General features: G+C 73.3%; 51 protein-coding genes (2 of these 51 cut by a window edge). 24 read left to right on the top strand and 27 right to left on the bottom strand.

From position 1 onward, the window contains the following. The 3 genes from aspS to HAV39_RS28665 all read left to right on the top strand — a co-directional run. On the top strand, positions 1-1,051 hold the 3' portion of the coding sequence (aspS, locus tag HAV39_RS28655) for an aspartate--tRNA(Asn) ligase (RefSeq protein WP_191842304.1). 227 nt of this gene lie to the left of the window's left edge; 1,051 of the gene's 1,278 nt are visible here — the last part of the coding sequence; the start codon falls outside the window, past its left edge; it ends in the stop codon at positions 1,049-1,051. A 140-nt stretch (positions 1,052-1,191) separates the two neighbouring features. Further along, on the top strand, positions 1,192-1,788 hold the full coding sequence (locus HAV39_RS28660; RefSeq protein ID WP_191842305.1) for a LemA family protein: 597 nt from the start codon (positions 1,192-1,194) through the stop codon (positions 1,786-1,788). A gap of 11 nt (positions 1,789-1,799) precedes the next feature. Further along, complete coding sequence (locus HAV39_RS28665) at positions 1,800-3,722, top strand: M48 family metallopeptidase (RefSeq protein WP_191842306.1); 1,923 nt, start codon at positions 1,800-1,802, stop codon at positions 3,720-3,722. Between the two features lie 16 nt (positions 3,723-3,738). Here HAV39_RS28665 and lipB read toward each other — a convergent pair whose 3' ends face one another. Next, positions 3,739-4,392, bottom strand: coding sequence for a lipoyl(octanoyl) transferase LipB (gene lipB / locus HAV39_RS28670; protein WP_373311590.1), 654 nt, complete (start codon positions 4,390-4,392; stop codon positions 3,739-3,741). Between the two features lie 332 nt (positions 4,393-4,724). Here lipB and HAV39_RS28675 point away from each other — a divergent pair, with 332 nt between their 5' ends. Continuing rightward, positions 4,725-6,851: an MMPL family transporter gene (locus HAV39_RS28675; protein WP_239120192.1), complete on the top strand. Its 2,127-nt coding sequence runs from the start codon at positions 4,725-4,727 to the stop codon at positions 6,849-6,851. A gap of 110 nt (positions 6,852-6,961) precedes the next feature. Further along, positions 6,962-8,338, top strand: a complete 1,377-nt coding sequence (locus HAV39_RS28680; protein WP_191842308.1) for a hypothetical protein — start codon at positions 6,962-6,964, stop codon at positions 8,336-8,338. Positions 8,339-8,351: 13 nt separating this feature from the next. Here HAV39_RS28680 and HAV39_RS28685 read toward each other — a convergent pair whose 3' ends face one another. Further along, a complete protein-coding gene (locus HAV39_RS28685) occupies positions 8,352-10,121 on the bottom strand; it encodes a DUF6541 family protein (protein WP_483398704.1) in 1,770 nt (589 codons plus the stop codon). A 243-nt stretch (positions 10,122-10,364) separates the two neighbouring features. On the opposite strand from HAV39_RS28685, the gene HAV39_RS28690 reads away from it, so the two are divergent. The 4 genes from HAV39_RS28690 (at position 10,365) to HAV39_RS43370 (ending at position 14,711) form a co-directional block, all read left to right on the top strand. Beyond that, positions 10,365-11,342, top strand: coding sequence for an ATP-binding protein (locus HAV39_RS28690; protein ID WP_191842309.1), 978 nt, complete (start codon positions 10,365-10,367; stop codon positions 11,340-11,342). 34 nt (positions 11,343-11,376) lie between these two features. Then, positions 11,377-11,772 (top strand): SCO5389 family protein, encoded by a 396-nt coding sequence (locus tag HAV39_RS28695; protein WP_155386574.1) that lies wholly within the window; start codon positions 11,377-11,379, stop codon positions 11,770-11,772. A 110-nt stretch (positions 11,773-11,882) separates the two neighbouring features. After that, positions 11,883-12,890 (top strand): LLM class flavin-dependent oxidoreductase, encoded by a 1,008-nt coding sequence (locus tag HAV39_RS28700; RefSeq protein ID WP_191842310.1) that lies wholly within the window; start codon positions 11,883-11,885, stop codon positions 12,888-12,890. A gap of 144 nt (positions 12,891-13,034) precedes the next feature. Next, positions 13,035-14,711: an extracellular catalytic domain type 1 short-chain-length polyhydroxyalkanoate depolymerase gene (locus tag HAV39_RS43370; protein WP_191842311.1), complete on the top strand. Its 1,677-nt coding sequence runs from the start codon at positions 13,035-13,037 to the stop codon at positions 14,709-14,711. Positions 14,712-14,837: 126 nt separating this feature from the next. Here the strand turns inward: HAV39_RS43370 and HAV39_RS28710 are convergent, their stop codons facing one another. The 6 genes from HAV39_RS28710 to lpdA form a co-directional block, all read right to left on the bottom strand. Further along, positions 14,838-15,728, bottom strand: coding sequence for a TIGR01777 family oxidoreductase (locus HAV39_RS28710; protein ID WP_191842312.1), 891 nt, complete (start codon positions 15,726-15,728; stop codon positions 14,838-14,840). A 30-nt stretch (positions 15,729-15,758) separates the two neighbouring features. Then, positions 15,759-17,024 (bottom strand): M48 family metalloprotease, encoded by a 1,266-nt coding sequence (locus HAV39_RS28715; RefSeq protein WP_191842313.1) that lies wholly within the window; start codon positions 17,022-17,024, stop codon positions 15,759-15,761. Between the two features lie 114 nt (positions 17,025-17,138). Next, positions 17,139-18,746 (bottom strand): DUF6297 family protein, encoded by a 1,608-nt coding sequence (locus HAV39_RS28720; protein WP_191842314.1) that lies wholly within the window; start codon positions 18,744-18,746, stop codon positions 17,139-17,141. Positions 18,747-18,774: 28 nt separating this feature from the next. Beyond that, positions 18,775-19,419 carry an ABC transporter ATP-binding protein gene (locus tag HAV39_RS28725; protein WP_191842315.1) on the bottom strand — a complete coding sequence of 215 codons (645 nt, stop codon included), beginning with the start codon at positions 19,417-19,419 and terminating at the stop codon, positions 18,775-18,777. A 95-nt stretch (positions 19,420-19,514) separates the two neighbouring features. After that, on the bottom strand, positions 19,515-21,263 hold the full coding sequence (sucB, locus tag HAV39_RS28730; RefSeq protein WP_191842316.1) for a 2-oxoglutarate dehydrogenase, E2 component, dihydrolipoamide succinyltransferase: 1,749 nt from the start codon (positions 21,261-21,263) through the stop codon (positions 19,515-19,517). A 64-nt stretch (positions 21,264-21,327) separates the two neighbouring features. Then, positions 21,328-22,704: a dihydrolipoyl dehydrogenase gene (gene lpdA / locus HAV39_RS28735; RefSeq protein ID WP_191842317.1), complete on the bottom strand. Its 1,377-nt coding sequence runs from the start codon at positions 22,702-22,704 to the stop codon at positions 21,328-21,330. A 184-nt stretch (positions 22,705-22,888) separates the two neighbouring features. Between lpdA and HAV39_RS28740 the strand changes: the two genes are divergently transcribed. Beyond that, positions 22,889-23,206 carry a hypothetical protein gene (locus tag HAV39_RS28740; RefSeq protein WP_191842318.1) on the top strand — a complete coding sequence of 106 codons (318 nt, stop codon included), beginning with the start codon at positions 22,889-22,891 and terminating at the stop codon, positions 23,204-23,206. A 98-nt stretch (positions 23,207-23,304) separates the two neighbouring features. Here HAV39_RS28740 and HAV39_RS28745 read toward each other — a convergent pair whose 3' ends face one another. Beyond that, complete coding sequence (locus tag HAV39_RS28745; RefSeq protein WP_191842319.1) at positions 23,305-24,873, bottom strand: leucyl aminopeptidase; 1,569 nt, start codon at positions 24,871-24,873, stop codon at positions 23,305-23,307. A gap of 72 nt (positions 24,874-24,945) precedes the next feature. On the opposite strand from HAV39_RS28745, the gene gcvT reads away from it, so the two are divergent. The 3 genes from gcvT (at position 24,946) to HAV39_RS28760 (ending at position 27,250) form a co-directional block, all read left to right on the top strand. Then, the gene (gene gcvT, locus HAV39_RS28750; RefSeq protein ID WP_191842320.1) at positions 24,946-26,067 is read left to right on the top strand and encodes a glycine cleavage system aminomethyltransferase GcvT; all 1,122 of its coding nucleotides are present in this window, start codon (positions 24,946-24,948) and stop codon (positions 26,065-26,067) included. Positions 26,068-26,151: 84 nt separating this feature from the next. Further along, on the top strand, positions 26,152-26,889 hold the full coding sequence (locus HAV39_RS28755) for an ArsR/SmtB family transcription factor (protein ID WP_191842321.1): 738 nt from the start codon (positions 26,152-26,154) through the stop codon (positions 26,887-26,889). Between the two features lie 10 nt (positions 26,890-26,899). Then, positions 26,900-27,250: an MmcQ/YjbR family DNA-binding protein gene (locus tag HAV39_RS28760; protein ID WP_191842322.1), complete on the top strand. Its 351-nt coding sequence runs from the start codon at positions 26,900-26,902 to the stop codon at positions 27,248-27,250. A gap of 88 nt (positions 27,251-27,338) precedes the next feature. Here the strand turns inward: HAV39_RS28760 and HAV39_RS28765 are convergent, their stop codons facing one another. From HAV39_RS28765 to HAV39_RS28775, 3 genes are read right to left on the bottom strand one after another with little or no spacing between them, the layout of a single operon-like run. Continuing rightward, the gene (locus HAV39_RS28765; protein ID WP_191842323.1) at positions 27,339-27,971 is read right to left on the bottom strand and encodes a hypothetical protein; all 633 of its coding nucleotides are present in this window, start codon (positions 27,969-27,971) and stop codon (positions 27,339-27,341) included. 24 nt (positions 27,972-27,995) lie between these two features. Beyond that, complete coding sequence (gene cobS / locus HAV39_RS28770; protein WP_191842324.1) at positions 27,996-28,796, bottom strand: adenosylcobinamide-GDP ribazoletransferase; 801 nt, start codon at positions 28,794-28,796, stop codon at positions 27,996-27,998. Next, complete coding sequence (locus tag HAV39_RS28775) at positions 28,774-30,657, bottom strand: bifunctional adenosylcobinamide kinase/adenosylcobinamide-phosphate guanylyltransferase (protein WP_191842325.1); 1,884 nt, start codon at positions 30,655-30,657, stop codon at positions 28,774-28,776. Before HAV39_RS28775 ends, cobS begins: the two co-directional genes overlap by 23 nt. Positions 30,658-30,747: 90 nt before the next feature. Between HAV39_RS28775 and HAV39_RS28780 the strand changes: the two genes are divergently transcribed. Further along, positions 30,748-30,942 carry a hypothetical protein gene (locus HAV39_RS28780; RefSeq protein WP_120316212.1) on the top strand — a complete coding sequence of 65 codons (195 nt, stop codon included), beginning with the start codon at positions 30,748-30,750 and terminating at the stop codon, positions 30,940-30,942. Between the two features lie 48 nt (positions 30,943-30,990). Here HAV39_RS28780 and HAV39_RS28785 read toward each other — a convergent pair whose 3' ends face one another. Together HAV39_RS28785 and HAV39_RS42920 are read right to left on the bottom strand one after the other, a co-directional pair. Beyond that, complete coding sequence (locus HAV39_RS28785) at positions 30,991-31,989, bottom strand: aldo/keto reductase family protein (protein WP_191842326.1); 999 nt, start codon at positions 31,987-31,989, stop codon at positions 30,991-30,993. A 54-nt stretch (positions 31,990-32,043) separates the two neighbouring features. Beyond that, the gene (locus tag HAV39_RS42920; RefSeq protein WP_239120160.1) at positions 32,044-34,737 is read right to left on the bottom strand and encodes a WG repeat-containing protein; all 2,694 of its coding nucleotides are present in this window, start codon (positions 34,735-34,737) and stop codon (positions 32,044-32,046) included. A 266-nt stretch (positions 34,738-35,003) separates the two neighbouring features. On the opposite strand from HAV39_RS42920, the gene HAV39_RS28795 reads away from it, so the two are divergent. The 4 genes from HAV39_RS28795 to HAV39_RS28810 all read left to right on the top strand — a co-directional run bounded on the left by HAV39_RS28795 (position 35,004) and on the right by HAV39_RS28810 (position 39,042). Then, positions 35,004-35,720: an ABC transporter permease gene (locus HAV39_RS28795; protein WP_308440845.1), complete on the top strand. Its 717-nt coding sequence runs from the start codon at positions 35,004-35,006 to the stop codon at positions 35,718-35,720. After that, positions 35,713-36,522: an ABC transporter permease gene (locus HAV39_RS28800; RefSeq protein ID WP_239120156.1), complete on the top strand. Its 810-nt coding sequence runs from the start codon at positions 35,713-35,715 to the stop codon at positions 36,520-36,522. The genes HAV39_RS28795 and HAV39_RS28800 overlap by 8 nt, the downstream gene beginning before the upstream one ends. A gap of 22 nt (positions 36,523-36,544) precedes the next feature. Next, a complete protein-coding gene (locus HAV39_RS28805; RefSeq protein ID WP_191842328.1) occupies positions 36,545-37,528 on the top strand; it encodes an ABC transporter ATP-binding protein in 984 nt (327 codons plus the stop codon). A 161-nt stretch (positions 37,529-37,689) separates the two neighbouring features. Further along, a complete protein-coding gene (locus HAV39_RS28810) occupies positions 37,690-39,042 on the top strand; it encodes an MFS transporter (protein WP_191842329.1) in 1,353 nt (450 codons plus the stop codon). Between the two features lie 144 nt (positions 39,043-39,186). Here the strand turns inward: HAV39_RS28810 and HAV39_RS28815 are convergent, their stop codons facing one another. The 7 genes from HAV39_RS28815 to nadA form a co-directional block, all read right to left on the bottom strand. Then, positions 39,187-39,792: a response regulator transcription factor gene (locus HAV39_RS28815; RefSeq protein WP_191842330.1), complete on the bottom strand. Its 606-nt coding sequence runs from the start codon at positions 39,790-39,792 to the stop codon at positions 39,187-39,189. A 73-nt stretch (positions 39,793-39,865) separates the two neighbouring features. Then, a complete protein-coding gene (locus HAV39_RS28820) occupies positions 39,866-41,050 on the bottom strand; it encodes a sensor histidine kinase (RefSeq protein ID WP_191842331.1) in 1,185 nt (394 codons plus the stop codon). Further along, positions 41,050-41,781: an ABC transporter permease gene (locus tag HAV39_RS28825; RefSeq protein ID WP_120316205.1), complete on the bottom strand. Its 732-nt coding sequence runs from the start codon at positions 41,779-41,781 to the stop codon at positions 41,050-41,052. Before HAV39_RS28825 ends, HAV39_RS28820 begins: the two co-directional genes overlap by 1 nt. A gap of 2 nt (positions 41,782-41,783) precedes the next feature. Continuing rightward, the gene (locus HAV39_RS28830; RefSeq protein ID WP_191842332.1) at positions 41,784-42,677 is read right to left on the bottom strand and encodes an ABC transporter ATP-binding protein; all 894 of its coding nucleotides are present in this window, start codon (positions 42,675-42,677) and stop codon (positions 41,784-41,786) included. Positions 42,678-42,748: 71 nt separating this feature from the next. After that, entirely contained in the window at positions 42,749-43,375 is a 627-nt protein-coding gene (locus HAV39_RS28835) for a DUF3043 domain-containing protein (protein ID WP_191842333.1), read from the bottom strand. Positions 43,376-43,687: 312 nt separating this feature from the next. Continuing rightward, positions 43,688-45,016, bottom strand: coding sequence for a UDP-N-acetylglucosamine 1-carboxyvinyltransferase (murA, locus tag HAV39_RS28840; protein ID WP_191842334.1), 1,329 nt, complete (start codon positions 45,014-45,016; stop codon positions 43,688-43,690). Positions 45,017-45,159: 143 nt separating this feature from the next. After that, positions 45,160-46,302, bottom strand: a complete 1,143-nt coding sequence (gene nadA / locus HAV39_RS28845; protein WP_244958883.1) for a quinolinate synthase NadA — start codon at positions 46,300-46,302, stop codon at positions 45,160-45,162. 131 nt (positions 46,303-46,433) lie between these two features. On the opposite strand from nadA, the gene HAV39_RS28850 reads away from it, so the two are divergent. After that, positions 46,434-47,627: a glycerate kinase family protein gene (locus HAV39_RS28850; protein ID WP_191842336.1), complete on the top strand. Its 1,194-nt coding sequence runs from the start codon at positions 46,434-46,436 to the stop codon at positions 47,625-47,627. Positions 47,628-47,637: 10 nt separating this feature from the next. Here the strand turns inward: HAV39_RS28850 and HAV39_RS28855 are convergent, their stop codons facing one another. Both HAV39_RS28855 and HAV39_RS28860 read right to left on the bottom strand, forming a co-directional pair. Beyond that, positions 47,638-48,549, bottom strand: coding sequence for a zinc-binding dehydrogenase (locus HAV39_RS28855; protein WP_191842337.1), 912 nt, complete (start codon positions 48,547-48,549; stop codon positions 47,638-47,640). Between the two features lie 51 nt (positions 48,550-48,600). Further along, positions 48,601-50,079 (bottom strand): MFS transporter, encoded by a 1,479-nt coding sequence (locus HAV39_RS28860; RefSeq protein WP_191842338.1) that lies wholly within the window; start codon positions 50,077-50,079, stop codon positions 48,601-48,603. 85 nt (positions 50,080-50,164) lie between these two features. On the opposite strand from HAV39_RS28860, the gene HAV39_RS28865 reads away from it, so the two are divergent. From HAV39_RS28865 to HAV39_RS28875, 3 genes are all read left to right on the top strand, one after another. Beyond that, positions 50,165-50,539: a MarR family winged helix-turn-helix transcriptional regulator gene (locus tag HAV39_RS28865; protein WP_191842339.1), complete on the top strand. Its 375-nt coding sequence runs from the start codon at positions 50,165-50,167 to the stop codon at positions 50,537-50,539. A gap of 86 nt (positions 50,540-50,625) precedes the next feature. Beyond that, complete coding sequence (locus HAV39_RS28870) at positions 50,626-50,979, top strand: HesB/IscA family protein (RefSeq protein WP_191842340.1); 354 nt, start codon at positions 50,626-50,628, stop codon at positions 50,977-50,979. A gap of 175 nt (positions 50,980-51,154) precedes the next feature. After that, a complete protein-coding gene (locus tag HAV39_RS28875; RefSeq protein WP_191842341.1) occupies positions 51,155-52,129 on the top strand; it encodes a carbohydrate kinase family protein in 975 nt (324 codons plus the stop codon). A gap of 123 nt (positions 52,130-52,252) precedes the next feature. Here HAV39_RS28875 and HAV39_RS28880 read toward each other — a convergent pair whose 3' ends face one another. Then, positions 52,253-52,492 (bottom strand): sulfurtransferase TusA family protein, encoded by a 240-nt coding sequence (locus HAV39_RS28880; RefSeq protein ID WP_191842342.1) that lies wholly within the window; start codon positions 52,490-52,492, stop codon positions 52,253-52,255. Then, the gene (locus HAV39_RS28885; RefSeq protein WP_191842343.1) at positions 52,489-53,670 is read right to left on the bottom strand and encodes a cysteine desulfurase family protein; all 1,182 of its coding nucleotides are present in this window, start codon (positions 53,668-53,670) and stop codon (positions 52,489-52,491) included. Before HAV39_RS28885 ends, HAV39_RS28880 begins: the two co-directional genes overlap by 4 nt. Before the next feature lie 230 nt (positions 53,671-53,900). On the opposite strand from HAV39_RS28885, the gene ctaC reads away from it, so the two are divergent. Together ctaC and HAV39_RS28895 are read left to right on the top strand one after the other, a co-directional pair. Further along, positions 53,901-54,725: an aa3-type cytochrome oxidase subunit II gene (gene ctaC / locus HAV39_RS28890; protein WP_191842384.1), complete on the top strand. Its 825-nt coding sequence runs from the start codon at positions 53,901-53,903 to the stop codon at positions 54,723-54,725. A gap of 10 nt (positions 54,726-54,735) precedes the next feature. Continuing rightward, on the top strand, positions 54,736-55,161 hold the full coding sequence (locus tag HAV39_RS28895; protein ID WP_191842344.1) for a cytochrome c oxidase subunit 4: 426 nt from the start codon (positions 54,736-54,738) through the stop codon (positions 55,159-55,161). A gap of 74 nt (positions 55,162-55,235) precedes the next feature. On the opposite strand, the gene trpD is transcribed toward HAV39_RS28895, so the two are convergent. Together trpD and HAV39_RS28905 are read right to left on the bottom strand one after the other, a co-directional pair. Beyond that, a complete protein-coding gene (trpD, locus tag HAV39_RS28900; protein WP_191842345.1) occupies positions 55,236-56,333 on the bottom strand; it encodes an anthranilate phosphoribosyltransferase in 1,098 nt (365 codons plus the stop codon). Between the two features lie 41 nt (positions 56,334-56,374). After that, on the bottom strand, positions 56,375-56,714 hold the 3' portion of the coding sequence (locus HAV39_RS28905; protein WP_120316189.1) for a response regulator. The gene runs 56 nt beyond the window's last position; 340 of the gene's 396 nt are visible here — the last part of the coding sequence; the start codon falls outside the window, past its right edge; the stop codon is at positions 56,375-56,377.

The following is a 56,714-nucleotide window of genomic DNA, read 5'->3' on the forward strand; positions in this document are numbered from 1 at the left end:
GGCCGCGCCCGGCGGGGCGGAGCTGACCGAGCCGGTGGTACGGCTGCTCGGCGAGCCCGCCCAGCCGACGCCGTTCGACCTGTACCGGCCGGTGCTGACGCCGACCCTGCCCACCCAGCTGGACCACGCCCCGCTGTCGCTGCGCCACCCGTCCCGGGCTCGCGCGCTGCGGATCAGCGCCGCGGCCGCGGCCGGGTTCCGGGCGGGACTCGACGGGCTCGGCTTCACCGAGATCCACACCCCCAAGATCGTTGCGACGGCGACCGAGTCCGGGGCGAACGTCTTCGCGCTGGACTACTTCGGCCGCCCGGCCTACCTGGCCCAGTCGCCGCAGTTCTACAAGCAGCAGCTGGTCGGCGTGTTCGAGCGGGTCTACGAGGTCGGGCCGGTGTTCCGGGCCGAGCCCAGCGACACCACCCGGCACCTGGCCCAGTACACCTCGCTCGACGCCGAGCTGGGTTTCATCGGCGACCACCGCGACGTGATGGCGGTGCTGCGGGAGACCGTGGCGGCCATGGTCGCCCGGGTCGGCGCGCTCGGCGCGGCGGTCGAGGGCCTGGCCCTGCCCGAGGTGCCGGCCGAGATCCCGGCGCTGCACTTCAGCGAGGCGCTCAAGATCGCTGGTGCGCCGGCGGACGAGCCCGACCTCGCCCCGGCCCACGAGCGGGCGATCGGGGAGTGGGCGAAGCAGGAGCACGGCAGCGACTTCGTCTTCGTCACCGGCTACCCGATGGCGAAGCGGCCCTTCTACACTCACCCGCAGCCCGGCGACGAGCGCTGGTCGAACAGCTTCGACCTGCTGTTCCGGGGCCTGGAGCTGGTGACCGGCGGGCAGCGGCTGCACCGCCACAGCGACTACCTCGCCGCGCTGGCCGCGCGCGGGGAGAGCGCCGAGCCGTACGAGCCCTACCTGCAGGCGTTCCGCCACGGGATGCCGCCGCACGGCGGGTTCGCGATCGGCCTGGAGCGCTTCGTCGCCCGCATCACCGGGGCGCAGAACATCCGCGAGGTCACCGCGTACCCGCGCGACCTGCACCGCGTCACGCCGTAACCTCTGGACCCGCCGCGCGGCCCACCACACCGGGTCGCGCGGCGCTTGATCGACCGACTTGCCTGGCAATCGGGCGTATGAGCAATCAAGATACGCCCGATTGCCAGGCAAAACGGATGCCCGGGTGGCACGGTGAGGGCATGGAGTTCCTGATCGGGCTGATCTGCCTGGTGATCATCGCAGTGGTGATCGTGGCCTGGGTGGCCTCGCTCTACAACGGCCTGGTGCGCTCGCGCAACGGCTACCAGAACGCGTTCGCGCAGATCGACGTGCAGCTCACCCGCCGCCACGATCTGATCCCGAACCTGGTCGAGACGGCGAAGGGCTACCTCAAGCACGAGCGCGAGACCCTGGAGGCGGTGACCGCGGCGCGGACGGCCGCGATGACCGCGCAGGCCAACGCGGCCCGCAATCCGGGCGATCCCGCGGCCATGCAGGGCCTGAGCGGCGCCGAGAACGGGCTCACCCAGGCGCTGGGCCGGCTGTTCGCGGTGTCGGAGGCCTATCCGGACCTCAAGGCCAACCAGAACATGATGCAGCTGTCGGAGGAGCTGACCTCCACCGAGAATCGGGTCGCCTTCGCCCGGCAGGGCTACAACGACGCGGTGCTGGCGTACAACAACAAGCGCGAGACCTTTCCGGGCAGCCTGCTGGCCGGGCCGTTCGGGTTCCACAAGGCCGCGCTGCTGGAGATCGACGACCCGGGCAAGCGCGAAGCCCCGCGCGTGCAGTTCTGACCGCCGCGGCGATGGACTTCTTCGAGCGCCAGCGGCAGGTCAAGCGGCTATCGTTCCGCCTGATCCTGCTCTACGTGCTGGCCGTGCTCGCCATCGTGGTGGTCGTCTGCCTCGTGGTCGCGTTCGCGCTGGGTGCGTTCGAGGCCCCGGCCGCCGAGCTGGCCTGGCTGATGTTCTGGACCGCGGTGCTCACCGGCGGCTCGATCCTGCTGGCGTCGCTGTTCCGCACCATCGGGCTGCGCGCGGGCGGCGGCAAGGTGGCCCGCGACCTGGGCGGGGTGCTGGTCCCGGAGGACACCACCGACCTGCGGCTGCGCCGGCTGCGCAACGTGGTCGAGGAGGTCGCGCTGGCCTCCGGCGTGCCGGTGCCCGAGGTGTACGTGCTGGAGGACGAGCCCGGCATCAACGCGTTCGCGGCGGGCTGGTCCCCTGCGGACGCGGCGGTCGCGGTCACCCGCGGCGCGCTGGACCGGCTCAACCGCGACGAGCTGCAGGGCGTCATCGCGCACGAGTTCAGCCACGTGCTCAACGGCGACATGCGGATCAACATCCGGCTGATCGGGCTGCTGTTCGGCATCCTGTTCCTGGCCATCGTCGGCCGCACCTTCCTGTACGCGGGCGCGTTCGGCGGTGGCCGCGAGCGCCGTGACAACCAGGGCAGCAACCCGCTGCCGCTGATCGGCATCGCGCTGATCGTGGCCGGGTCGATCGGCGTGTTCGCGGGGCGGCTGATCCAGGCGTCGGTGTCGCGGCAGCGGGAGTACCTCGCCGACGCGTCGGCGGTGCAGTTCACCCGGCAGACCTCCGGCATCGCCGGCGCGCTGAAGAAGATCGGGGGCCTGGAGACCGGGTCCCGCCTGTCCACCCCGAAGATCGACGAGGTCGGCCACATGCTGTTCGGCGAGGCCCGGCTGCGCTCGCTGTTCGCCACCCACCCGCCGCTGGCCGACCGCATCCGGGCCCTCGAACCGGGCTTTGACCCGGCGCAGCTCACCGCGCTGGCGCAGAAGTGGCGCGCCGCGCCGCCGTCGGGGCTGGCCGAGGACGCCGCGATGGGCCTGTCGCTGGCCGAGGAGGGCGGCGCGCTGCCGGGTCACGACACCCGGATGGCGGTACGCCCCGACGCGGTCGCCGCCTCGGTCGGCGCGCCGCAGCAGCCCGCGTACCACCGGGCGGAGTCCATCCTGGAGCGCTTCCCGCCCGAGATCCTGGCCCGCGCCCGGCGCGGCGACACCGCGCCCGCCCTGGTGTTCGGCCTGCTGCTGTCGGAGCAGCCGGAGGTGGCCGACAGCCAGCTCGCGGCGCTGCGCGACCGGCACGGCGAGGCCGTCGCCGCGGACACCGTCGCCGCCGCGGGCCGGCTCGCGGGCCTGCACCCGCTGCTCCGGCTGCCGCTGGCCCAGCTGTGCTTCCCGGCGCTGCGCGCCCACCCGGCCGCGACCAGGCAGGACCTGCTCGGCACCATTGACACCCTGGCCAGGGCCGACGGCCGGGTCAGCGTCTTCGAGTACGCCCTGTCCCGGCTGCTGCACCGCGACCTGTACGAGGCGACCTACGACTCCCCGCCCTGGCCGGTCCGCCCGCGCAGCCTCCCGGCCTGCCGCAACGCGATCGCGTCATTGCTCGCGGTGCTGGCCCGCGCCGGCCACCCCGACGAGGCGTCGGCCGAGCACGCGTACCACGTCGGCCTGGCGATGATCCTGCCCGGACAGCCCGTGCCGATGACCGCCCCGCAGCACGGCGTGCTGGCCTTGGACGCCGCCTGGCCCATGCTCGACGGCCTCGCCCCGCAGGACAAGTCGCTCCTCATCCAGGCCGTGGTCGCGGTGATCTCCGAAGACGGCACCATGACCGTCGCCGAGCAGGAGCTGACCCGCACCATCTGCGGCATGCTCCACTGCCCCCTCCCACCCCTGACCGCCCTCCCGGCCTGACGGGGTGCGCGTCGGGTCAGACGGCGAGCAGGGTGGGCAGGTGGCGTTCGACGATCGGCAGCACCTCGTCGATCGTCACCTCGCGGCCCAGTTCGGCGCTGAGGGAGGTGACCGAGGCGTCGGTGATGCCGCAGGGCACGATGCGGTCGAACCACGTCATGTCGGGGTTGCAGTTGAGCGCGAAGCCGTGCAGCGAGACGTTGCGGGCGACCCGGATGCCGATCGCGGCCACCTTGCGGTCCGGGCCGCGGTCGTCCTCGCGCACCCATACGCCGGAGCGGTTGTTGCCCTTGATCCGGGTGGTGGCGACGCCCAGCTCGGCGCAGACGTCGATGAGCATCTGCTCGGTGCGCCGCACGTGCGCGACCACGTCGGCCAGCCCGCCGCGCTGCACCGGCAGCTCGATGATCGGGTAGCCGACGAGCTGCCCCGGCCCGTGCCAGGTGATCTTGCCGCCGCGGTCCACGTCCACCACCGGGGTGCCGTCGAACGGGCGCTCCCAGGGCTCGGTGAGCTTGCCGGCGGTGTACACGCTCGGGTGCTCCAGCAGCAGCACGGTGTTCGGCTCGCTGCCCTCGACGACGCCGGCGTGCAGGCGGCGCTGCTCGTCCCAGGCGGTCTGATACTCGACGGTGCCGGCGCGGCGCACCGCGAGTGCCGGCGAGACGATGCTGGTCACGTCGCTCAGGCTACTCGCGCCGCACCGGACGGCCAGTAAAGGTGCGCGGCGTCACCCGTACCCGTGAATGCGTGCCCGGCTCGCGGCCAGTAGGGTGTGCGCAGCCACGCTTGTGAAAACTTTCACGAATAGTGTCACGCTGTGCCAACCATGCTTCGCACGTAGGGAAAGGACGTCTCGCGATGACGGCGACGCGGGAGAAGAAGGAGCTCCGGGGCGAACCGGGGCAGCAGACCGAGGTGGCCGCGCCACCGCGGCCGCAGCGCCTGCGCTGGCTGCTGCCGGCGATCGGGCTCGTGATCTGGCTGGTCGTGGGCGGGGCCATGGGCGGCTTCGCGAGCAAGACCGCCGAGGTCCAGAAGAACGACAACGCCTCCTTCCTGCCGGAGAGCGCCGAGGCGACGGTCGTGCTCGACCTCAGCAAGAAGTTCGCCGGGCTCGACGTGGTGCCCGCGCAGCTGGTCTACGGCCGCGACAGCGGGCTCACCGAGGCGGACAAGACGGTCATCGCCGAGCAGCTGGCCACGCTCAAGCGCGAGCTGGGCAGCCGGCTCGCCGACGTCCCGCTGCTGCCGCGCTACTCCGACGACGGCAAGGCGGCCCAGGTCACCGTGCTGTTCACGGAGACCGACGCGCAGAAGAACATGACCGACGTGACCTGGATCCGCGACCACACGGGCCTGCCCGACGGGCTGAACGCGCACGTCGGCGGCCTGGGCGGCATCCTCACCGACATGATGGAGGTCTTCGGCTCCATCGACGGCCTGCTGCTGGGCGTCACCGTCGGCATCATCGGAATCATCCTGCTGATCGTGTACCGCAGCCCGATCCTGCCCGTGGTCGTGCTCGTCGGCGCGGGCCTGGCGTTCGCGCTGGCCAACGGCGTGGTCTACCTGCTGGCCAAGGAGGAGATCATCACGGTCTCCGGGCAGAGCCAGGCCATCCTCGACGTGCTGGTGCTGGGCGCGGCCACCGACTACGCGATGCTGCTGGTGTCGCGCTTCCGCGAGGAACTGCGGCACACCGAGAGCCGGTACGACGCCATGCGGGTCGCGCTGCGCGCCTCGTTCGAGCCGATCCTGGCCAGCGGCGCCACGGTCATCCTGGGCCTGCTCTGCCTGCTGGTGTCCGACCTCGCCTCGAACAAGGGCCTCGGCCCGGTCGGTGCGATCGGCATCGCCAGCAGCCTGGCCGTCTCGCTGACCCTGCTCCCGGCGATCCTGGCCCTGCTCGGCCGGGCGGCGTTCTGGCCCGTGCGGCCGAAGTTCGACTCCGCGCCCGTCGAGCAGCAGGGCATCTGGGCGAAGGTGTCCGCGCTGGTCGGCCGCCGGGCGCGGCTGGTCTGGATCGGCACCGCGGTGCTGCTGCTGGCCGGTGTCGCGGGCCTGACCCGCCTGGACGCCGACGGCATCCCGCAGTCGGAGGGCTTCACCGGCCACCCCGACTCGGTGTCCGCGCAGGAGCTGACCACCGCCCACTTCCCGGGCGGCACCGGCAACCCCGCCGAGATCGTGACCCGGGCCGAGAAGCTGGACCAGGTGCTGCTGGCGGTGCGCCAGACCACGGGCGTGGCCGAGGCGGCCCCGTTCACCGGGATGCCGGTCATGCCGGTCGTCCCGCCGGCCGGTGACGGCTCCCAGACCGCCACGCCCGGCCAGACGGGTGCGACCGGGCAGGGCGCGCAGGCGCCGGTCGCCGTGCCGCCGCTGCCGGAGCCGAAGGTCGTCGACGGCATGGTGCGCATCGACGCGACGCTGACCGACGCGGCCGACTCGCCGGCCGCGCTGGCTACGGTCGAGCGGCTGCGGGCCGCGGTGCACGCGATCGACGGCGCGCAGGCCAAGGTCGGCGGGTTCAGTGCGATCAACTACGACGTGCAGCACACCTCGCAGCGCGACCGCAACGTGATCATCCCGCTGGTGCTGGGCGTCATCTTCCTGATCCTGATGGTGCTGCTGCGCTCGCTGATCGCGCCGCTGCTGCTGATCGCCACGGTGGTGCTGTCCTACCTGGCGACGCTCGGCATCTCCGGCATCGTCTTCAAGGACGTGCTGGGCTTCGCGGGAGCCGACTCCTCGTACCCGCTGTTCGCGTTCGTGTTCCTGGTGGCCCTGGGCGTCGACTACAACATCTTCCTGATGACCCGGGTCCGCGAGGAGGCGGGCAAGCTCGGCCACACGGCGGGCACGCTCAAGGGGCTGGCGGTGACCGGCGGCGTCATCACGTCGGCCGGCGTGGTGCTGGCGGCGACGTTCGCGGCGCTCGCGGTGCTGCCGCTGGTCTTCGTGGTGGAGATCGCGTTCGCGGTCGCCTTCGGCGTGCTGCTCGACACGCTGCTGGTGCGCTCGCTGCTGGTGCCCGCGCTGACGGTGGACATCGGCCGGTTCGTCTGGTGGCCGGGCCGGCTCTGGCGGGCCGGGGAGCCTGAGCAGCACCGCAACCCGCAGTAGCCCGGGGTGGGGAGGACTGCGCCTTCGGCCGACTACACCCGGCCGGGGCGCAGTTCTGCGTCCCGCCCCGTCGTGCTGCCCCGCGGCGGCGTGGTGCGTAGGGTAGCGCCGTGTCGCTGACCACGATGGAACCCGCCGCGCCCACCACAGCCGAGCCGCCCGCGCGGCGTCCGGGCTGGACCGCGGTCGCCGAGACGGTGCTCATCCTCGCCGGACTGGCCCGCCTGGTGTGGGGCCAGCAGGTCGCGGTGGTCGCCGACGGCGTCGACCGGCTCAACAGCCTGAGCCTGCTGCTCGGTGAGGGCCGCCTCAACAACAGCGAGTACTCCATCATGGGCCCGCTGTTCTCCACGCCGCTGTGGCTGCTGGGCCGTGCCGTGGCCACCCCCGAGGCCGGGATCGAGTACTTCAACCTGGTCGTCTTCGCGACCGGGCTGGCCGCGCTCGGGTTGCTGCTGCGCGGGCTGGTCCCCGGCGCGCTGATCCGCCGGTTCATGCTGATCACGGTGGCGGCGAGCATGCTCGCGCCGGACGTCGGCCACTACGGCAGCGAGACCTTCACCATGATGGGCGTGATGGTCGGCATCGTCGTCGTGGTGCGGGGCCGCCGGCGCGGGTGGGGCTGGGCGGCCGCGGTGGTCGGCGCGGTCAACACCCCGGCCACCCTGGTCGGCCTGGGACTGGTGAGCCTGGCCGAGACGTGGCGGCACCGCCGGCTGCGGCTGCTGGTGCCGGTCGCGGTCGCCGCGGCGCTGGTGCTGCTGGAGATCCTGGCCCGCAAGGGCGGCTACGCCGGCGACCGTGGCGCGAAGGACGTCATGCCGTTCTCCGGGCGGCCGGGCTTCTCGTACCCCTTCTTCTTCGGGGTGCTGGCGATCCTGTTCGCCTTCGGCCGCGGCATCGTCTGGTACCTGCCCGGCATGTTCCTGCCGACCCGCCGCGCCCTGGCGGACCTGGGCCCGACCGGCATCGACCTGGCCCGGATCCAGCGGCTCTGGCTGATCTTCGTCGGCGGTCTGGTGCTGGTGTACGCGCCCTGGTGGGCCTGGTACGCCGGGATGTCCTGGGGGCCGCGGTTCTTCCTGGCCGGCATCCTGCCCGCCGCGCTGGCGCTGGCCCTACGACTCGGGCACCGCCAGGCCGGGCCGGGCGCGAACCTGATCACCCTGGCCGTGCTGATCCTGTCGGTCTGGATCGGGCTCAACAGCCTGTTCTGGCACGAGCTGTGGCCCACCGCCTGCTTCAACACCCCGCAGTCGGTCGAGGCGCTGTGCTGGTACTCGCCCGAATACAGCTCGCTGTGGTACCCGCTGGTGTCCTGGCAGTTCGAGCACCTGACCGGCGACCAGTGGATCAGCGTCGCCTACAGCGCTGTGGTGCTCGGCTGGCTCGGCACGCCACTGGTGCGCCGCATCGCGGGCCAGCTCGCCGCCGCCTGGCGCGAGCACCTCGCCCCGCGCCTGACCCGTACCGCCTGGCACTGGTAGCGCCGTCCGGGCGTCAGGCGGCGGGGGCCTTCCAGAGCCACACGTCGCCGACGCGCTGCGGCGGGCCGAGCAGGTCGGTCATCACGGTCTTGAGGGCGGGCTGGTAGGTCGGCCAGTGCGCGCCGTGCACGTCGTCGCCGAGCACCACGATGCTCGCGTTCCAGTAGCGCAGGTCGTCGCGCAGCGCGGCCCGGTCGGCGTCGGTGATCTCGGGTGCCGTGCCGGACTTGGCCACCTGTTCCAGCAGCGTCTGGGTCGGCCGGGGGATCGGGCCGATGCGGCCGGTGCCGTTCGGGCCGCCGGGGCCGAGGAAGAAGCCCGCGGGCAGGCGGAACACGCCCTCGCCGGCCCCCGCCGCGTCGGCCAGGGCCGCGGCCTGCCAGCGCTGGCCGTCGGGGAGCAGGTCGTTGGTGATCGGGACGGGCACCACGGTGCCGCCGTCGGCGACGTACTCGCGCCACTGGCCGGAGGTGAAGAAGTCCGGCACCGGGGCGCGCTCGCGGGCCAGCAGCGGGGTCGGCACCAGCGGCAGCAGCGCCACGGTGAGTCCGGCGATCCAGGCCCAGCGCGGGCCGGGCAGGGTCACCCGCATGCTGCCGCCGTCGGTGCGGCTGAGCGCGGTGGCCAGCCAGGCCAGGACGAGCCCGAACACCGGCGCGACGATCAGGGCGAGCCGGGACGGCAGCGCGGCGTTGAACACCGGCAGCCCGCCGATCAGCGCCTCCGGCATCGGGATCGCGGTGAGCCGGCCCAGCCAGCGCAGCTCCGGCCCGAGCGAGAGCAGGAAGAACAAGCCCGCGGTGACGCCCAGGCCGAGCAGGTTGGCCCGGTGCCCCCGGTCGGTGCGCCGCCACAGCACCACCAGGCCGATGATCACCAGCAGCAGCAGCGGCAGGCCGAAGAACGAGTTCTCCTCGGTCGGGTTCGCGGCCAGGTCGGTGTTGAGGCCGACCGCCCCGGCCAGCGAGCGCTCGGGCCAGGCGGCGTACGCGGCGAGGTCCTCGTTGTGCACGTGCGGGTCGAAGCCGGTGCCGTGGTAGCGCTGCGGCCCGGCGAAGTGCAGCCACAGCGGGTACGCCAGCAGCGCGCCCGCGACGAGCGCACCGCTGCCCAGCCCGGTCAGCGCCGGGCGCACCAGCGCCTTCACCTCGGCGCGCCGGGACAGGACCCAGACCAGCGTGAACACGCCCAGCGCCAGCGCGGTGAAGAACAGCGCCTCGGCGGCGATCGAGAAGCAGACCGCGATGAGCAGCCCCAGCAGCGCGCCGTCGCGCACCGGCCGGTCCCGGCGCACCAGCAGCAGGCACCGCGCGATGATCAGCGGGATCACCCACTGCGCGGTCCAGTTCAGGTGGGCGTTCGCGTGGGAGATCATCGCCGGCGCGAAGCCGCAGAACAGGCCGCCGACCGCCGCGCCGATCCGGTTCGCGCCCAGGTGCCGGGAGAACAGCCAGTACCAGGCGTACGCGGTGCCGGCCAGGTTCAGGGTGAGGATGACCAGGAAGGTCATCGCCGGGCCGGCCAGGATGGTCAGCGGGGCGAACACGAAGGCGTACACCGAGATCGAGGTGTTGACGGCCAGGTTCACCCCGTCCGGCACGTTGAGCAGGTGGGTGAAGAGCGGGTCCGCGCCGTGCGTGAGCGCGTAGGCCCCGTATGACAGCAGCCACTCGAAGAACGCCTGGTCACCGGAGTTGACGCCGCTGGCGCGGTGCGTCGGGTCCGACCAGAGCGCGCCGGTGACCCATACCGCCATGACCAAGGCGGTGGCCGCGACCAGCAGGTCGGCGCGGCGGCGGCGGGTCTTGACGGCGGCCTCGGCGGGGGCCGCGCCGGCCGTCTCCGCGACGTCGGCGGGCGGGCTCAGCGGGCTGGTGGGCGAGGCGATCGACACTCGGCGCAGTTTATCAGCGCGACGTTTCCGTCCCGTGCTCCGCCGGACGCCATCACACCGGTGACGGAGCGACACGCCCGGGGTACGCGGGGTGATTGACCGGGCTATTGAAAATGACTATCAATAGCAGTTATGAAGATGGCATTCGTCGGCAAGGGTGGCAGCGGTAAGACCACCCTCGCGGCGCTGGTGGCCAGGCATCTCGCGGCGGCGGCGACACCCGCGGCCCTGCTGGCCATCGACGCGGACATCAACCAGCACCTGGCCACCGCGCTCGGGATCAGCGAGGACGAGGCCGTCCTGCTCCCGTCGCTGGGCGACCACCTAGACAAGATCAAGGACTACCTGCGCGGCGAGAACCCGCGGATCTCCTCGGCCGCCGCGATGGTCAAGACCACGCCGCCCGGTCAGGGCTCCCGCCTGCTGCGGGTCGACGAGCCCAACCCGATCTACGACGCGCTGGTGCGCCGGGTGGGCGGGGTGCGGCTGGCGGTCACCGGGCCGTTCGCCACCGAGGACCTGGGCGTGGCCTGCTACCACTCGAAGGTCGGCGCGGTCGAGTTGCTGCTCAACCACCTGGTCGACGGGCCGGGGGAGTACGTCGTGGTGGATATGACGGCGGGCGCGGACAGCTTCGCCTCCGGCCTGTTCACCCGGTTCGACGCGACCTTCCTGGTGTGCGAGCCGACCCTGCGCAGCGTCGGGGTGTACCGGCAGTACATCGGCTACGCCCGCGACTTCGGGGTGCGGGTGCACGTGATCGGCAACAAGATCGATGACGACTCGGACGTGGCGTTCCTGCGCGAGCACGTCGGGGAGGACCTGCTCACCTGGATCGGCCGGTCTCGATTCGTGCGCGCGGCCGAGCGTGGCGCCCCGCAGCCGATCAACGAGCTGGAAGCCGCGAACCGCGCCGCACTGGACAGGATTCGGTCCACTGTGGATGGTGTGGAGAAGGACTGGCCGCGTTACACGGCGCAGGCCGTCGAGTTCCACCTGCGCAACGCGCACGCCTGGGGCAACGCCCGCAGCGGCGAGGACCTCGCCGCACAGGTCGACCCCGCTTTCGTGCTCGGGCCGCAGCGGCTCGAGCTGGCACGACACCACTGACGGCACCGCCGTCCCTACCAGAAGGAGAATCACCATGTCCCTTGACGTCCCCGTGGCGCTGCTGGAGCGCGCCGAGGCCGGGCAGGTCGACGACGCCGAGTTCGTCGACTGCGTGCGCCAGTCGCTGCCGTACGCCTGGACCGTGGTCAGCGCCGCGGCCGAGCGGCTGGCCGACGCGCCCGGCGCGGAGTTCGGCGAGCACGGCACGCCGCCGCCGAGCGAGGCCGAGCGCGGCGAGCTGCTGCGGGCCCTGGCCAGCGACGCGATCCGAGGTGGCCTGGAGCGCCACTTCGGCATCAAGCTCGCCTTCCAGAACTGCCACCGCGTCGCCGCGTTCGCCCTGTCCGCCGTCGGCGGCGACACCTACCAGGAGTTCATCTCCCCGGTAGCCCAGCTCCGCAACCAGTCCCCGGAACTCCGCGACTGCTGAAGGTGGAAAAGGAAGGGCACCTTCTTAACGCTCCGCGTTAAAGAAGGTGCCCTTCTTAACGCGTGAGCGCCCGTGGGCTGGGCGGATTCGATCTGACGACGGGAGCAACCGTGGACATCTTCCTGACCAGCGCCTTCGGCCCGGCCGCGGCGGTGGCGCACGCCCGGGCGGCCGAGCAGGCCGGCATGCGCGGGGTATGGCTGGCCGAGCACCACTTCGTCGCGTACGGGCAGTGCCCGTCGGCGACCGTGCTGGCCGGGCACGTCCTCGCCGGCACCCGGCGCATCACCGTCGGCACCGCCGCGGCCGTGCTCGGCTCGCGGCACCCCGTCGCGCTCGGCGAGGAGGCGGCCCTGCTGCACGCGCTGGCCGGGGACCGGTTCCAGCTCGGGGTGGCGCGGGGTGGCCCGTGGCAGGAGATCGAGGTGCTCGGGCGCGGGCTGGACCACTACCGCCGGGGCTTCGCCGAGTCGCTGGAGGTGCTGCTGCGTTGGCTGTCCGGCGCGCCCGAGGCGCAGGCCCGCGGGGAGTTCCATCGTTTCGGGCCGCTGGCCGTGGTGCCGCGACCCGCGACGCCGGTGCGGGTGCGGGTCGCGGTGACCTCGGGCGAGACCGCGGAACTCGCCGGGCGGCTCGGGCTGTCGCTGCTGCTCGGCGTGCACGCCGACGACGCCGAGGTGGCGGTGCTGGTGGACCGCTGGGCGCAGGCCGCGGCCGCGCACGGGTACGACCCGGCCGCCGCGGACCACGCCCGCGTCCGGCTGGCGTACCCCTGCGCGACCCGGGCCGACGGCGAGCGCGAGCTGCGCGAGAACCTGCCGCGCTGGCTCGCCGGCATCCGCGCCGCGGTCCCGGTCGGCGGCGCACCACCAGCCCGCGACCTGGACGCTCACGTCGATCACCTACTGCGCGTCCAGCCGGTCGGCCCGCCCGGCGAGGTCGCCGCCGCGCTGGCACACGGCGCCGAGACCACGGGGGTACGCCGCCAGCTGTGCATGGTCGAGGCGGCCGGCTCGCCCGAGGCGACCTCGGATCTCATCGCGGCACTGGCGGCGCTGCCGACAGCCTGGCCGGTCGGGCAGCCATCGGCCCGGCAGGCGGCCCTCGCGGTCTCCTGAGCCCCGTCCGGCCGGGCCGGACCGCGATGCCGCCATAGCGGGGCGCGGCAATGTGTGTTTCGTGGACATGTCGGGGGTGTTGCGGCAGACCGTAGCGTGCGGCTCCACAGGGGAGTGACACGGATCACTATCGAGGAGCCCGCCATGCCCAGACTCACCGCCCCGCGGTTGCTCCGCGCGGCGCTAGCCGTCCTGATCGGACTCGCCGGGGCGGCCGTCGCCGCCGCCCCCGCCCAGGCCGCGACGCTGACGCAGGTCAGCTCGTTCGGCAGCAACCCCGGCAACCTGGCCATGTACAGCTACCGCCCGGACAACCTGCCCGCCGGGCGGCCCGTCGTGGTGCTGCTGCACGGCTGCACCCAGAACGCCTCCGGCTACTTCACCAACTCCGGCTGGCGCAAGTACGCCGACCTCTGGGGCTTCAGCCTCATCGTGGCCGAGCAGAAGTCGGCCAACAACTCGCTGAGCTGCTTCAACTGGTTCCAGGCCGGCGACATCGCGCGGGGAGCGGGCGAGGCGCTGTCGGTGAGGCAGATGGTCGACCACGCGGTCGCCAACCTGGGCGCGGACGCGAGCCGCGTCTACGTCTCCGGCCTGTCCGCGGGCGGCGCGATGAGCGCGGTGATGCTGGCGACCTACCCGGACGTGTTCAAGGCCGGCTCGGTCGTCGCGGGCATCCCGTACAACTGCGGCACCGTCTGCCAGTCCGCGGCCCAGAGCAAGACCCCGCAGCAGTGGGGCACCCTGGTCCGCAACGCCTACAGCGGCTACTCCGGCCCGTGGCCGAGGGTGGCGATCTGGCAGGGGCAGTCGGACTCGACGGTGGTGCCCGCCAACGGCACCGAACTGATGACCCAGTGGACCAACGTGCACGGCGTCACGCAGACCCCCACCGGCACGACGAGCCTGCCCGCGGGCACCACACTGGAGACCTACGGCAGCGACGTGGTGCGGCTCTACAAGGTCGCGGGCATGGGACACGGCACCCCGGTCGACCCGGGCAGCGGCATCGACCAGTGCGGCACCGCGACCTCCTACTTCCTCGACACCATCTGCTCGGCGTACCGCGACGCGGTGTACTTCGGCCTCGACAGCACCGCGACGACGCCACCGGGCGCGCCCACCGGGCTGACCGTCACCGGCACCACGAACGTCAGCGTCGGCCTGTCCTGGGCCGCGGTATCCGGTGCGACCGGCTATAACGTCTACCGCGGCGGCACGAAGGTGACCGCGTCCCCGGTGACCGGGACGTCGTACACCGACACGGGTCTGACCGCGTCGACGACGTACAGCTACACGGTCCGCGCCGTGAACGCGGCCGGCGAGGGTCCCGCGTCCGGTGCGGTCTCGGCGACGACCTCCGCCACCCCGCCGCCCGGCCCCGCCGCCCCCACCGGGCTGACCGTCACCTCGGTGACCGACACCAGCGTGTCGCTGTCCTGGGCGGCGGTCTCCGGCGCGACCGGCTACCACGTGTACCGCGGCGGCGTGAAGGTCGCGGCGTCACCGGTCACCGCGACCGCGTACACCAACACCGGCCTGGCCGCGTCCACGACCTACAGCTACACGGTCAGCGCGGTGAACTCCTCCGGCGTCGAGGGCAGCCAGTCGGCGGCCGTCCCCGCGACCACGGCCGCCACCGCGGCCTGCTTCACCGCCAGCAACTACGCCCAGGTCGCGGCGGGTCGGGCGTACCACTCGCTCGGCTACACCTACGCCAACGGCTCGAACCAGAACATGGGCCTCTACAACACCTTCTACACCCACACCCTCAAGCAGACCGCCCCCAACTACTACGTCATAGCCGACGGCCAGTGCTGACCCCCTGACCGGCCGCGCCGACCGCGTTTTGCGCGCCCGACTTTGATAGACGTTGGCCTATCTGATCGAGAATTCGTAGATCGAACTCGATCAGATAGGCCAACGTCGATGAAAAACGGAGTCTGGCTACGCCGGGATGGGGTCGGTGAGGGCGGCGTGCAGGGCCTGGGTGACGGTGCGGTGGCGGAACGGGAAGCCGGCCGCGGTCAGGGCGCCGGGCATGGCGCGCAGGCTGCGGTACGCCTCGTTGCCGAACTCGCCGTAGAGGATCTTGAGAGCGGCCTTGGGGATCGGCATCACCGTGGGCCGGTGCAGCTCGGCGCCGAACGCCTTGGTGAACTGGGCGTTGGTCACCGGTGCTGGGCCGACCATGTTCACCGGGCCCTCGACCTGGTCGTTGTCCAGGATGAACTGCGTCGCGGCCAGCCAGTCGAACAGCGAGATCCACGGCACCCACTGCCGTCCGTTGCCCAGCCGGCCGCCGATGCCCATCTTGAACGGCACCAGCTGCGCCTTGAGAAAGCCGCCGTCGCGGTGCAGCGGGTAGCCGGTGCGCAGCAGCGACACTCGGGCCCCCGCGGCCGCGGCCGGCGAGGTGGCCTGCTCCCAGTGCCGGGAGATCCCGGCCAGGAAGTCGTCCCCGGACGGGGACAGCTCGGTCACCTCGCGGTCGCCGGTGTCGCCGTAGTAGCCCACCCCGGAGGCGTTGATCAGGATCGGAACGCGCTGCGCGGCGACCGCGCGAGCCAGCGTCGCGGTCGGCACCACCCGGCTGGACAGGATCAGCGCCTGGTATTCGTCGGTCCAGCGGCGGTCGCTCACGCCGACCCCGCACAGGTTCACCACCGCGTCGGTGCCCTCGGGCAGCCGGATCGGCTCGGCCGGGTCCCACTGCCGCTCCGAGGCATCCGCCGCGGGACGGCGTACCAGCTGGACGACCTCGTGACCCGACGAGCGCAGGGTCGACACCAGGGGTTGGCCCAGGAAGCCCGAGGCTCCCGCCACCACGATCCGCATACGACAATCATGCCCGATCGCGGCACGGGCTCAGCGCGCCGACACCGCCTGGCGCAGCTCCTCGAAGCGGCTCGCCAGCTCCGCGTCGATGCGCGCGTTCTGCTCGGCGGTCAGCTCGACCAGCGCGGCCCGCGGCGGATCGGCCCGGTGCGCCTGCAGCATGCGGGCCCGCAGGCCGCTCGGCGGGTGCGAGGCGAACAGCGAGGCCTCCTCGCGCACCGACAACTGGCGCAGCCGGTCGCGCCGCGGCGCGACCTGCTCCCGTACGTGCTCGGCGCTCGACAGCCACACCGCCGGGCCCGCGCCCATCCGGGCCGACCGGCCCAGCGGCTCCAGCACCTCGTTCAGCACCACCATGCCGTCGGCCAGGTCCTGCGCGGCGGCGTCGCCCGCCACCCGGGCGGCGATCCGGTCGGCGAGATACTCCGCCTGGTGGCCGCCGCGGGCCGCGGCGACGTGCATGGCGAACTCCAGCAGCCACACCACCCAGCTGGTCGCGCCGGTGAACGCCCGGACCAGCAGGCCGCCGGGCCCGGCCAGGGCCATCGACGCGTACGACGGCCGCAGCACCTCGATCAGCCGGGCCACCAGCGTCATCGCCGGTGCCACCAGGTAGGCCCGCCGCTGGTCGCCGTTGACGAAGTGGCCCATCTCGTGACCGAGCAGCGCCACCCGCTGCTGCGCCGGCAGCACCGCCCACATCGGCAGGCCGAGCAGCATGACCCGGCGACGCCGGAACAGCCCGATCTCGGCGGTGCCCGCGTTCATGTCGTAGGTCAGCGCGATGACGTCCGGCGGCGCGGTGCCCACCGCCGCGGCGACCCGGTCCACCAGCTCGTGCAGGGCGGGAAAGCGCTCGCGGGTGACCACCGGCAGCTCGTCGTCGAGGTGGCCGAAGCGCGGGCGCAGCCCGTACGACAGCGCCAGGCACAGCACGCCGATCATCAGCCAGCCGTCGACCTCGGTCAGCACCAGCCGGACACCGGTGAACAGCAGCAGCGCCCAGCCCGCCAGCAGGGCGGCCGACACCACCTGCAACGCGAGCCAGGTCGCGTGGCGCGGGCGGTGCACCCCGGCCCGCGCCCAGAGGGCGAAGTCACGCGTCGACCGGCGCAGCGCCCAGCGGAAGGTGAGCCGGTCGATCCAGCGCCAGCCCGGGCCGCGACGGCGGTGGTCGAACGCGTCGAGGTTCCACTCGCACGACTCGCACCACGGCATCGCGTCGCGTTCGGACACCAGCGGCTGCCCGCACGCCCCGCAGGCCGTTCCCGGCGTCAGGTTCGATCTTCTCGGCACCGGCGCATTCTGCCCCGAGACGGCCGCTCTCGCTGCCCCGTGCGCGACCGGACCAGCAGATCTTGACGGTCTGCGGTCGCCCCGGCAGCCATGAACCGTCAAGCTCGGGAACTGTCAGGTACGGCGGCGGCGGTACAGGTGGGCGGTGAGGAGGAGGGCGGAGAGTGCCACCTGGATCGATGCCGCCCGGGTGGGGTCGGGGTCGGGGGTGGTCAGCGCCAGGAGCAGGGGGAGCAGGCCCGGCACGGCCACGTCCAGCCCGGACAGGCTCCAGGTCAGCCAGCCGAGCGGGATGCGGGAGCCGACCATCGGCATCACCACGGGTGTGGACGCGTGGTCGATGTGGCCGCGGCGCGCCATCCGCAACGCGGCGAGGGCCGGCACCCCGGCCGCGGCGGGGCCGAGCCAGCACCAGCCCCCGCCCGGCAGCGCTCCGGCCAGCTCCAGCAGGCCCAGTGCGGCGGCGAGCCACGCCCCGGCCAGCAGGGCGGGCAGCACCAGCCGGGCCGCCTCCGCGGGCAGGCCGGCGACGCCGAACAGGCGGCGCAGGGCGGGACTGCCGGTCTCCCGGCGTACGCCGCCCGTGCCCGCGCTCGCGGCGGCCAGGCCGAGGACGAACACCGCCGCGGCGGACAGCAGCGGCCGGTCCGGCCACACCGTCGCCAGCAGGACGGGCAGCAGCGTGCTCAGCGCGAGGGCGGCCAGGCGGCCCGGCCGGCGGCGCAGCCCGCGCCAGTCCAGCCAGGCGAGCACGAGCGGGCCGGGCCAGCCGGGCCACGGCCGCGACGGGGGCCGGCGCTCGCGCCAGTACGCGTGCTCCGCCACGCGGGACAGGAACGACGGCTCCAGCGCGACGACCGCGTCGCCAGCGGCGCTGAGCCGGGTCGCGGCCTCCAGCACCGGACCGGCGGGGAACGTCGCGAGGCTGCGCCATACCGCGGCAGCCGTCACCAGCGCGCAGAGCAGACCGGCACCGGCCGCGGCGAGCGCCGCCGGCAGGGGGACGGCGGGCAGCGGGCGCACCGCGGCGCCGGCCGCGGCCACCGTCGCGCCGGTGAGCAGGGCGAGCACCACGGCACCGCCCGCGATCCGGCGCAACCACGGCGCGGCCCGCGCGGACCGCTGCGCCAGCGCCGCCAGACCCACGCCGGTCAGCGCGTACGAGCCGCCGCACCCGACGGCCGCGGCCAGCCGCAGCGCACCGTGATCCGGGAAGCCGAGCAGCGACAGCGCCATGCCGCCGAGCACCACGCCGACGACCACCGCCGCCACGGCGGCACGCAGCGCGGCGGGCGCGAGCACCGCGCGCCGGTCCAGCGGCGACATCAGCAGCCAGCGCGCGTCCCCGGGCGTGAGCAGCACCGGCCCCGCCACCGCGGCGACCTGCACCAGCGCGGCCAGGGCCGCCACCGCGAGCGCGACGCCGGCCAGGGCGTTCACCGGCGCGGCGGGCGGGAGCGGTGTCGACAGGTCGCTCAGCAGGCCCTGGAACGGGCCGAACAGCAGCGCGCCGCCGACACCGGCACCGGCGAAGGGCAGGTACCGATCGGACCAGTGCAGCTCGGCGGACCGCCGGCCGGGGGAGCGGATCGCGGCCCGGGCGGCGCGTGCCGTGGCCCAGCCGTGCGCCGGTGGGCCGGCACGCGTGGCGCTGTCGGCCCTGGGTGGGTTCGTGCGGCTGGTGCCGTCGGCCGGGGGCGGGGTGGCGCGGGTGGCGGTCATGCCGCCTCGGTGCGGCGTCGGGCGGCGGTCACGCGGCCACCGGGCCGGGCCGGGTGACCCGCCCGTCGCGCATGCGCAGGCTGGTCGCGTCCATCGCGGCGACCAGCGCCGCGTCGTGGGTGGCCAGCACGACCGTGCCGCCGGCGTCGGCGTACGCCCGGATCATCCTTGCCAGGCGGTCGCGGAACCCGGCGTCGAGCTTCTGCTCGGGCTCGTCGAGCAGGAGCAGCCGGCTGGGCCGGGCCATCGTCGCGGCGAGTGCCAGCCGCTGCCGCTGCCCGGACGAGAGTGTCAGCGGGCTCGCGCCCGCGCGGGAGGCGAGCTCGAAGTCGTCCAGCGTGCGGTCGACCGGAGCGGCCCCGCCGTGGGTCAGCGCGACCAGTTCGAGGTGCTCGCGCACGCTCAGGCCGGGATACCAGGCGGGCTCCTCGGCCAGCAGGCCGACCTCCCGCCAGAACGCGGCATCGGCGGACGGGGGCGCGCCCAGCACCTCCACCTCACCACCGCCGGGCCGCAGCAGGCCGCTCAGGCAGCGGAGCAGGGTGGACTTGCCGCAGCCGTTCACTCCCTGCACGGCCACGATCTGGCCGGGGTCGGCGGTGAGGTTCACGCGGTCCAGCACGGTGCCGCCACCGAGCTCCACCGACAGGTCACGGGTGACGACGACGGGCACCTCGCCACAGTAGCGATCCCGTCCAGCGCGGACTCGTGGCAAACGAGAGGGGCGGCCGGCTCACGCCGACCGCCCCTCTGCTCGTCAGACCCGGGTCACAGACCCAGTTCGCCCTCGAAGGCGCCCGTCTCCAGGCGCTCCTTGACCGTGCCCAGGAAACGCGCGGCGTCGGAGCCGTCGACCAGGCGGTGGTCGTAGGACAGGGCCAGGTAGACCATGTATCGCGGCACGATCAGCTCGCCCAGCGCCGGGTCGTCGACGACCACGGCCCGCTTGACGACCGCGCCCGTGCCGAGGATGGCGACCTGCGGCTGGTTGATGATCGGCGTGTCGAACAGGGCGCCCCGGCTGCCGGTGTTGGTCAGCGTGAAGGTGCCGCCCGACAGCTCGTCCGGCAGGATCTTGTTGGAGCGGGTGCGCTCGGCCACGTCGGCGATCCGGCGGGCCAGGCCCGCCAGGTTGAGGTCGCCGGCGTTGCGGATCACCGGGACGATGAGGCCCTTGTCGGTGTCCACGGCCATGCCCAGGTGCTCGGCGTCGTGGTAGGTGACCGTGCCGGCCTCCAGGTCCATCGACGCGTTCACGTTCGGGTGCACCCGCAGCGCCTCGACCGCCGCCAGCGCGAAGAACGGCAGGAAGGACAGCTTCACGCCGTTCTTGGCGAGGAAGTCGGCCTTGGCCTGCTGGCGCAGCTTCGCGATCTTGGTGACGTCGACCTCGACCACGGTGGTGAGCTGCGCCGACACCTGCAGCGACTCCACCATGCGCTTGGCGATGGTGGTACGCAGCCGGGACAGCTTCTCGGTGCGACCGCGCAGCGGGCTCGGCGCGGCCTTGGCGGCCGGAGCCGGTGCGGCCGCGGCGGGCGCGGCAACCGCGGGAGCGGCAGCCGGAGCCTTGGCCTTCTCGGCCGCGTCCAGCACGTCCTGCTTGCGGATGCGACCGCCCACGCCGGTGCCGCTGACCTTGCCCAGGTCGACGCCGTGCTCGGCGGCGAGCTTGCGCACCAGCGGGGTGACGTAGCCGTCCGCGCCGTTGACCGCCTCGGCGGCCGGAGCCGCAGCCGCGACGGGAGCCGGAGCCGCGACGGGAGCCGGAGCGGCCGGGGCAACCGGGGCCGGAGCGGCGGCCACCGGAGCCGGAGCCGCGGGTGCGGCCGGGGCGGGAGCGGGAGCCGCAGGGGCGGCCGGCGCGGGGGCCGGAGCAGCCGGAGCGGCAGCCGCCGGAGCACCGCCGGCCGCGCCGATCAGCGCGAGCTGCGCGCCGACGGCGGCGGTCTCGTCCTCGGGGACCGTGATCTCCAGCAGGACACCGGCGACCGGGGACGGGATCTCCGTGTCGACCTTGTCCGTGGAGACCTCCAGCAGCGGCTCGTCGACCTCGATCGACTCGCCGACCGCCTTCAGCCAGCGGGTGACGGTGCCCTCGGTGACGCTCTCGCCCAGCGCGGGCATCTTCACCGGGGTGGCGTCCCCGGCGGGAGCGGTGGCCTGGGCGGGTGCGGCGGCCGGAGCCGGCGCCGGTGCCGCCTCCTGGACCGGGGCGGCCGGGGCGGGGGCCTCGGCGGCGGGTGCCGCAGCCGGGGCCGGCGCGGCCGGGCTCTCGCCCTCGCCCGCGATGACGGCGAGCTCGGCGCCTACCTCAGCGGTCTCGTCCTCACCGACGATGATCTTGCTGAGAATGCCGGCCGCCGGCGACGGGATCTCCGTGTCGACCTTGTCGGTGGAGACCTCGAGCAGCGGCTCGTCGACCTCTACCCGGTCACCCTCCTGCTTGAGCCACCGGGTGACGGTGCCCTCGGTGACACTCTCGCCGAGCCGCGGCATGGTTACCGATACCGGCATTGCTTCAGACTCCTCAGTTAAGTGCAGATCCGCAGTGATAAAAGGACGAGGTGAGCTTATTCGCTCAGTTGTGCGCGTGCAGCGGCTTGCCCGCCAGCGCCAGGTGCGCCTCGCCGAGCGCCTCGTTCTGCGTCGGGTGGGCGTGGATGAGCGCCGCGACCTCGGCCGGGAACGCCTCCCAGTTGACGATGAGCGAGGCCTCGCCGACCTGCTCGCCGATCCGGGCGCCGATCATGTGGATGCCCACGACGGGGCCGTCCTTCTGGCGGACCAGCTTCACGAAGCCCTGGGTGCCCAGGATCTTGCTCTTGCCGTTGCCGCCCAGGTTGTAGTTGTACGTCTCGACGGCCTCCGCGCCGAACTTCTCCTTGGCCTGGGCCTCGGTGATGCCGACGGACGCGATCTCGGGGTCGGTGTAGGTGACGCGCGGGATGCCGGACTCGACGATCGGGGCCGGGTTCTGCCCGGCGATCGTCTCCGCGACGAAGATGCCCTGCGCGAAGCCGCGGTGCGCCAGCTGCAGGCCGGGCACGATGTCGCCGACGGCGTACACGTTGGGCAGGTTGGTGCGCAGGCGCTCGTCGGTGATCACGAAACCGCGCTCCATGGTCACGCCCTGGGCCTCGAAGCCGCAGTTGGCGGTGGCCGGGCCGCGGCCCACGGCGACCAGCAGCAGCTCGGCCTCCAGGGTCTCGCCGCCGGCGATGGTGACCTTCACGCCGCTCTCGGTCTTCTCGACCTTCTCGAACGGCTTGCCGACCTTGAAGCCGATGCCGCGCTTGCGGAAGGTGCGCTCCAGCTGCTTCGAGATGTCCGGGTCCTCGGCCGCGACCAGTCGGGGCAGCGCCTCGACGATGGTCACGTCGGCGCCCAGCGACTTCCACGCGCTGGCGAACTCGACGCCGATCACGCCGCCGCCCAGCACGATCGCGGAGGCGGGCACCCGGTCCAGGGTCAGCGCGTGCTCGCTGGCGATGACCCGCTCGCCGTCCAGCTCCAGGCCGGGCAGGCTCTTCGAGTACGACCCGGTGGCCAGCACGATGTTGCGGCCGATGACCCGCTGCCCGTTCACCTCGACGGCGTTCGGGGCGACCAGCGTGCCCTTGCCCTCGAGGTAGGTGACCTTGGCGGACTTGATCAGACCCTGCAGGCCCTTGTACAGGCCGGCGACCACGCCGTCCTTGTACGAGTTCACGCCCGCCATGTCGATCTGGATCAGCTCGGCCTTGATGCCGATGTGCGCCGCCTCGCGGGTCTGGTCGGCGACCTCGCCGGCGTGCAGCAGCGCCTTGGTCGGGATGCAGCCCCGGTGCAGGCAGGTGCCGCCCAGCTTGTCCTTCTCGATCAGCGCGACGGACAGACCCAGCTGCGCCGCACGCAGCGCGGTGGCGTAACCACCGCTGCCGCCGCCGAGGATGACTACGTCAAAGGTCTCGCTCACGATCGCTCCAAGGTCGCGTCATTGCCACTTCGCGTCACTGTGAGCCGGCGTGTGCTCAGCCCACACTCGGCCATCTTGTCACTGCCGGGGGTGAGTCGCGCACCGAGGTGCTGAAGGACACGTCTGGCTACGCTTGCCAGTACCATGCGCACCGGAGTGCCACACCTTCAACAAAGGAGCAGGCGTGGGTTGGTTCCGCCGCCGGGGCGGGTCCCCGGCCGACCGTCCGGCCGACCCGGCCGCGGTCACGCACCTGGAGCAGTTCGCGCAGTCCCGCCGGGGTGTCGAGGCGTTCATCGAGCCCCGCACCACGGTGACCGGGACCACCGTCATCCTGATCGCCCACGACGGCGAGTGGACCCGCCGCCGCATGCCCAACCCCACGGCCGTGCGCCAGTTCGCCCAGCGCCTGTCCATGCCCGTCTACGACGTCCAGCTGGTCGGCTACCCCCAGCGCATGCGCGACTTCAACGCCCGCCAGAAACTCCGCCCCGCGGAGTGACCGCGACCCCCGGAAACGCGAAGATCGCTGTCTCGTGCCGGAACCTGCGGTTGAAGTACAGGTTCTGACACGAAACAGCGATCTTCGAGAGTCGCTTCTCAGCCGTTCGCCGCGATGTCGTCGAGGAGGGCGAGGAGGGTGCGGACGGGCACGCCGGTGCCGCCCTTGCTCCAGTGGCCGGTGGCCTCGCCGGAGTGGAACGACGGGCCCGCGATGTCGATGTGCGCCCACTCGACGCCCTCGGTCACGAACTCGCGCAGGAACACACCGCCCTGCAGCATGTGGCCGGCGCGCTCCATACCCGCGCTGACCTGCAGGATGTCGGCGACGTCCGACTCCATCGACTTGCGGATCTCGTCGGGCAGCGGCATCGGCCAGGTCGGCTCGCCGACCAGGTCGCCGGCGGCCTTGGTGCGCTGGGCCAGCTTCTCCGAGCCCATCACGCCGGCGATCTTCTTGCCGAGCGCGATGACCTGGCCGCCGGTGAGCGTCGAGGTCTCGATCAGGTAGTCCGGCTGGGACTCGCAGGCCAGCGCGATGGCGTCGGCCAGGATCATGCGGCCCTCGGCGTCGGTGTTGAGCACCTCGACCTTCTTGCCGCTGCGCATGGTGATCACGTCACCGGGCCGGTACGCCTCGCCCGACAGCATGTTCTCCGCGATCGGGATGTACGCGGTGACCGCCACGGCGGGCTTGAGCTCGGCGATCGCAGCCATGGTGCTGGCCACGGCGGCCGCGCCGGCCATGTCGGACTTCATCTCCCACATGCCCTGCGCCGGCTTGATGGAGACGCCGCCGGTGTCGAAGGTGATGCCCTTGCCGATCAGCGCCACGCTGGTGGTCGACGACGCCGGCTTGTAGGTGATCTTCACGAGGCGCGGCTTGGCGGCCGAGCCCATGCCGACGGCCAGGATGCCGCCGAAGCCGCCCTCGATGAGCGCCTTCTCGTCGAGCACCTCGACGTCGAGACCGGCCTTGCCGGCCAGCGCGGCGATCTCGTCGGCGAAGTTCGGCGGGCGCAGCAGGTTGGCCGGGGCGTTGACCCAGTCGCGGGTGCGGGCGACCGCGGTGGTCACCACGGCGGCACGCTTGAGCTCGGCGTTGGCCGCGCCCTCCTTGGCGTCGGGCACCAGCACCGACACCGCGCCGACCGGGTCCTTACGGCTCGGGGCGGGCTTGGCCTTGTAGCCGGTGAACCGGTACGCGCCGAGCGCCGCGCCCTCCGCGACCGCGCGCAGGGTCAGCGCGCCGCTGTCGTCGGCGTCGTCGGACAGGGGCAGCGCCAGCACGACCTTCTTCGCGCCGGCCAGGGCGCGGACCGCGGCGGCGGTGGCGCGCCGCAGGGTGTCGGGGGCGGGCGCCGGGCCGGTGGGCTCTCCGCCCAGGCCGACGGCGACCAGCACCGGAGCGGTGATGGTGCCGAGCGTGGCGAGCTTGGTGACCTCGCCCGCGCCGCCGGTGGCCCCGAGCAGGGCCAGGGTGGCGGTCAGCTTGCCGTCGAACGCGGCGGCGATGCTCTCGGCCCCGGACGCCAGCAGCAGCTCCCCGGCCGCGCCCTCGGCGCCTTCCTGACTGTGTACGCCGATGACGACGGCGTCCACGGTGAGGTCGGCGGGGTCGGTGTCGGCGAGGCTCAGCGTGGGCAGAGCCGTGGTGGGCGTGGTCACAAAGTACTCCTGGTGGACGTGGGTTGCTGCGCCGATGCTAACGAACCCCAAACGCCAGGGTAAGTTGCGCTCATGACCGACATGGGTTCAAAAGACTCAGCCGACCTGCTCACATCGCCTCTGCACGATCGTCACACGGCGCTGGGAGCGAAGTTCGCCGCATTCGGCGGCTGGGACATGCCGCTGGAGTACGCCGGGGGCGGGGTGCTCAAGGAGCACGCCGCGGTCCGCGAAGGGGTGGGCGTCTTCGACGTCAGCCACCTGGGCAAGGCGCGGATCACGGGGCCGGGCGCGGCGGACTTCGTCAACGCCTGTCTCACCAACGACCTGGGCCGCATCAAGCCTGGTAAGGCGCAGTACACGCTGTGCTGTGACGACGCGACCGGCGGCGTGGTCGACGACATCATCGCCTACCTGTACGGCGACGATCACGTCTTCCTGATCCCGAACGCGGCCAACACCACCGAGGTCGTGCGCAGGCTGTCCGCCGCCGCGCCCGCCGAGCTGACTGTCACCAACGAGCACGCGGACTTCGCGGTGCTGGCGGTGCAGGGTCCGCGCTCGGCGGAGCTGCTGGCCGAGCTGGGCCTGCCCACCGACCACGAGTACATGAGCTTCGCCACAGCGGACCTGAACGGGGTCACGCTCACCGTGTGCCGCACCGGTTACACCGGCGAGCACGGCTACGAGCTGGTCGTCCCGTCGGGCGACGCGACCCGGGTGTGGGACGCGCTGTTCGGCGCGAGCGTGCCCGCCCGCGCCTGCGGCCTGGCCGCCCGCGACACCCTGCGCACCGAGATGGGCTACCCGCTGCACGGGCAGGACCTGTCCATGGACATCACCCCGGTGCAGGCCCGCGCCGGCTGGGCGGTGGGCTGGAACAAGCCGGAGTTCTGGGGCCGCGACGTGCTGACCGCGGAGAAGGCGGCCGGCGCGCGGCGCACGCTGTGGGGCCTGGTCGCCAACGACCGGGGCATCCCCCGGGCGCACATGAGCGTGCTCTCCGGCGACCGGACCGTGGGGGAGATCACCAGCGGCACCTTCTCGCCCACCCGCAAGATCGGTATCGCGCTGGCCCTGCTCGACACCGCCGCCGGCCTGGCCGAGGGCGACACCGTCGAGGTCGACGTGCGCGGCCGCCGCAGCTCGATGACCGTCACCAAGCCGCCGTTCGTCCAGCCGTCGGTCAAGTGAGCACTGCCGGGACGAGCCGGTCGTAGCCCGTACGGCGGTGGCTGTTCGGTCCGGGCCGAAGTGTGGCGGGGGCAGACTGGGCACATGCCTGGTTCTGCCCCGCCTGACACCGCCGGTGTGCCGCTGGCACGGCTCGCCGCGCTCTTCGCCGACCGCACCCGGGCCACGTTCCTGCTGGCCCTGCTCGACGGCCGGGCGTGGACGCTCGGCGAGCTGGCCCGTCAGGCCGGGGTGGCCCCGTCCACGGCCAGCGAACACGTCGACCTGCTCGTCGCGGGCGGCCTGCTGGCCCAGGAGCGCCAGGGCCGGCACCGCTACCTGCGCCTGGCCGGCGCGCACACCGCCCAGCTCGTGGAGGACCTGGCCGGGTACGGCGGCCCGCCCGTCGCCCGGCCCGCCACCCTGCGCGCGTCGGCCGCCGCGGCGGCCCTGGCCAGGGGCCGCACCTGCTACGACCACCTGGCCGGGCGGCTCGGCGTCGGCCTCACCGACGCGATGATCGGCCGCGGTCTGCTGCAACGCGACACCGGCTTCGCCCTCACCCCCGACGGGGTGCGCTGGTTCGCCGAGTCCCTGGACGTGGGCGACGAGCTGCGCGGCGGTTCCCGCCGTCCGGTGGCCAGGCCGTGTCTGGACTGGACGGAGCGGCGGCACCACCTCGCCGGGACCGGCGGCGCGGTGCTGTGCGACCGGCTCCTGGCCCGCCGCTGGGTCGAGCGGATCGGCTCCGGCCGCGCCGTGCGCCCGACCCCCGACGGCGTACGGGCGCTGCGCGAGCTGCTCGGCGTCGACGTGTCCGGCGGTCCCGGCGCGGTGGCCTAGGGTGGTCGCCATGGCTGTCACGTACGAGCAGGTGAGGGACTGGGTGCTGGCGCTGCCGGGCGGGGCCGAGGTGATGGTCGAGGAGTGGGGCCATCCGACGCTGCGGGTCGGCGACAAGATGTTCGCCGGGGGTGCGCCGGGCAGCCCGACCATGTCGGTGAAGGCCACCAAGGAGGAGCAGGCGGCGCTGCTGGCCGCCGCGCCGGACGTCTACTCGCCCGCGGCCTACGTCGGCCGGTTCGGCTGGGTCCAGGTGGTGCTGGCCGAGGCCGATCCCGACGAGCTGAAGGAGCTGGTCGTCGAGGCCTGGCGGCGCACCGCGCCGAAGAAGCTGGTCAAGCAGTACGACGCCCGAGCCTGACCGCCGGAAGCCGCCGACTCGTGCCACCGGCCCGGCATCAGGTCCGCGCTTCGGCCGGTGCGACGGTCGGAGCCACCGACCGAGGCGGTCATCGGGCGGCGGAGGTCACCCCGTCGGTCGCCGACAGGAGCGTGGACAGCGAGGTCATGTCCGCGCGCACGGGCTCCAGCGCGGCGACGGCCGCCCGCAGAGCGGGCTCTGCCCGGCAGGCCTGCCGGGCCGCGGCCGAGTGCTGCAGCAGTGCGGTGGCGCAGCGCATCCAGGACTGCCACCCGAACCAGCTCTCCGCGAGCCGCACCGCCTGGTCGGGCGGGATGGCCGCGTCGAGGCGGTCCAGGACGGCGTCGAACTCGGCGGGGCCCGGCTCGGGCACGGGCTCGCCGGGGAACTCGCGCGCCCACACCGCGGCGAACTCCGCCGCCAGGCCCGCGACCTCGGTGAGCCGGTCCCGCAGCACCGGGATCAGCGGCTCCGGTGACGCGCCGAGCTCGATCAGCGCGCCGCAGAGCATCGCGAACTCGCCCCCGAACCCCGGCCCGAGCTCACCGAGCAGCTCGGCGCAACCGGTGAGGGCGGTGGTGAGCTCGTCCGCCGGGGCCGTCTGAGCGGCCTCCCACAGCTGCGCCGTCGCCGACTCGAACGCCTCGATGTCGCGCTCGCGCCGGGCGCGCGCCAGCGCGTCGCAGGCGCGGGCGAGCGGGGTGGCGGATTCGAAGATCATTCGCGAATGCTAGCGGGCCGCGGGTCAGAAGAGAATCAGTCCGATGGCGATCACCGTGGTCGCCGTTTCGGACAGGAAACCGAGCACGTCGCCGGTGACGCCGCCGAACCGGCGTACCAGATGGACGCGCAGGCCGACCACGACGAGCAGCGAGCCGAGCACGGCGGCCGGGCCCTGCCAGGGGCGGTGCGGCACAGCCGGCACGGCCAGTGCCGCCACCGCGAGCGCGGCGACGGCCACCGCGGCCGGGTGGACAGTGCCCGCGACCAGGGCGCCCATCCCGCCGGGCCGGGCCGCGGGCACGCCCCGGCGGCAGGCCTCGGCGATGGCCAGCCGTCCACCCGCGACGGCGGCGGCGACCGCCGCGACCAGCGCGGGCAGCGGCCGCGCCGACAGCTGAGCCAGCGCGCCGACCTGGAGCAGCAGCACCAGGATCAGGGCCACCACGCCGAACGGGCCGACTTCCGGCGATTTCATGATCTCCAGGGCGCGCTCGCGTGAGCGGTACGACCCCAGCGCGTCCACGGTGTCCGCCAGTCCGTCCAGGTGCAGCCCGCGGCTGAGCAGCGCGGCCAGGCCCACTGTCAGCGTTGCGGCGACCAGCGCGGGCAGCCCGGCGGACAGCGCCGCCAGCACCCCGCCGAGCAGCGCCCCCAGCAGCACGCCGACCGCCGGGGCGAGCGTCATGGCCCGCCCGGCGACGGCGCGGTCCAGACTCCGCGGCCCGGCGACCGGCGCGACAGTGAGCGTGGTCAGCGCCAGCCGCAGGCCGTCGAGACGGCCGGTCCGCGGCCGCGGACCGTCAGTCCACGATGGACGCGTCATCGGCGCGGTACACGGCCGGGTCGGTGTCGCCGTCCGGCTCGTCCTCGGGCTCCTGCAGGTGCGCGGGCGGCTCGTCGAGCAGCGGCGGCAGCGCCGGCAGCGACGCGGCCAGGGTCAGCGCCGAGCGCAGCAGCGGCAGCGCCAGCAGCGCGCCCGCGCCCTCGCCGAGACCGGTGTGCAGATCGGTCAGCGGGGTCAGGCCGAGCACGTCGGCGGCGAGCACGGTGGTCGGGTGCCGGCCGGTGTCGGCCAGCGCGCACCACAGCCGGGACTGGCTGCCCAGGTCCCGGGCGATCAGCCCGGCGGCGACGCCGACCGGCCCGTCCAGCAGCACCGGCGTACGCCGTGCCGTGGCGCCCAAGATGATGCCGGCCGCGACCGCCAGGTCCGGCCCGCCCAGCTCGGTGAGCATCTCCTTGGCCGGCAGCACCCGCCCGCGGACCCGGTGCAGCGCGTCGCGCACCGCGGCACAGCGCAGCATCCACGAGGCGTCGTCCACCTTGCCGTCGGCGCTGACCACCCGGTTCAGCAGGCCGGGCACCTCCGCGCCGGTCACCGCGGAGACCACCGCGGCCGCGGTCGCCTCGCCGCCGGCTCCGCACGAGCCCAGCAGCAGCAGGTCGACCCCGCTGTCGGCGGCCTCGTCGGCCAGCTGCCAGCCGTAGCGCAGCAGGCCCTCGACGGTGCGCAGGTCGGTCGCCGGGGCGTGCTCGATCGCCTCGGCGGTGGCCGTGTCGACGATCTGCAGGCTGACCCCGTGCTCGGCGGCCAGCAGCCCGATCGCGCCCTCGCCCCGGCGGGCCTGCGCCGCGATCAGGGCCGAGCCGTGCGGGGTCTGACCGGCCGCTACGTCGCCCTCGTGATCGCCGTGCAGCAGCAGCATCCGCGGGCGCTGCCACGGCACCGGCACGGCGCGGCCCTGCGCGCCCGCCGCGAACAGCACGATCTCGGCCAGCCGGCCCAGGCCGGAGCCGGGGATGTCGAGCAGGTTCAGGTGGTCGCGGGCGGCGTCGCGGGCGTCGCTGTCCGGGATGGGCAGGTCCATGTTCTGCTGGATGACCAGGCCGGTGGCCACGATCGGCAGGGCCCGGGTGCTCTCGGTGAGCACGGCCGCGAGCTTGGGCGCGGCGGCGGTCGGGGTGAGCACCTCGGGGGTGGGGATCGCCGGGGGCGCGGCCGGCAGCAGCACCGCACCGGTCGACCCGCCCGTGGCGGCACCCGCCGCGCCCGCGGTGGCACCCGATGCCGTGGCGCCGGCCGGGTCCGCGGCGGTTCCGGCGGCGCCCGCGTGCGCGCCGGTGGTGGCGACGGCGTCAGCGCCGCGCAGCCAGACCGGTTGCCCGGCGACGACGAGGGCCACCGCGTCACAGGCCGCGGCGACGGCCTGGTTGGTGAGTCCCATCAGGTCGGCGAAGCGCACGCCCGCCTCGGACGGCGGCACCACCGACAGGCCGACCTCGGGGCTGACCAGCACCAGCCGGGCCGGGCAACCGGCGACGGCGGCGGCCAGCCGGCTGACGTGCACCTGCGCGTCCGAACGGTCCAGCAGGCTCACCACCCAGCCGCCGAGGTCGTCGACGATCAGCATGTCGTCGGCCGCCGCCTGGCCCAGCGCGCTGACCAGGGCGGCCGGGTCGCCGTACGTCTCGACGGTGATCCAGGACCGCGGCCGGCGCTCGCGGTGCGCGGCCACCCGGTCGGCGAACGCCGGGTCACCGCCGTCCGCCAGGGCGGTGGCGAGATAGCGCACCGACCGTGCGCCCGACAGCAGCGATTCGGCGTACTCGCTCTTGCCCGAGCGAATGCCACCGAGCACCAGCACCCGTGCCCCGAAGTGTGAGGGCCAACCGTCATGCGACATGCCCGTACCTTATGACCTTCGGCGGCGGGGCGGGTCAGCGGATGCGCCGCCTGCGCGGCCGGACCGGCGACGCCGGATAAGCTGATCGTCATGACGTGGAGCTGGCGGTACGAGGATGCGGCGGGCAAGCCCGTCGAGGGCCCGAACGAGACGTTCAGCAACCAGGCCGACGCCGAGTCGTGGCTCGGCCAGACCTGGCGTGACCTGGTCGCCGCCGGCGCGGTGGAGGTGATCCTCGTCGAGGGGGACCGCGACGAGTACCGGATGAGCCTGCAGGGGGCCTGACCCCCGGACCGTCAGGGGCCGCCCGCGCGGGCGGCCCCTGACGCCGTCTCAGGGACGCTCGGCCGGGGACACGGTCTTGGCCGGGTCCCGCTCGGTGATCGGCTCGACGATCTCGTCGATCGCCTTCATCAGGTCGGCGTCGAGCTTCACGCCCGAGGCCTTGACGTTGTCGTACACCTGCTCGGGGCGGGTCGCGCCGACGATCGCCGACGACACGTTCGGGTTCTGCAGCACCCACGCGATGGCCAGCTGCGCCATGGTCAGGCCCGCCTGCTCGGCCAGCGGCTTGAGCAGCTGCACCCGGGTCAGCACGTCCTCGTCGAGCCAGCGCGCGATGAAGCCGGCGCCCGACTTCTCGTCCGTGGCCCGCGAACCGGCCGGCGGCGGCTGGCCCGGCAGGTACTTGCCGCTCAGCACACCCTGCGCCATCGGCGACCAGACGATCTGGCCGAGACCCAGCTCCTCGGAGGTCGGCACGACCTCGGCCTCGATGACCCGCCACAGCATCGAGTACTGCGGCTGGCTCGACACCAGCGAGATCTTCAGCTCGGTGGCCAGCGCGTGGGCGGCGCGGATCTCCGACGCCTTCCACTCCGAGACGCCGATGTAGTGCGCCTTGCCGGAGTGCACGATGTCGGCGAACGCCGTCATCGTCTCTTCCAGCGGGGTCGCGTAGTCGTAGCGGTGCGCCTGGTACAGGTCGACGTAGTCGGTCTGCAGGCGCTGCAGCGAGCCGTTGATCGACTCCATGATGTGCTTGCGGGACAGGCCCCGGTCGTTGCGTCCCGCACCGGTCGGCCAGTAGACCTTGGTGAAGATCTCCAGGCCTTCGCGGCGCTCGCCCTTCAGCGCCCGGCCGAGTACCGCCTCGGCGCGCGTGCCGGCGTAGACGTCGGCGGTGTCGAAGGTGGTGATCCCGCTGTCGAGGGCGGCGCGCACACACGCGTCGGCGGCGTCCTCCTCGACCTGCGAGCCGTGGGTGATCCAGTTTCCGTACGAGATCTCGCTGACGAGCATCCCGGAACGGCCCAAATGCCGAAACTCCATACGGAGACCCTATGCCGCCAGGCTTCGGCCGGTGGCACAGGGTTGGTGAATCTTCTACAAAACCGGTTTCGTGTCGGCCAGCAGGCGGTCCAGTTCCTCCATGACGACCTGGCGGCTGGGCAGCTCCGGGTCGATGAAGGGGCGGCCCTTGCGGTCCAGCGCGCCCCAGCGGCCGGACGGGCCCGCGATCAGGAACGCGACCGGGTGGATGACCAGCGCGGGGTGCACGGGCGGCACCACCACGGCACCGGTGCGGTCCACCACGCCCTTGCGGCCGCCCGCGTCCACGATGGCCAGGCCCTCGTCAGAGAAGCCGTCGACGTAGCGGCCGTCGGTGAGCGCGGTGGCGAACCCGGTGAACTGGAACGGCACCACGGCCCGGCCCTGCTTGTCGACCGCGCCCCAGCCGCCCCGGCGCACCGCGGCCAGGCCACGGCGGAAGGGACGAACGTCCTCGAAGCCGGTGGAGATGACCACCCGGCCCTGCTTGTCGATGGCGACCCAGTTGCCCGCGCCGTCGCGCGACACCCAGGCCAGCCCGTCGGAGAACGAGCCCACGCCGAGCCAGCCGGCCCGGCCGTCGATGAGCCGGGTGCCCGCCTCGTCGATCAGCTCCCAGGTCTCCATCTCCGGGCGGCGCACCCAGGCCGCGCCGTCACGGAACGGCTGCACGTCGGCGAACGCGGGGGAGATGACCGTGCGGCCGTCGGCCCCGGCGAAGCCCCAGCACTGCACACGCTCGTCGAAGCGCGGCACCGGCGGCTTGCTGACCTGCAGGATCTCGTCCATGCTGCGCGGGTACGGGCCCATGCCGTTCTCGGCGATCTTCATCGAGACGGCGTCGAGCGCCATCTCGGTGCGCGTGATCAGCTCCGGGTCCTCGACCTTGCGCAGTTCGAGCGCCTTCTCGAAGTGGTTGAACGCCTCCATGTAGCGGCCCTGGTCCAGGCAGGACCGCCCGGCGTGCTCGTGCATGGTGGCGCGCAGCCGGTCCGGCAGCTCGGTGGAGTTGGCCTCCGCGAACAGCTTGTCGGCCTCGGTGAAGTCGCCGCGCCACTGCAGCACGTGCGCCAGCCGGGCCTTGGCCAGCGCGATGCGGCGCAGCTCGCCGGTCGCCTCGGCATGCACGAGGGCCATCTTGCCGTCCGACAGCGCCTTGGTCAGGTCGCCGAGGATGCGCGAGACCACGGCCCGCAGGCTGAGCAGCCGGGCCCGGGTCGGGTTGTCGGTGGCCGGGGTCAGCTTCTCGGTGAGCCGGTCGCGGATCTCGCGCAGCTCGTCCGGGTTGTCGACCAGCTCGCGCAGGGTCTCGTGGTGGAAGCGCCACTCGTACGCCGCCAGCACCTGCTCCGGGTCGGGCCCCGCCTCCGGGGTGGCCTCCGGCTCCGGCTCGGCAGCGGCCGCGGCGGCAGCCGCCGCGTCACCGGTGACGGTGGCCGTCGTCGCCGCGGGCTCGGCGGCGGGCGCGGGCGCGCCACCCGGGCGGACCAGCGGGTGCAGCATCGTCGGGGCGGACAGCGCGGTGGCCGCGCCGGCCGCGCTCGCGGCGACGGGCAGCACCGTGTCGGGAGTGGCCACGACCGGCGTCGGCGGCACGGCCGGCGAGACCGGGTTGACCGAGACCGGCGCCGCCGACACGGGCGCCGGGGAGACCGGGGCCGCGGCGGCCGCGGGGTCGGTGGAGACCGGTGCGGCCACGGGCGCGGCCGACGCGGCCGGGGCCGGGGCCGGGGTCTCGTCGGTGATGGCGGCCATCATGCCGGTGTCCGCGGTGGCGTGGCGCCCCTTACGGGCCGCAGCCTGCGCCTGGTCACCGGCCGCCGTGGCGGCGGGCGTGGCGGACGTCGGCGCGGTCGCCGTGGCGGGCTGGGCGCCGGACGTCGGAGCGGTCTGCTGGACGGGCGGCGCCGCCGCTGCCGCGGCCTGCGGGGCCTGCTGCGGCACCGGCTGACCCGGCGCCTGCTGGCCGGGACCCTGCTGGCCCGGAGCGGGGGCATAGCCCTGCTGCCCCGGGGCCTGCTGGCCCTGGCCGGGCAGGTTGGGGTGACCCTGACCCGGCGCGCCGGGCTGGCCGTAGACCTGACCCTGCTGCGGCTGGCCGGGGCGGCCCTGCGGCGGGCCGTACGGCGGCTGCCCCTGCGGGTGGCCGTAGGGCTGGCCCTGCGGCGGCTGGCCCTGGCCGGGGTGCGGCTGGCCGTACTGCGGCTGCCCCTGGGGGTGGCCGTACATCTGGCCCTGCTGCGGCGGGCGCTGCCCCTGCTGCTGCGGGTGGCGGCCCTGCTGGGGCGGACCGTACTGACCCTGCGGGCCGGGGCCCTGCGGCGGGTGCGGCTGGTTCGGGCCGCCGTAGACCTGCCCCTGCTGGGGGCCGTTCGGGCGGTACTGCGGGCCGGGCTGCGGCGGCATCGGGCCGGGACGCTGACCGCGCTGCGCGTTCGGGTCCCAGTTGCCCTGCTGCGGCGGGCGCTGGCCGTTGGCGGGCGGGAACGGTCCTGGCGGCGGGCCCTGGCCGGGGTGCGGCTGGCCGTGCTGCTGGGGACCGTTCGGGTGCTGGCCGGGCGGGTACTGGCCCGGCTGCTGCGGACCGTGCTGCTGCTGCGGCGCCTGCGCGTTGGCGGGCTGCTGCGCGCCAGGTTCGGGCGCATCCGAGGGCGGGCGTTGTCCGGGCACGCGCGACCACGGCGACGTCGGCGTACCGGCCCAGGCCGGCGTGCCGCGGTGCCGTTCGTCGGTGCGCTCGTCGGTCACGCCCCACCTCGCCTGGTTCCGGGTCTTGTATGGCACAAATGCATCGCGAACCGGGTCGCCACAAAGGTATGGTCGCGCCCGGCCGAAAAAAGAATGCGGTTGCGAGTGGAGGGTACGGGGTGGGCTTCGTCACCGCCACTGCGGATCGGCTCACAATCCGAAACTTCACCGAGACGGCAGGGCTTTTCCGGACATTAGGCGCATCAGGATTCCGGCGATTCTCCACATACCGCCAGGCGACTGCGGCGGCCACCGCCACCAACACCATGTTCGGCTTCCTGCGCACCTACGTCATGCTGGCCGTGGCCGGCTCCGCGGCGGCGGTCGGCGGGCAGGCGGCCGGCTACGACGCGCCGCAGCTGGTCACCTACGTGTGGGCGGGGCAGGGTCTGATCGGCGTGGTGGCGATGTGGGGCTGGACCGAGCTGGCCGACCGGATCCGCTCCGGCGACGTGGTCACGGACCTGCTGCGCCCGGTGCACCCCGTGCTCGGCTACCTGCTGCCCGACCTGGGCCGGGCGGCGTACGCCCTGCTCACCCGGTTCGTCGTGCCGATCGTGGTCGGCGCGCTCGCGTTCGACATGTACCTGCCGCAGCGCGCCGCCACCTACCCGATGTTCGCGGTGTCCGTGCTGCTCGCGGTGCTGGTCTGCTTCGCCGGGCGGTTCCTGGTCAACGCGGCCGGCTACTGGCTGCTGGACACCCGGGGGGTGCTGATGGGCTGGGCCGTCTGCGCGGGCATGCTCGGCGGCCTGTACTTCCCGATCCGCTTCCTGCCCGACGGGCTCGCGACCGCGGTCTACCTGGGCACCCCGTTCCCGTCGGTGCTGCAGATCCCGCTCGACGTGCTGGTCGAACGGGATCCGCCGGCCGGGCAGCTCGGCCTGCTCGGGCTCCAGGCGCTGTGGGCCGTGGTGCTGCTCGCGGCCTGCGTGCTCGTGCAGCGCCGGGCGGAGCGGCGGCTGGTGGTGCAGGGTGGCTGAGCCCTCGACCGCGGCGATCTACCGGCGGCTGGTCGCCGCGCAGGTGCGCTCGCAGGCGTCGTACCGGGCGAGTTTCGTCCTGGACCTGCTGTCCAACGTGGTCTTCCTCGGCGCCGACCTGCTGACCGTGCTCGTCGTCTTCGGCCGGGTGCCGGTGCTGGCCGGGTTCTCGCTGACCGACTCGCTGCTGGTGTTCGGGCTGTCGTCACTGGGCTTCTCGCTGGCCGACCTGGCTGTCGGCAACATCGACCGCATGCAGCGCCACGTGCGCACCGGGCTGCTCGACGCGGTGCTGATCCGCCCGCTGGGCGTGCTGTGGCAGCTGCTGGTGCTCGACGTCGGCGTGCGGCGGCTGGGCCGGGTCTGCTCTGCCGTGGTCGTGCTCGTCATCGCGGTGCGCCTGGCGCACGTGCCGGTCACGCCCGCGAACCTGCTGCTCCTGGTGGTCACGCCGCTGGCGGGGGCGGTGTTCTTCAGCGCGGTCTTCGTGGCCACCGCCACCGTGGCGTTCTGGTGGGTGGACTCCGGCGAGCTGAGCGCGGCGCTGACCTACGGCGGGCGGGACTTCACCTCGTACCCGATGACCGTCTACGGCGGCTGGTTCCGCCACGTGCTGGCCTTCGGGCTGGGCTTCGGCTTCGTGGCGTACTACCCGGCGCTGATCCTGCTCGACCGCCCGGACCCGCTCGGCGCCCCGTCCTGGCTGGGCTGGTGCAGCCCCGTCCTGGCGGCGGTCGCCGCGGTGCTGGCCGGGCTCGCCTGGCGCACCGGTGTGCGCCACTACCGCAGCACCGGCTCATGACGGCGAACGGAGGCACGGCGGCATGAACGTGATCGAGGCGCAGGGGCTGCGCAAGGACTTCACCGTACGGGTACGCCAGGGCCTGCTGCGGCGCGAACGCCGGGACGTCGCCGCGGTGGACGGCGTCGACCTGACCGTGCAGCGCGGCGAGCTGCTCGGCTACCTCGGCCCCAACGGCGCGGGCAAGTCCACCACCCTGAAGATGCTCACCGGGGTGCTGAACCCGTCCGGCGGCGTGGTCTCGGTGTGCGGGCTGATCCCGGTGCCGCAGCGCATCCTGCTGGCCCGGCGCATCGGCGTGGTCTTCGGGCAGCGCTCGCAGCTCTGGTGGGACCTGCCCCTGCGCGACTCCTACGAGCTGCTGCGCCACATCTACCGGGTGCCCGCCGCCGAGCACGCCGCCCGCCTGCGCCGCTGCCGCGACCTGCTGGAACTGGACCCGTTCCTGGACACGCCCGTGCGCCAGCTCTCGCTGGGCCAGCGCATGCGCGGCGAGCTGACCGCGGCCCTGCTGCACGGCCCTGAGGTGATCTTCCTCGACGAGCCGACGATCGGCCTGGACGTGGTGAGCAAGCAGGCCGTCCGCGGCTTCCTGGCCGAACTGGGCGAGTCCGGCGACACCACCATCGTGCTGACCACGCACGACCTGGCCGACATCGAGCGGCTGTGCCGCCGCATCGTGGTCATCGACCACGGCCGCGTGGTCCACGACGGCGGCATCGACGCCCTGCATGCCCGCTACGGCTCGCAGCGCCGGGTGGTCGTCGACTTCGACACCCCGCCCGAGGCCCTGCCGACGCTGCCCGGCGTACACCTCGAATCCGCCACCGGCCCCCGCCTGACCTTCACCGTCGACGGCTCGGCCTCCGTCGGCGCGCTCGTCTCCGCCCTCTCCGCCCTGGGCGGCCTGCGCGACCTCTCCGTGGCCGAACCCGAAATCGAGCAGGTCATCGCCCGGCTCTACCGCTCAGACGAAGGAAGGGCGCCTTCACAACGGATTCCGTAGCGGAAGGGCGCCTTCCCCACCTGCCCGGCACTGTGCCCCTGGTGACATCCGCTTCCGGAAGCGGATCTTGCCTGGATACACTCGGACCGCACAGGGCCGCAAGGGGCACGCTGGTTGGGTGGGACGGCGCGCATCAACCGCGTCGTACCCGGAGTACCCACATGGCCGCCCGTGCCTCCTACCGTGACCTCGTCCGGATCACCGGACCCTGGTTCCTCGTCCTGGCCTTCCTCGCCCGCCTGCCCGCCGCCATGGGCCCGCTCGGCGTGATCACCCTCGTCGTCGCGGCCACCGGCAGCTACGGCACCGCGGGCCTGGCCGCCGCCGCGTACGGCGTCGGCGCCGCGCTCGGCGGTCCCGTCGCCGGCACCCTGGCCGACCGTTTCGGCCAGCGCGCCGTCGGCATCGCCACGGCCGCCGTCGACGCCGCCGCGTACGCCGCCCTCGTCCTCGCCGTGACCGGCGGCCTCCCGGCCGCGGTGCTGCCGCTGGCGGCGCTCGCCGGGTTCGCCATGCCGCAGGTCGGCCCGCTGGTCCGGGTGCGCTGGGCGGTGCTGCTCGGCGACCGCGGCCGGCAGCGGCAGCTGCCCACCGCGATGGCGTACGAGGGCGCCGTCGACGAGGCGTCGTTCCTGGCCGGTCCGGCGCTGGTCGGCGTGCTGGCGCTGTCCGGCTGGGCCGGCGCGCCGCTGCTCGTGGCGTCCGCGCTGACCGTGCTGGCCGCGGTGCCGTTCGCGCTGCACCGCACTGTCCCGCCGGTGCTGCGGGCACCCCGCGTCGCGCCGGCGAAGGCCGGTCGTGCCACCGGTCCGGCCGCGGCCGGGCGTGCCGGGGCCGGTCGGCGTGGCCATGCCGCCGAGCGTGCCGGGGCCGCCGGGCGGATGCCGTTCACGCGGGTGGCGGTGCTGGTCGCGGCCATGTCCGTGATCGGTGTCGTGTTCGGGGCGACGCAGACCGGGGTGACCGCCTTCGCCGACTCGCTCGGCTCGCCCGGCTCAGCCGGTCTGATCTACGCCGTGCTCGGCGTCGGCAGCGCCCTCGCCGGGCTGGCCGTCGCCTGGCTGCCGGAGTCGCTCGGCCCGGTCAGCCGGTATGTCTGGTCGGCTGCCGCCCTCGTCGCGGGCACCGCCGGACTGCTGCTCGCGCACTCCACGCCGACCGCCCTGGCCGCCGTCGTCGTGCTCGGCGTCACCGCCGCGCCGTACCTGATCTCCGGCTACGCCCTCGCGGGCCGGCTGTGCCCGCCCAGCCGCGCGGGCATGGTGATGACCCTGCTGGCCAGTGGCGTGGTCGCGGGGGTCTCGCTGGGCGCGGCCGTCGCGGGCAAGCTCGCCGACGCGTACGGCTACCGTGGCGCGTTCGCGGTGCCGCTGGTCGCCGCGACGCTGGGGCTGCTGCTGGCCGCGCTGGTCGGGCCGGGACTGCGCCGGGCGGTACGGGCCGCGGACCGCGCCGACGCCGCGACCGCCGCGCAGGCGGCTGCCGCCCGACACCCCGCTCTCACCGCCGCCTGAGCCGGCACGCGCAGCCACCCCGTGCCGGCTCGCCGGGGCTGCCCTGGGCGGGTCGCCGGCTCCCGGCATGGCCGCCTTGTCGCCGACCCCGGCCTGCCCGTCTTGTCGTGCCCGGTTCCGTCCCTGCCCGCCTTCGCAGCCGGGTCAGAGCCAGCCCTGGGTGCGGGCGGTCTGGACGGCTTCCATGCGGTTGCGGGTGCCGGTCTTGCCGATCGCGGCGGACAGGTAGTTGCGCACGGTGCTCTCCGACAGGTGCAGGCGGGTGGCGAGGTCGGCGATGGTCGCGCCGTCGGCGGCGCTGGCCAGCACCTCGCGTTCGCGCTCGGTCAGCGGGTTGGGGCCGGCCACCAGCGCGGCGGCGGCCAGCGCGGGGTCGATGACGGTCTGCCCGGCCAGCACCCGGCGGATCGCCTCGGCCAGGTCCTCGACCGGGCCGTCCTTGACCAGGAAGCCACGCGCTCCGGCGTCCATGGCCCGGCGCAGGTAGCCCGGGCGGCCGAAGGTGGTCAGGATCAGCACCTTGCACCCCGGGGCCGCGGTGCGCAGCACGGCGGCGGCGTCCAGGCCGGACAGGCCGGGCATCTCGATGTCGAGCAGCGCCACGTCGGGCGACGCCGCCGCGGCGGCCGCGGCCACCTCGTCGCCCCGGCCCACCTGGGCGACCACCTCGATGTCGGGTTCCAGGCCGAGCAGCAGCGCCAGCGCGCCGCGCATCATGCCCTGGTCCTCGGCCAGCAGCACCCGGATCACGGGACGCTGCCGTTCGGCACGGTCGCGCCCGCCGGTCGCTTCACGCCAGGGCTTCGATGAGCGCGGTGGTGGATCACGCGGCGCCTCCGGCGGGCACGGTGGCTCGCAGCACGAAGCCGCCGCCGGACAGGTCCACGGTCGACAGCGTGCCACCGACCAGCGCCAGCCGCTCGGCCAGGCCGCGCAGTCCGTTGCCGGGCGAGGCATCGGCGGGGATGCCGCGGCCGTCGTCGCGCACCTCCAGCTGCCAGTGGTCGGTGCGGCTGAGCGCGATGACGCACGAGCCGGCACCGCTGTGCCGGATGACGTTGGTGGCGGCCTCGCGCACGGCCCAGGCGAAGGCGTCGTCGACGGCGATGGGCAGCGGGTCGGCGGTGGTGCGCAGGGTGGGCTCGATGCCCGCGTCGGCCAGGGCCGCCCCGGCGGTGGCCAGCTCGGCGGCGAAGGCACGGGCGCGGTAGCCGGTCACCGCCTGGCGCACCTCGGCCAGCGCGGTGCGCCCGATCTGCTCGATCTCGGCGGCCTCGCGGGCGGCGGCGTCGGCGTCGCGCCCGGCGGTGCGGCGTACCACCTCGGCCTTGACGACGATGAGAGAGAGGCTGTGGCCGAGCAGGTCGTGCAGATCGCGGGCGAAGCGCAGCCGCTCGCTCTCGACCGCGGCGCGGGCCAGTTCCTCGCGAGTCGCGCTCAGCTCGCGGATGAGGCGCATCATCCGGCGGACGACCATGATCAGCGCGCCGGCCATGATCGTGTTGAAGACCGACTCGCCGATCTCCCGGCCGGGTTCGCCGTGCAGCATGCCCAGCAGGACCTGCACCGCGACCATCGCCCCCAGCCAGAGGTAGGCCACCGGCAGCGCGTAGAGCGCCACTCCGGCGGCGGCCAGATACAGCACCAGTCCCAGCCAGCCGCCGGGCTGCCCGCCGTACACCGCCGCGAGGGCCACCCCGATGACGGTGACCAGCGCGAGCAGGCCCTGATTGCGCAGGCTCGGCTGGTTCGTGGTGCTGAAGCCCTGCACCACCACGAACAGGTACAGCGTGATGAAGGCGGCCAGGCCGACTCCGGCCGCCAGTGGAGCGGCGACCTGCCCGACCAGCACCGCGTGGATCGCCGGGGCCATCGGCCACAGCCAGAGCGCGGCGAACAGCGCGCCGCGCCGCTGCCCGCGCCGCTTGGCCCCCCGGGACGCGGCAGAGCCGGGCGGGTGCGACGAGGTCGCACCCGCCCGGCTCAGGCCGTCCAGGAAGCGGGACATCACCGCAGTGCCGCCGAGCGCCGGTAGGCCCAGGCCGCGAGCGCGCCGAAGACCAGGGCCCAGGCGGCGAGGATGGCGACCCCGCCGACGGGCGGCGCCTGCCCGGCCACCACGGACCAGCCCAGCTCGGCGAAGCGGTTGCTGGGCAGCCAGGTCGCGATCGAGGCGAGCACGTGCGGCATCACGGCCACCGGCACGAACAGCCCGCCGAGGAACGCCAGGCCGAACACGCCCAGCATGCTCACCGGCTGGGTCAGCTGGGGCGGCAGGGTGAAGCCCAGCGCCAGGCCGAACGCGGCGAAGGGCAGGCTGCCCAGCCACATCAGCACCACCAGCGCGACCCACTGCCCGGCGCTGAACGACACGCCGTGCGCGAACGCGGCGACCAGGCCCACCGAGACCACCGGCGGGATAGCCAGCAGCGAGGCCAGCAGCGCCTTCACGGCGACCACCTGGGCGGGGCTGAGCGGCGTGATCCGCAGCTGGCGCAGCCAGCCGTTGGCACGCTCCTGGGACACGGCGATGCCGACCGACAGCGCGCCGACCAGAGCGCCGTAGGCGGCCATGCTGACCATGAGGTAAGCGGCGACGTCCACACCGCCGACCTGGCCGGCCTCCTCGGAGCTGCCGCTGCTGATCGTGTAGATCAGCACCGGCAGCACCACGGTGAAGATCGCCATGCGCGGCTCGCGGATCAGGCGACGAAGTTCGAAGACGAGATAGGCGCGCACGGTCACTCCTTGCCGGCGGATGCGGTCAGGGACAGGAAGGCCTCTTCCAGGCCCGCCCCGGTGATCTCCAGGTTGCGCCAGGCGTGGCCGTCGGCGAGCAGCGCGCGCACGGTGCGGTCGGAGTCGTCACAGCGCAGCAGGGCGCGCTCGCCGCGCTGCTCGGCCTCGACCACGCCCGGCAGGCGGCGCAGCACGTCGAGGTCGGTGCCGGCGCGGTCGAAGCTGACCGTACGCCCGCCGGTGAGCTGCTTGATGTCGGCTCCGCTGCCGTCGGCGACGACCCGGCCCCGCGCGATCACGATGACGCGGTCGGCGAAGTCGTCGGCCTCTTCGAGGTAGTGCGTCGCGAACAGCACGGTGCGGCCGGTCGCGGCGTAGCGGCGCATGGCCGCCCAGAACGCCTGGCGGCTCTCCACGTCCAGCGCGGCCGTAGGCTCGTCGAGCACGAGCAGTTCGGGGTTGCCGGCCAGGGCGAACGCGAAGCGCACCCGCTGGGTCTGGCCGCCGGAGAGCTTGTCGAGCCGCCGTCCGGCCAGGTCCGCGAGGTCGGCCGTGGCCAGGATCTGCGCGGTGGGCAGCGGGTCGCGATACAGCGCGCGGGCGAGTTCGACCAGCTCCCGCACGGTGGCGTTGGCGGCGAAGCCTGACTCCTGCAGCATCGCGCCGACCTTGCCGGCCCGCACCGCCTCGGTGGGGCTGCCGCCGAACACGCGCACCGTGCCGGACGTCGGCTCCAGCAGGCCGAGCAGCATGTTGATGGTGGTGGACTTGCCTGCTCCATTGGGGCCGAGCAGCGCCACCGTCTGGCCGCGGGCGATGGACAGGTCGATGCCGTCCACCGCCCTCACCGGGCCGTAGTCTTTCGCGACCGCTTGCAGCCGCACCGCTTCCGTCATGCGTCCGACGCTAGGCGGAGCCGGGACGGCCGGGCAGATCCGGCGATCCCGACTCCGGCAGGACAGATGTCCTAGGCCTTGGTGGGAACGACCGGGTCACCGATCTTGACCTGCGGGTTGGGCATCCGCATGCGGCGGAAGGTGATCCCGCGCATGACCGCGTACAGGTACAGCGAGCCCATGCGCTGGGTGGTCTTGGGGTAGTTCGCCTTGATCAGCTTCTTGATCTTCCGGCAGATGAAGAAGCTGTCCACGATCACGGCCAGCGCCAGCAGCAGCCAGATGATGTTCGCGGCCGCCGCGATGCGCGGGTCGCGGACCTGGATCAGGAAGAAGATCAGGAACGCGCCGCCGAAGAACCAGGTGCCGACGGTGCGCCGGGAGTCGACGTAGTCGCGCACCAGCCGCCGCTCCGGACCCTTGTCCCGGGGCAGCAGGTAGCGCTCGTCGCCCGCCTTCATGCCGGCCATCGACTCGGCCCGGTCGGCCCGCGACTTCTCGCGGGCGCGCTTGAGAGCCTCGCGGCGGTTCGCCGGCGGCGGCTCGGCCTTGCGGCGCTGCGCCTCGGTGCGCTTCGGCGTCGCCTTGCCCTTGGCGGGCGTGTACGAGCGCGACGCGCGCACGATCTCCGAGCCCTCGGGCTCGGAGGCCGGGGCCTCGGCGGGAACGTCAGTGGTCTTGCGGGAGAACAACGGCACGCAGCAAGGGTAGCCGACCCGCAGCCGGAGTCGTCGGCCACCGCGTGGCGACCTGTGACGAACCGCTCGCACCCACCCCCACCAGCCTCAGCCACGCTCAGGCGTCGCGCGGCGCAACCCCGACGCGAGGCCCTCCGGGCGACCGTTCCCCACGCGGTTCGTGCCCCGCGCCCCGCCCTTCGCCCTCCGGAGATGGGCGTTGGCCTATCACATCGAATTCGATCGCCCGATTTTCGATGTGATAGGCCAACGTCCATGGGAAAGCGGGGTGCCGACAGCGCGCGGCCGCGGCAGGTGGTGCCTGGGAGCGGGTCAGCGGGAGACGGTGGCGCCGAGGCCGGCGAGCTTGGCCTCGAAGTCCTCGTAGCCGCGGTTGATCAGGTCGACGCCGTGCACCCGGGAGGTGCCCTCGGCGGCCAGGGCCGCGATGAGGTGGCTGAAGCCCGCCCGCAGGTCCGGGATGATCAGGTCGGTGGCGTGCAGCTTGGCGGGGCCGGCGATGACGGCGGAGTGGCGGAAGCCCATCCGGCCGAACCGGCACGGGGTGCCGCCGAGGCAGTCCTGGAAGACCTGGATGTGCGCGCCCATCTGGTTCAGCGCGCTGGTGTAGCCGAAGCGCTTCTCGTACACCGTCTCGTGGACCACGGACAGGCCGTTGGCCTGGGTCAGCGCCACGACCAGCGGCTGCTGCCAGTCGGTCATGAAACCGGGGTGCACGTCGGTCTCCAGCGCGACGGGGCGCAGGTCGCCGCCGGGGTGCCAGAAGCGGATGCCGCCGTCGACCGGGTTGTCGTCGATCTCGAACTCGCCGCCGATGGACCGGAACACGTTGAGGTACGTGGTCATGTCGGCCTGGCGGGCGCCCTTGACGGTGATGTCGCCCCGGGTGGCCAGCGCGGCCGAGGCCCAGCTGGCGGCCTCGATGCGGTCGGGGATGGGGCGGTGCGTGAACCCGCCCAGGCGCGGCACGCCCTGGATCTCGATCACCCGGTTGGTGTGCACCTTGATGATCGCGCCCATCTTCTGCAGGATGCAGATCAGGTCGATGATCTCGGGCTCGACCGCGGCGTTGCTCAGCTCGGTGACGCCCTCGGCGCGTACGGCGGTGAGCAGGATCTGCTCGGTCGCGCCGACGGACGGGTAGTCCAGCTCGTACTTGATCCCGTGCAGGCCGTCCGGGGCGGACAGGTGCAGGCCTTCCGGGGTCTTGTCGACGATGGCGCCGAAGCGCCGCAGCGCCTCCAGGTGGTAGTCGATCGGCCGCGGGCCGATGTGGCAGCCGCCCAGGTCGGGGATGAACGCGTGGCCGAGCCGGTGCAGCAGCGGGCCGCACAGCAGGATCGGGATCCGGCTGGAGCCGGCGTGCACGTTGATCTCGTCGATGCCGGCGCGCTCGACGTTGGACGGGTCGAAGCGCAGCTCACCGTCGAGGTCGCCGTTGGTCACCTTGACGCCGTGCAGCTCCAGGAGGCCGCGCACGATCTCCACGTCGCGGATGCGCGGGACGTCGTACATCCGGCTCGGACTCTCGCCCAGGACGGTCGCGACCATGGCCTTGGAGACCAGATTCTTGGCCCCGCGGACCCGCACCTCGCCCTTGAGCGGGCTACCTCCGCTGACGATGAGCACGTCGTCCGACAAGGCGACCTCCTGGGTGTGGCGCGAGTGGAAAAGCAAACCCCGGCAGCATAGCGCTGAGTGATGTGTGACGGAACACGGGAAGCTTAAATGAGCACGAGCACCGCGATTCGGACGCGGTGCTCGCACTCAGAGTAGTCAGATGCCTACGGCAGTGCCAGCATCTGGTCCAGCGCGACCCGGGCGTGGTGCGCCGTGTCGGGGTCGACCGTGATCTGGTTGGGCACCCGTCCCGCGACCAGCTCCTCCAGCGCCCAGACCAGGTGCGGCAGGTCGATGCGGTTCATGGTGGAGCAGTAGCAGACCGTCTTCTCCAGGAACATGACCTGCTTGTCCGGGTGCGCGGCGGCCAGCCGCCGGACCAGGTTCAGCTCGGTGCCCACGGCCCACGCCGAACCGGGCTCGGCCGCGTCCAGCTTCTTGATGATGTACTCCGTCGAGCCCACGTAGTCGGCCGCGGTGACCACCTCGTGGCGGCACTCCGGGTGCACCAGGATGTTCACGCCCGGCACCTGCTGGCGCATGGCCTGCACGTTCTCCAGGGTGAACCGGCCGTGCACCGAGCAGTGGCCGCGCCACAGGATCATCTTGGCGTCGCGCAGCTGCTGGTCGGTCAGGCCGCCGTTGGGCTTGTGCGGGTCGTACAGCACGCAGTCGTCGAGCGAGTAGCCCATCTCCAGCACCGCCGTGTTGCGGCCCAGGTGCTGATCGGGCAGGAACAGCACCTTCTCGCCCTGGGCGTACGCCCAGTCGAGTGCGCGCTTGGCGTTGGAGGAGGTGCAGACCACGCCCCCGTTGCGCCCGACGAAGCCCTTGATGTCGGCGGAGGAGTTCATGTAGGTGACGGGCACCACGTCATCCGCGATGCCCAGGTCGCTCAGCAGGTCCCAGCACTGCTCGACCTGCTCCAGCACGGCCATGTCGGCCATGGAGCAGCCCGCGGCCAGGTCCGGCAGGACCACGCGCTGGGCGTCGGAGGTGAGGATGTCGGCCGACTCGGCCATGAAGTGCACGCCGCAGAACACGATGAACTCGGCGTCGGGCCGGGCCGCGGCCTCGCGGGCCAGCTTGAACGAGTCGCCGGTCACGTCGGCGAACTGGATGACCTCGTCGCGCTGGTAGTGGTGGCCGAGCACGAAGACCCGGTCACCGAGCGCGGCCTTGGCCGCGGCGGCGCGCTCGACCAGGCCGGGGTCGCTGGGCGCGGGTAGGTCGCCCGGACAGTCGACGCCGCGTTCCGAGTTCGAGTCCTTGCCGCGGCCGAGCAGCAGCAGTACGGGAGCAGTCACGTGTCCCATAGTCGCACCAACCCGGCACGGCAGGCTCGCCCGCACGGCTGTGGCCTGCCCCACGGCGCGGACATGGGACGGGGCCACGCCGGTCGTCCGGTCGGCCGGGGCGGGTCACTATCGTGCAGCCCATGCGAGTGTTGATCTGTCCCGACAAGTTCGCCGGCACGCTCACCGCGGTGGAGGCGGCGCAGGCCGTCGCCGCGGGCTGGCGGGAGGTCGCCGCATCGGACGAGCTGATCTGCCGCCCCATCGCCGACGGCGGCCCCGGCTTCGTCGAGGTGCTGCACGCCTCGATCGGTGGCGAGCTGGTCGAGGTCGACACGACCGATCCGCTGGGCCGCCCGGTCCTGGGCGCGGTGCTGCTGGCCGGGGACGAGGCGGCCACCGCGTACGTGGAGAGCGCGCAGGCCTGCGGCCTGCACCTGGTCGAACCGGGGGAGCGGGACCCGAAGGTCACCTCCTCGTACGGCCTGGGCGCGCTGATCGAGGCCGCGGTGGCGCACGGCGCTCGGCGCGTGGTGATCGGGCTCGGCGGCTCGGCCACCAACGACGGCGGCGCGGGGCTGCTCGCCGCCCTCGGCGCGGTCGGCCTGGACGCCGCGGGCGAGCCGCTGGCCCCCGGCGGCGCGGCCCTGACCGCCTGCACGTCCCTCGCCCTCGCGGACAGCGCGCCGGACTCGCCCGACGCGACCGGCTCCGGCGGCGGGACCCGCGCGGCCGGGTCGGGCCTGCTGCCCGCCGGGGTCGAGCTGATCGCCGCGACGGACGTGGACAACCCGCTGACCGGCCTGCACGGCGCGTCCGCGGTGTACGGCCCGCAGAAGGGCGCCACCCCGCAGGACGTGACACTGCTCGACGCGGCGCTGGCGAACTGGGCCGCGGTGCTGGAGCGGGAGCTGCCGGGGTGCCCACCGAAGCTGTCGGAGCTGCCCGGTGGCGGCGCGGCGGGCGGGCTCGGCGCGGCGATCCTGGCGCTGGGCGGCACGGTCGCCTCCGGCATCGACCTGATCCGCGAGCTGACCGGCCTGGACCAGGTGCTGGAGAATGTCGACCTGCTGATCACGGGCGAGGGCTCGTTCGACCACCAGTCGTTGCGCGGCAAGGCCATCTCCGGGCTGGCCGGCGCGGCCCGTGACCTCGGCATCCCGTGCGTGGTGCTGGCGGGCCGGGTCACCACCGGCCGCCGGGAGCAGGGCGCGGCCGGCGTCACCGAGGCGTACGCCCTGGTCGAGCATTTCGGCAGCGTGGACCTCGCCCTCGCCGAACCGGCCCGCGGCCTCCGCGAGCTGGCGTCCCGCCTGGCCCGCCAGTGGTCCCGCTGACCTTCCTCTCTCAGGTGACGTCGAGGACGGCCTTGCCGTTGACGCGGCGGGTGAGGAGGGCTTCGGCCGCCTCGGCCGCCCGGTTCCAGTCGCCGCGCCAGCCGATCTGCGGGTCCAGACGACCCGCGGCGACCAGGTCGACCAGGTACGCCAGATCCGGGCCGTTGCCGCCGGTGGCGCTGCCGACGAACGACTCCAGCCGGCGCCGCCGCCCGACGGTGGAGTACGCCGGGAACACCGTCGGCTCGCCGGAGGCGGCTCCGATGGAGATCACGGCACCGTCCGTGGCCAGCAGCTCCCAGAGCGCGGCCAGGTCCGGACCGCCCACGTTGTCCAGCGCGCCGTGCACCGGCTCCCCGATCTCGGCGAGCGAGCCGACGATCTCGGCCGCACCCAGCTCACGCAGTCCCGCGGCCCGCTCGGGCCGGGCGGCCACCGCGATGACATGCGCTCCGGCCAGCGCCCCGAGCTGAACGGCGAACCGTCCGACGCCGCCCGCCGCGACGGTGATCACCACCCGCCGGTCGAGCAGCGGGCCGAGCCGCCGCAGCGCGTTCAGCGCGGTCAGCCCCGCCACCGGCAGGGCGGCGGCCGCGCCGAAGTCGACGCTGTCGGGCAGCACGGCGAGTTCGCCGGTGGGCACGGCGCGCAGGGTGGCCCAGGCGGGCCCGGGGCCGAAGGTGACGACCCGGCTGCCGACGGGCGGGCCGGAACCGTCGGCCGCGGCGGCGGTCACCACGCCGGCCGAGTCCCAGCCGCTGACCGCGCCGTCGGGCAGGTCGCGTACGTGGGAGACGTCGCCGTAGTTGAAGGAGATCGCCTTGACCTCGACCAGCGCCTCCTGCGGCGCGGGCACGGGGTCTGGGGCGTCGCCGATCCGCAGCCCGGCGGGTGCCGATTTGTCGGCCAGCAATGCGCGCATAGGACAGTCCTCTCTGATGGCGGGCGAGATGGTTCAGGTGGTGGAGACGGTTCAGGCCGCGCTCTGCGGTGCGAGCGACCGGTCCTCCCCGGAGTCGGACGCGGACGTGCGGTCGGACCGGCCCAGCACGGCCGCGAGCAGGCCGAGCAGGGAGATCGCGGTGACGACGCCGATGGCGGCCAGGAAGGTGTCCGGCAGGCGGCCCGGCACGATGGCCCCGCCACCGACCACCGCCGACGTGACGGCCAGCGCGACCGCCCCGCCGACCTGGAAGGAGCTCTGCACCAGCCCGGAGGCCAGCCCTTGCTCGTCGTCGGCGACGCCGTTGGTCGCCTGCACGTTCAGCGCCGAGAAGCTCAGCGCGAAGCCCAGCCCGAGCAGCAGCGCGGTCGGCAGGATCACGGTGAGGAACGCCGGCTCCGGCCCGGCCCGCAGGAACAGGGCGTACGCGGCGACGAAAGCGACCATGCCCAGGGCGATCAGCCGGCGGGTGCCGTACCGCGTGATCAGCCTGCCGACCACCGGGCCGGAACTCGCCACGATGATCCCGGCGGGCAGCAGCGACAGCGCCATCTGCAGCGGCGACCAGCCCAGCACGTTCTGCAGGTACAGGGCGACGATGAACTGGAAGCTGAGGTAGCCGCCGGACACCGCCATCGCGGTGAGGTCGGCCCGGACCAGGCTGCGGTTGGCGAAGATGCCCAGCCGCACCAGCGGGTGGGCCACGGTGCGCTCGGCGATCACGAAGGCGGCGGCGAGCGCGGCCACCACGGCCAGCGAGCCGAGGGTGCGCAGTGAGGTCCAGCCCGCCTCGGGGGCGTTGACGACGGTGAACACCAGCAGCAGCAGCGCGCCCGTCGAGGTGGCCGCGCCGAGCACGTCGTAACCGCCGGGGTTGCGGACGCCGTCGCGCGGGAGCAGGCGCAGCCCGGCGACGAGGGCGATCAGCGCCAGCGGCGCGGGCAGCAGGAAGGTCACCCGCCAGTCGATCTCGGTGAGCAGCCCGCCCAGGATCAGGCCGGAGGAGAAGCCGCTGGCCCCGAACACGGTGTAGATGCCCAGCGCCCGGTTGCGCACCGGCCCCTCGGGGAAGGTCGTCGTCAGGATGGACAGTCCGGCGGGCGCGGTGAACGCCGCGGCCAGGCCCTTGATGAACCGCGTCGCGATGAGCAGCGTGCCGTCCTCGACCAGGCCGCCGAGCACGGACGCGCCGGCGAAGACGGCGAGCGCGATCAGCAGCACCCGGCGGCGGCCGAGCAGGTCGGCGGTGCGCCCGCCGAGCAGGAGCAGGCCGCCGTAGCCGAGCACGTAGCCGCTGACGATCCACTGCAGCGTGGCGGTGGACAGACCGAGGTCGGACTGGATGGCCGGGAGCGTGACGCCGACCATCGAGATGTCGAGGCCGTCGAGGAAGAGCACCGCGCACAGCACCAGCAGGGTTCCCCACAGCCGCGGGGTCCAGCGCTGGTCCGCGGGGGCCGGAGGAGGGGTGGCAGGGGCAGGTGGCGACAGCGTCGCGGTGGAGGACATGGTGGGTACGTTAGTTGCACGTGCATTGAATGCGCAAGCATAAAATGCGTTCACATTTACTGCACCTGCATGTTAAGCTCCGGGCATGCACGACGACGTGGCCGTGAAGGCGTGGCGGGAGCTGTCCCGGCAGTACGCCGCGCTCTCGTGCGCGCTGGAGAGCGCGCTGCAGGAGCAGCACAAGCTCGGCATGAGCGAGTTCGAGGTGCTGGACCGCCTGGTCGGCGCGCAGGGCTGCACCGGGCTGCGCATGCAGGAACTCGGGGAGCAGATCCACCTCAGCCAGAGCGCGCTGTCCCGCACGGTCGCCCGCCTGGAGAAGGACGGGCTGGTGGAGCGGCAGCTCTGCACGTCCGACCGGCGCGGGGTGTTCGTGCACCCCACCGACGCCGGGCGAGAACGGCACGCCGCGGCGCGGCCCACGCACCGCGCAGTCATCAACACCACACTGGGCGAGTAGCCAGTGAGGCGCTCTGGGGAATCAAACCGCAGCGCGCTAGCGTTACCTCGAAGGATTATCAGCACTTCACGCTTGGGGAGCACCACGTGACGACGCCCGACATCAAGACGGACGCCACCGGCATCAACCTCACCGAGGTCGCGGCCGGCAAGGTCAAGGCTCTGCTGGAGCAGGAGGGTCGCGACGACCTCCGGCTGCGGGTCGCGGTCCAGCCCGGTGGCTGCTCCGGCCTGCGTTACCAGCTCTTCTTCGACGAGCGCGAGCTCGACGGCGACATCGTTTCCGAGTTCGGCGGTGTCGAGGTCGTCGTCGACCGGATGAGCGCGCCGTACCTGGCGGGCGCGACCGTCGACTTCGCCGACCGCATCGACGCGCAGGGTTTCACCATCGACAACCCGAACGCGGGCGGCTCCTGCGCCTGCGGCGACAGTTTCCACTGACGCGAAGCGGCGGTGCGACACGGTCACTGATCGGTCGCACGATCAACTGAGCTTCACGCCGCCCGATGTGGGCGACGACACAAGCGGCACTCCGGCCCCGCCGGAGTGCCGCTGTCGTGTGGCGGCCAACCGGTACGCTTTCCGCGCCCATCTTTCGCCGACCTGAAGGTCAACCATGAAGATCTGCGTTACCGGATCGATCGCCACGGATCACCTGATGCACTTCCCGGGCCGCTTCGCGGACCAGCTCATCGCGGACCAGCTGGACAAGGTCTCGCTGTCCTTCCTGGTCGACGATCTCGTGATCCGGCGCGGCGGCGTGGCGGCCAACATGGCCTTCGGCATGGCCAAGCTGGGCCTGCGCCCGGCCCTGGTCGGCGCGGTCGGCGCGGACTTCGCCGACTACCGATCGTGGCTGGAGCGCCACGGCGTCGACTGTGACTCGGTGCACGTCAGTGAGGTGGCGCACACCGCCCGCTTCGTCTGCACCACCGACGAGGACCTGTGCCAGGTCGCCTCGTTCTACGCCGGCGCCATGAGCGAGGCCCGCAACATCGAGCTGTCCCCGGTGCACCGGCGCCTCGACGGCCTCGACCTGGTCATCGTCGGCGCGAACGACCCGGTGGCGATGGTGCGCCACTCGCAGGAGTGCCGCGACCGGGGCTACCCGTTCGCCGCGGACCCGTCCCAGCAGCTGGCCCGCATGGGCGGCGACGAGGTGCTCCAGCTCATCGACGGCGCGGAGTACCTGCTCACCAACGAGTACGAGAACTCGCTGCTGGAGCAGAAGACCGGCCTGACCTCGGACGAGGTGCTGGACCGGGTCAAGGTGCGGGTCACCACGCTCGGCAAGAACGGTGTCCAGATCACCGGCCGCGGCTTCGCGCCGATCCGGGTGCCGGTCGCCCGCGAGATCCAGGTGTACGACCCGACCGGCGTCGGGGACGGCTTCCGCGCCGGCTTCTTCGCCGCGCTGTCCTGGGGTCTGGGCCTGGAGCGCGCCGCGCAGGTCGGCGCGCTGCTGGCCACGCTCGTCCTGGAGACCGTCGGCACGCAGGAGTACGAGGTCGAGCCGGACAACTTCCTCAAGCGCCTGGCCGAGTCCTACGGCGACGACGCCGCCGCCGACATCCGCCCGCACCTGAACTGACCCGGGGGGCACGCGCCTCCGGTTTGCTATCGACGCTGGCCTATTACATCGAATCTGAGTGTCGGATTTTCGATGTGATAGGCCAGCGTCTATTCGGCCGGGAAGCGCGCTCCGCGGGGCAGGTCAGGTGAGGCGGCGGACGTCGAAGGCGGGGGAGCCGTCTGCGGAGACCGCGCCGAGGTACTGCTGGGCGCGCATGCGGCACCAGGCGGGAATGTCCACGGCGGCTGCCGGGTCGTCGGCGAGCACCCGGACGACCGCGCCGACGGGCACCGCGGGCAGCCGCTTGGCCAGCGCGATCACCGGTAGCGGGCAGCGCTGCCCCAGGCAGTCGAGTACGTCGGCCGGGGTGTCGGCTGTCACATGCCTACCTCCGCCCGCAGCGCCGCGACGAGGCCGGGCAGTTCGGCCAGGAACCGGTCGACCTGCTCGGCGGTGCTGTCGCGGTGCAGCGACAGCCGGATGTTGCCGTGGGTCAGCACGCCCATCGCGGCCAGCACGTGGCTGGGCTGGAGCGTCGAGGACGTGCAGGCCGAACCCGACGACACCGCGAAGCCGCGCCGGTCCAGAGCGGTGAGCAGGGCCTCGCCGTCGACGTACAGGCAGGAGAAGGTCACGAGGTGGGGCAGCCGGTCCACCGGGTCGCCCACGATCTCGACGTCGGGCACGGTCGCCGCGACGGTCGCGCGGACCCGGTCCACCAGTTCGGACAGGCGCTTGCCCTCCTGTGCCGCGGTCTCGTGCACCGCGTGCAGCGACGCCGCCGCGGCGAGGATCGCGGGCAGGTCGGGCGCGCCGGGGAAGCGGCCGGACTCGCGGTCGTCCGCGGGGTACGGCGACACCCAGCGGGTGCCCTTGCGGACCACCAGCAGGCCTGCTCCGGGCGGACCGCCCCATTTGCGAGCCGAGCCGGTCAGCAGGGACCACCCGTCCGGCACGGGCAGCCGGCCCAGTGACTGTGCGGCGTCGACATACAGCGGCACGCCGGAGTCACGGCAGGCCGCTGCCGCGGCGGCGACGGGTTGCACCGTGCCGACCTCGTGACTCGCGCTGATCAGTGAGGCGAGCGCCACACCGGGCGCCGACACCGCCCGCGCCCACGCGTCGAGGTCGACCCGGCCCAGCCGGTCCACCGGCACCTCGGTCTCCGCGCCGCCGGACCGCACGTGCCGCTCGCCGGCGTGCAGCACGGCCGAGTGCTCGATCGCGGAGCGGACCAGGGTCGCTCCGGCGCGGCGGCGGCCGGCGAGTCCACCCAGGACGGCGGCGTGCACGGCGGTGGTGCCGCTGCCGGTGAAGGTCACTTCGTCCGCGCGTACGCCCAGGACCTGCGCGAACGTGTCGCGCGCCGCGTCGAGCAGCAGGCGTGCCCGGCGGGCCTGGGTGTAGAGCTTGCCGGGGTCGGCCCAGCCGTCGTCGAGCGCGCCGAGCAGCGCCTCGCGCGCGGCCGGATGCAGCGGCGTCGCGGTCGCCGCATCGAAGTACGCGCCACGGACGTTCTCGCCCTGATCGATTGGTCCGGCCTGCCGGGGATCTCCCACCCCTCGACGGTATCGTGATCTAGCGGTGACGGCAGTCGTCGCCGCCACCAGTTCCCGCGGACACGCCGGATCACCGGGCCGACCCCAGGCCCGGCCGGAGCCCCGGGGTGAAGTACTCTGCGACCGTCGGTCACGCCCCTCACCGGTGCGTCCGAAGGTGGCGCTGCTAAGGGAGGCAGGAGCAGGTGGTCGCAACACGAGCCCGCAGGCGAGCCGTCGGCTTGAGCGCGATGTCGGTCGTCGCCGTGACGCTGCTCGCGGGGTGCAACGTCGGCGCGGCGTTCGATGGATTCGGCTGGCCCCAGGGCGGCATCACCGAGCAGTCCGAGCGGATGTACGACCTGTGGGTCGGTTCGGTCGTCGCGGCTCTCGCGGTGGGCGTCTTCGTGTGGGGTCTGATCTTCTGGTGCGTGGCGGCCTACCGCCGCAAGCGCGGTGACGCCGACCTGCCGACGCAGACGCGGTTCAACCTGCCGATCGAGATCCTCTACACGGTGCTGCCGTTCCTGGTGATCGCGGTGCTGTTCTACTACACCGCCGTCGTGCAGACCGACGTCAACCGGCTCACCAAGGACCCGGGCGCGACCGTCGAGGTCGTCGCGTTCAAGTGGAACTGGCAGTTCAACTACCTCTCCAACCCCGGCCTCGACGCCGAGAGGGTGGAGAGCACGCCCGGCGACAGCAACTACATCCCGGTCGTGGTCGTCCCCACCGGCACGACGGTGCGCTTCGTCGAGCACAGCAACGACGTCATCCACTCGTTCTGGGTGCCGGAGCTGCTGTTCAAGCGGGACGTCTTCCCCGGTAACGTGATCAACCAGTTCGAGGTCAACGTCATCCAGACGGGCAGCTACGTCGGCCGGTGCGCCGAACTGTGCGGCACGTACCACTCGATGATGAACTTCGAGCTGCGGGCCGTGACGCCGGAGAAGTACCAGCAGTTCGTGGCGGCGCTGAAGTCGGGCAAGAGCACTCCGGAGGCGCTGACGGCGATCGGCGAGGTCCCCTACGCCACGACGACCGAGCCGTTCCCGACCCTGCGCACCGCGAACTGAGGCTGGAGACATGAAGACCGAATACCGCATCTTCATCGGCGTCGCGCTGTTCCTGATCGTCGCCGCGGTCGTCTACGGCTGGTGGACCGACCTGTCCATGGGCGGGGTCGAGTGGATCGGCACCACCGCGCTGGTGCTGTCGTTCCTGCTCTGCACGATGTGCGGCGGATACTTCTGGTTCGTCTCGCGGCGCATCGACCCGCGCCCGGAGGACCGGCTCGACGCGGAGATCGCGGACGGCGCCGGCGAGCTGGGCTTCTTCAGCCCGGGCAGCTACTGGCCGTTCGGCATCGCGCTGTCGGCGCTGATCGCCTCGCTCGGCCTGGTGTTCTGGATGTGGTGGCTGATCGGGCTCGGCATCGTGTGCGTGCTGCTGTCCACCTCGGCCATGCTGTTCGAGTACTACACCGGCACCCGGCGCACCGCGGAGCACTGAGCCCGCGTACCGAAAGCAAATGAAACCGGCCCCCTCCGCATCGGAGGGGGCCGGTTTCATTTGCTTTGTCGGCGCTACTGGGCGTACTTCGCGGCCGCCGCGGCGGCGATCCAGCGCTCCAGCACGGCCGACGCCGCGCCGGAGTCGACGGCCTCGGCGGCGCGGCGCATGTTCGCGTGCAGCGCGTCGGTCAGCTCCTCGACTCCGGTGTCCGGATCGGCGGGGCCCACGCCCTTGACCGCCCAGTCGTGGGCGGTCAGCCCGGCCGCGGTGTTGACCAGGACGGCGTCGCGCACCGGGCCGGTCTCCCCGCCCAGCAGGCGGCGCACCACCTCGGCGTTGAGCGACACGTCGCCGCCGCGCAGATCGCCCGCGGCGGATCGGGTCACGCCGAGGTCGGCGGCGTCGACGGTGAGTGGGGTGACCTGCCCGCCACGAGCCACCCAGACGCGCGTCGGGGCGGCGGTGGTGAACTCGTCCAGGCCGTCCTCGCCGCACAGCACCAGGACCGTGTCACCGCGGTCGGCGAACACCTGCGCCATGACCCCGGCCATCCGGACGTCGGCGCAGCCGATCGCGCCCGCGCGCGGCCGGGCCGGGTTGGTCAGCGGGCCGAGGAAGTTGAACGCGGTGGGCACACCCAGCTCGCGGCGCACCCCGCCGGCGTGGCGCAGGCCCTGGTGGAACGTGGCGGCGAAGCAGAACGTGATGCCGGCCTCCTCGGCGACGGCGGACACCTGCTCCGGGGTGAGGTCCAGCGGGATGCCGAGGAACTCCAGCACGTCGGCGGTGCCGCAGGACGAGGAGGCGGCCCGGTTGCCGTGCTTGACCACACGGGCCCCGGCGCCCGCGGCGACGATCGCCGACATCGTCGAGATGTTGACCGTGTGCGCCTGGTCGCCGCCGGTGCCGACCACGTCCAGGGTGGCCGTGCGCTGCTCGTCGGTCTGCGGCAGCGGGGCCGCGTTCGCCAGCATCGTCGCGACCAGGCCGGACACCTCGCCGGCGGTCTCGCCCTTGGCGCGCAGCAGCAGCGCGAACCCGGCGATCTGCGCCGGTGTCGCCACGCCCGACATGATCTCGCCCATGGCCCAGGCCGTGTCGTCCGGCGTGAGCTCCTCCCGGCGCAGCAGCGCGCCGAGCAGGTGGGGCCAGGTGTTCCGGTCGCCCATCGGGCCTCCAGGGGTGAAGGGCGTGGCGCGCGGTGCTCTCGTCAGGCGGCCACGACGTAGTCGTCGTTCAGGAGCGGAGCGATGACCTTCGCGGTCTCGATCGGGTCCAGCGGGTGCACCAGCGTCGCGTCGACGCGGGCGTACGCCGCCAGCCAGCGGTCGGCCGAGCGGGCGATGACGACACAGCAGGGCGGGCACTCGTCGATCTCGTCCTTGAGCTGACGCGCCACGCCCAGGCCACCGCCCGGAGTCGCCTCGCCGTCCAGCACCAGCAGATCGATCTCGTAGTCGTCCACCAGCTTGACGCACTCGGCGTAGGTGGACGCCTCGACGAACTCGACCTCGAGGTCGGGTGTCGGGTGCTCGCCGATGGCCAGTCGC

The organism is Catellatospora chokoriensis, from assembly GCF_011297315.1.
In the GTDB taxonomy this organism is placed as follows: domain Bacteria; phylum Actinomycetota; class Actinomycetes; order Mycobacteriales; family Micromonosporaceae; genus Catellatospora; species Catellatospora citrea.

Coding starts and splice junctions, on each gene's coding strand:
- HAV39_RS28710 (WP_191842312.1), bottom strand. CDS start 15,728: ATGCGGATCGTGGTGGCGGGAGCCTCGGGCTTCCTGGGCCAACCCCTG.
- HAV39_RS28690 (WP_191842309.1), top strand. CDS start 10,365: ATGAAGATGGCATTCGTCGGCAAGGGTGGCAGCGGTAAGACCACCCTC.
- cobS (WP_191842324.1), bottom strand. CDS start 28,796: ATGACGCGTCCATCGTGGACTGACGGTCCGCGGCCGCGGACCGGCCGT.
- sucB (WP_191842316.1), bottom strand. CDS start 21,263: ATGCCGGTATCGGTAACCATGCCGCGGCTCGGCGAGAGTGTCACCGAG.
- HAV39_RS28865 (WP_191842339.1), top strand. CDS start 50,165: ATGCACGACGACGTGGCCGTGAAGGCGTGGCGGGAGCTGTCCCGGCAG.
- HAV39_RS28795 (WP_308440845.1), top strand. CDS start 35,004: ATGTTCGGCTTCCTGCGCACCTACGTCATGCTGGCCGTGGCCGGCTCC.
- HAV39_RS28695 (WP_155386574.1), top strand. CDS start 11,377: ATGTCCCTTGACGTCCCCGTGGCGCTGCTGGAGCGCGCCGAGGCCGGG.
- HAV39_RS28850 (WP_191842336.1), top strand. CDS start 46,434: ATGCGAGTGTTGATCTGTCCCGACAAGTTCGCCGGCACGCTCACCGCG.
- ctaC (WP_191842384.1), top strand. CDS start 53,901: ATGTCGGTCGTCGCCGTGACGCTGCTCGCGGGGTGCAACGTCGGCGCG.
- HAV39_RS28805 (WP_191842328.1), top strand. CDS start 36,545: ATGAACGTGATCGAGGCGCAGGGGCTGCGCAAGGACTTCACCGTACGG.
- HAV39_RS28760 (WP_191842322.1), top strand. CDS start 26,900: ATGGCTGTCACGTACGAGCAGGTGAGGGACTGGGTGCTGGCGCTGCCG.
- HAV39_RS28785 (WP_191842326.1), bottom strand. CDS start 31,989: ATGGAGTTTCGGCATTTGGGCCGTTCCGGGATGCTCGTCAGCGAGATC.
- HAV39_RS28675 (WP_239120192.1), top strand. CDS start 4,725: ATGGGCGGCTTCGCGAGCAAGACCGCCGAGGTCCAGAAGAACGACAAC.
- HAV39_RS28720 (WP_191842314.1), bottom strand. CDS start 18,746: ATGACCGCCACCCGCGCCACCCCGCCCCCGGCCGACGGCACCAGCCGC.
- HAV39_RS28830 (WP_191842332.1), bottom strand. CDS start 42,677: ATGACGGAAGCGGTGCGGCTGCAAGCGGTCGCGAAAGACTACGGCCCG.
- HAV39_RS28665 (WP_191842306.1), top strand. CDS start 1,800: ATGGACTTCTTCGAGCGCCAGCGGCAGGTCAAGCGGCTATCGTTCCGC.
- HAV39_RS28780 (WP_120316212.1), top strand. CDS start 30,748: ATGACGTGGAGCTGGCGGTACGAGGATGCGGCGGGCAAGCCCGTCGAG.
- HAV39_RS28660 (WP_191842305.1), top strand. CDS start 1,192: ATGGAGTTCCTGATCGGGCTGATCTGCCTGGTGATCATCGCAGTGGTG.
- HAV39_RS28765 (WP_191842323.1), bottom strand. CDS start 27,971: ATGATCTTCGAATCCGCCACCCCGCTCGCCCGCGCCTGCGACGCGCTG.
- HAV39_RS28755 (WP_191842321.1), top strand. CDS start 26,152: ATGCCTGGTTCTGCCCCGCCTGACACCGCCGGTGTGCCGCTGGCACGG.
- HAV39_RS28810 (WP_191842329.1), top strand. CDS start 37,690: ATGGCCGCCCGTGCCTCCTACCGTGACCTCGTCCGGATCACCGGACCC.
- gcvT (WP_191842320.1), top strand. CDS start 24,946: ATGACCGACATGGGTTCAAAAGACTCAGCCGACCTGCTCACATCGCCT.
- HAV39_RS28820 (WP_191842331.1), bottom strand. CDS start 41,050: ATGTCCCGCTTCCTGGACGGCCTGAGCCGGGCGGGTGCGACCTCGTCG.
- HAV39_RS28855 (WP_191842337.1), bottom strand. CDS start 48,549: ATGCGCGCATTGCTGGCCGACAAATCGGCACCCGCCGGGCTGCGGATC.
- HAV39_RS28895 (WP_191842344.1), top strand. CDS start 54,736: ATGAAGACCGAATACCGCATCTTCATCGGCGTCGCGCTGTTCCTGATC.
- HAV39_RS28775 (WP_191842325.1), bottom strand. CDS start 30,657: ATGTCGCATGACGGTTGGCCCTCACACTTCGGGGCACGGGTGCTGGTG.
- HAV39_RS43370 (WP_191842311.1), top strand. CDS start 13,035: ATGCCCAGACTCACCGCCCCGCGGTTGCTCCGCGCGGCGCTAGCCGTC.
- trpD (WP_191842345.1), bottom strand. CDS start 56,333: ATGGGCGACCGGAACACCTGGCCCCACCTGCTCGGCGCGCTGCTGCGC.
- HAV39_RS28875 (WP_191842341.1), top strand. CDS start 51,155: ATGAAGATCTGCGTTACCGGATCGATCGCCACGGATCACCTGATGCAC.
- HAV39_RS28860 (WP_191842338.1), bottom strand. CDS start 50,079: ATGTCCTCCACCGCGACGCTGTCGCCACCTGCCCCTGCCACCCCTCCT.